Annotated in this window: 44 protein-coding genes; 17 read left to right on the forward strand and 27 right to left on the reverse strand. The window is 69.3% G+C overall.

What is annotated here, in order from left to right:
* Positions 1 to 1,346, forward strand: a 1,346-nt coding sequence (locus tag ABTX24_RS27385) for a glycoside hydrolase domain-containing protein (protein ID WP_350844163.1), incomplete at its 5' end; no start/stop codon positions are given.
* Between the two features lie 25 nt (positions 1,347 to 1,371).
* On the opposite strand, the gene purQ is transcribed toward ABTX24_RS27385, so the two are convergent.
* Both purQ and purS read right to left on the reverse strand, forming a co-directional pair.
* The gene (purQ, locus tag ABTX24_RS27390) at positions 1,372 to 2,040 is read right to left on the reverse strand and encodes a phosphoribosylformylglycinamidine synthase subunit PurQ (RefSeq protein WP_141801401.1); all 669 of its coding nucleotides are present in this window, start codon (positions 2,038 to 2,040) and stop codon (positions 1,372 to 1,374) included.
* Positions 2,037 to 2,288 (reverse strand): phosphoribosylformylglycinamidine synthase subunit PurS, encoded by a 252-nt coding sequence (purS, locus tag ABTX24_RS27395; protein ID WP_160026681.1) that lies wholly within the window; start codon positions 2,286 to 2,288, stop codon positions 2,037 to 2,039. Before purS ends, purQ begins: the two co-directional genes overlap by 4 nt.
* Positions 2,289 to 2,367: 79 nt before the next feature.
* Between purS and ABTX24_RS27400 the strand changes: the two genes are divergently transcribed.
* Both ABTX24_RS27400 and ABTX24_RS27405 read left to right on the forward strand, forming a co-directional pair.
* Complete coding sequence (locus tag ABTX24_RS27400) at positions 2,368 to 3,600, forward strand: MFS transporter (RefSeq protein WP_350844165.1); 1,233 nt, start codon at positions 2,368 to 2,370, stop codon at positions 3,598 to 3,600.
* Between the two features lie 116 nt (positions 3,601 to 3,716).
* Complete coding sequence (locus tag ABTX24_RS27405) at positions 3,717 to 4,334, forward strand: hypothetical protein (RefSeq protein WP_350844167.1); 618 nt, start codon at positions 3,717 to 3,719, stop codon at positions 4,332 to 4,334.
* Between the two features lie 65 nt (positions 4,335 to 4,399).
* Here the strand turns inward: ABTX24_RS27405 and ABTX24_RS27410 are convergent, their stop codons facing one another.
* Both ABTX24_RS27410 and ABTX24_RS27415 read right to left on the reverse strand, forming a co-directional pair.
* Entirely contained in the window at positions 4,400 to 5,962 is a 1,563-nt protein-coding gene (locus ABTX24_RS27410; RefSeq protein WP_160026678.1) for a long-chain-fatty-acid--CoA ligase, read from the reverse strand.
* A gap of 94 nt (positions 5,963 to 6,056) precedes the next feature.
* Positions 6,057 to 6,965, reverse strand: coding sequence for a phosphoribosylaminoimidazolesuccinocarboxamide synthase (locus ABTX24_RS27415; RefSeq protein ID WP_350844169.1), 909 nt, complete (start codon positions 6,963 to 6,965; stop codon positions 6,057 to 6,059).
* Positions 6,966 to 7,048: 83 nt separating this feature from the next.
* Between ABTX24_RS27415 and ABTX24_RS27420 the strand changes: the two genes are divergently transcribed.
* A complete protein-coding gene (locus ABTX24_RS27420; protein ID WP_350844170.1) occupies positions 7,049 to 8,035 on the forward strand; it encodes a sulfotransferase family protein in 987 nt (328 codons plus the stop codon).
* Here ABTX24_RS27420 and ABTX24_RS27425 read toward each other — a convergent pair.
* Complete coding sequence (locus ABTX24_RS27425; RefSeq protein WP_350844172.1) at positions 8,019 to 8,918, reverse strand: hypothetical protein; 900 nt, start codon at positions 8,916 to 8,918, stop codon at positions 8,019 to 8,021. The genes ABTX24_RS27420 and ABTX24_RS27425 overlap by 17 nt on opposite strands.
* Positions 8,919 to 9,078: 160 nt before the next feature.
* On the opposite strand from ABTX24_RS27425, the gene ABTX24_RS27430 reads away from it, so the two are divergent.
* Together ABTX24_RS27430 and ABTX24_RS27435 are read left to right on the forward strand one after the other, a co-directional pair.
* Positions 9,079 to 9,675 carry an HIT family protein gene (locus ABTX24_RS27430; RefSeq protein WP_350715812.1) on the forward strand — a complete coding sequence of 199 codons (597 nt, stop codon included), beginning with the start codon at positions 9,079 to 9,081 and terminating at the stop codon, positions 9,673 to 9,675.
* Positions 9,675 to 10,274: a nucleoside deaminase gene (locus ABTX24_RS27435; RefSeq protein WP_350844174.1), complete on the forward strand. Its 600-nt coding sequence runs from the start codon at positions 9,675 to 9,677 to the stop codon at positions 10,272 to 10,274. The genes ABTX24_RS27430 and ABTX24_RS27435 overlap by 1 nt, the downstream gene beginning before the upstream one ends.
* Position 10,275: 1 nt before the next feature.
* Here the strand turns inward: ABTX24_RS27435 and ABTX24_RS27440 are convergent, their stop codons facing one another.
* Positions 10,276 to 11,484 carry an MFS transporter gene (locus ABTX24_RS27440; RefSeq protein WP_350844176.1) on the reverse strand — a complete coding sequence of 403 codons (1,209 nt, stop codon included), beginning with the start codon at positions 11,482 to 11,484 and terminating at the stop codon, positions 10,276 to 10,278.
* Between the two features lie 86 nt (positions 11,485 to 11,570).
* Between ABTX24_RS27440 and ABTX24_RS27445 the strand changes: the two genes are divergently transcribed.
* Positions 11,571 to 11,903 carry an ArsR/SmtB family transcription factor gene (locus ABTX24_RS27445; RefSeq protein ID WP_160026673.1) on the forward strand — a complete coding sequence of 111 codons (333 nt, stop codon included), beginning with the start codon at positions 11,571 to 11,573 and terminating at the stop codon, positions 11,901 to 11,903.
* Here the strand turns inward: ABTX24_RS27445 and ABTX24_RS27450 are convergent.
* Positions 11,900 to 12,478, reverse strand: a complete 579-nt coding sequence (locus ABTX24_RS27450) for a putative antibiotic biosynthesis monooxygenase (protein ID WP_350715820.1) — start codon at positions 12,476 to 12,478, stop codon at positions 11,900 to 11,902. The two genes, ABTX24_RS27445 and ABTX24_RS27450, sit on opposite strands and share 4 nt — an antisense overlap.
* Positions 12,479 to 12,536: 58 nt before the next feature.
* Here ABTX24_RS27450 and ABTX24_RS27455 point away from each other — a divergent pair, with 58 nt between their 5' ends.
* Positions 12,537 to 12,854: an antibiotic biosynthesis monooxygenase family protein gene (locus tag ABTX24_RS27455; protein ID WP_350844178.1), complete on the forward strand. Its 318-nt coding sequence runs from the start codon at positions 12,537 to 12,539 to the stop codon at positions 12,852 to 12,854.
* On the opposite strand, the gene ABTX24_RS27460 is transcribed toward ABTX24_RS27455, so the two are convergent.
* The 3 genes from ABTX24_RS27460 to purB are packed head-to-tail and all read right to left on the reverse strand — an operon-like array spanning position 12,841 to position 15,609.
* Positions 12,841 to 13,740, reverse strand: coding sequence for an oxygenase MpaB family protein (locus ABTX24_RS27460; RefSeq protein WP_350844180.1), 900 nt, complete (start codon positions 13,738 to 13,740; stop codon positions 12,841 to 12,843). The two genes, ABTX24_RS27455 and ABTX24_RS27460, sit on opposite strands and share 14 nt — an antisense overlap.
* A 40-nt stretch (positions 13,741 to 13,780) precedes the next feature.
* On the reverse strand, positions 13,781 to 14,173 hold the full coding sequence (locus ABTX24_RS27465; protein WP_350844182.1) for an NUDIX hydrolase: 393 nt from the start codon (positions 14,171 to 14,173) through the stop codon (positions 13,781 to 13,783).
* Positions 14,174 to 14,178: 5 nt separating this feature from the next.
* Entirely contained in the window at positions 14,179 to 15,609 is a 1,431-nt protein-coding gene (gene purB, locus ABTX24_RS27470) for an adenylosuccinate lyase (protein ID WP_350844184.1), read from the reverse strand.
* 39 nt (positions 15,610 to 15,648) lie between these two features.
* Between purB and ABTX24_RS27475 the strand changes: the two genes are divergently transcribed.
* Positions 15,649 to 16,863: a DUF4032 domain-containing protein gene (locus ABTX24_RS27475; protein ID WP_350844186.1), complete on the forward strand. Its 1,215-nt coding sequence runs from the start codon at positions 15,649 to 15,651 to the stop codon at positions 16,861 to 16,863.
* 31 nt (positions 16,864 to 16,894) lie between these two features.
* Here the strand turns inward: ABTX24_RS27475 and ABTX24_RS27480 are convergent, their stop codons facing one another.
* From ABTX24_RS27480 to ABTX24_RS27505, 6 genes are all read right to left on the reverse strand, one after another.
* Entirely contained in the window at positions 16,895 to 17,173 is a 279-nt protein-coding gene (locus ABTX24_RS27480; protein WP_160026668.1) for a resistance to Congo red protein, read from the reverse strand.
* Between the two features lie 22 nt (positions 17,174 to 17,195).
* Positions 17,196 to 18,491: a phosphoribosylamine--glycine ligase gene (gene purD / locus ABTX24_RS27485; protein WP_350844188.1), complete on the reverse strand. Its 1,296-nt coding sequence runs from the start codon at positions 18,489 to 18,491 to the stop codon at positions 17,196 to 17,198.
* A 9-nt stretch (positions 18,492 to 18,500) separates the two neighbouring features.
* Positions 18,501 to 19,784: an adenylosuccinate synthase gene (locus ABTX24_RS27490; protein WP_160026666.1), complete on the reverse strand. Its 1,284-nt coding sequence runs from the start codon at positions 19,782 to 19,784 to the stop codon at positions 18,501 to 18,503.
* Positions 19,785 to 19,936: 152 nt separating this feature from the next.
* Entirely contained in the window at positions 19,937 to 20,917 is a 981-nt protein-coding gene (locus tag ABTX24_RS27495) for a helix-turn-helix transcriptional regulator (RefSeq protein ID WP_160026665.1), read from the reverse strand.
* Between the two features lie 59 nt (positions 20,918 to 20,976).
* Positions 20,977 to 22,479 carry a lysine--tRNA ligase gene (gene lysS, locus ABTX24_RS27500; RefSeq protein WP_350844190.1) on the reverse strand — a complete coding sequence of 501 codons (1,503 nt, stop codon included), beginning with the start codon at positions 22,477 to 22,479 and terminating at the stop codon, positions 20,977 to 20,979.
* A gap of 45 nt (positions 22,480 to 22,524) precedes the next feature.
* Positions 22,525 to 22,938, reverse strand: coding sequence for a DUF3151 domain-containing protein (locus tag ABTX24_RS27505; protein WP_350844192.1), 414 nt, complete (start codon positions 22,936 to 22,938; stop codon positions 22,525 to 22,527).
* Positions 22,939 to 23,025: 87 nt separating this feature from the next.
* Here ABTX24_RS27505 and ABTX24_RS27510 point away from each other — a divergent pair, with 87 nt between their 5' ends.
* Complete coding sequence (locus tag ABTX24_RS27510; RefSeq protein ID WP_350844194.1) at positions 23,026 to 24,504, forward strand: DHA2 family efflux MFS transporter permease subunit; 1,479 nt, start codon at positions 23,026 to 23,028, stop codon at positions 24,502 to 24,504.
* Here the strand turns inward: ABTX24_RS27510 and ABTX24_RS27515 are convergent.
* The 4 genes from ABTX24_RS27515 to fbaA form a co-directional block, all read right to left on the reverse strand.
* Positions 24,496 to 25,155: a cache domain-containing protein gene (locus ABTX24_RS27515; RefSeq protein WP_160026661.1), complete on the reverse strand. Its 660-nt coding sequence runs from the start codon at positions 25,153 to 25,155 to the stop codon at positions 24,496 to 24,498. The two genes, ABTX24_RS27510 and ABTX24_RS27515, sit on opposite strands and share 9 nt — an antisense overlap.
* Positions 25,152 to 25,874, reverse strand: a complete 723-nt coding sequence (locus ABTX24_RS27520; protein ID WP_350661264.1) for a FadR/GntR family transcriptional regulator — start codon at positions 25,872 to 25,874, stop codon at positions 25,152 to 25,154. The genes ABTX24_RS27515 and ABTX24_RS27520 overlap by 4 nt, the downstream gene beginning before the upstream one ends.
* Positions 25,875 to 26,309: 435 nt before the next feature.
* On the reverse strand, positions 26,310 to 28,031 hold the full coding sequence (locus tag ABTX24_RS27525) for a fibronectin type III domain-containing protein (protein ID WP_350844196.1): 1,722 nt from the start codon (positions 28,029 to 28,031) through the stop codon (positions 26,310 to 26,312).
* Between the two features lie 263 nt (positions 28,032 to 28,294).
* Positions 28,295 to 29,491, reverse strand: a complete 1,197-nt coding sequence (gene fbaA / locus ABTX24_RS27530; RefSeq protein ID WP_350844197.1) for a class II fructose-bisphosphate aldolase — start codon at positions 29,489 to 29,491, stop codon at positions 28,295 to 28,297.
* Between fbaA and ABTX24_RS27535 the strand changes: the two genes are divergently transcribed.
* From ABTX24_RS27535 to ABTX24_RS27550, 4 genes are all read left to right on the forward strand, one after another.
* Positions 29,480 to 30,643 (forward strand): hypothetical protein, encoded by a 1,164-nt coding sequence (locus ABTX24_RS27535; RefSeq protein WP_350844198.1) that lies wholly within the window; start codon positions 29,480 to 29,482, stop codon positions 30,641 to 30,643. The genes fbaA and ABTX24_RS27535 overlap by 12 nt on opposite strands.
* Positions 30,640 to 31,131 carry a SigE family RNA polymerase sigma factor gene (locus ABTX24_RS27540; RefSeq protein WP_350844200.1) on the forward strand — a complete coding sequence of 164 codons (492 nt, stop codon included), beginning with the start codon at positions 30,640 to 30,642 and terminating at the stop codon, positions 31,129 to 31,131. The genes ABTX24_RS27535 and ABTX24_RS27540 overlap by 4 nt, the downstream gene beginning before the upstream one ends.
* A 68-nt stretch (positions 31,132 to 31,199) precedes the next feature.
* Complete coding sequence (locus ABTX24_RS27545) at positions 31,200 to 31,763, forward strand: dihydrofolate reductase family protein (RefSeq protein ID WP_350844202.1); 564 nt, start codon at positions 31,200 to 31,202, stop codon at positions 31,761 to 31,763.
* Positions 31,764 to 32,016: 253 nt separating this feature from the next.
* Complete coding sequence (locus tag ABTX24_RS27550; RefSeq protein WP_350844204.1) at positions 32,017 to 32,748, forward strand: septum formation family protein; 732 nt, start codon at positions 32,017 to 32,019, stop codon at positions 32,746 to 32,748.
* 75 nt (positions 32,749 to 32,823) lie between these two features.
* Here ABTX24_RS27550 and ABTX24_RS27555 read toward each other — a convergent pair whose 3' ends face one another.
* The gene (locus tag ABTX24_RS27555) at positions 32,824 to 33,513 is read right to left on the reverse strand and encodes a TrmH family RNA methyltransferase (RefSeq protein WP_400466628.1); all 690 of its coding nucleotides are present in this window, start codon (positions 33,511 to 33,513) and stop codon (positions 32,824 to 32,826) included.
* A gap of 104 nt (positions 33,514 to 33,617) precedes the next feature.
* On the opposite strand from ABTX24_RS27555, the gene ABTX24_RS27560 reads away from it, so the two are divergent.
* On the forward strand, positions 33,618 to 34,349 hold the full coding sequence (locus ABTX24_RS27560) for a DedA family protein (protein WP_350844206.1): 732 nt from the start codon (positions 33,618 to 33,620) through the stop codon (positions 34,347 to 34,349).
* Here ABTX24_RS27560 and ABTX24_RS27565 read toward each other — a convergent pair.
* Positions 34,346 to 35,512, reverse strand: coding sequence for an aminotransferase class I/II-fold pyridoxal phosphate-dependent enzyme (locus ABTX24_RS27565; RefSeq protein ID WP_350844208.1), 1,167 nt, complete (start codon positions 35,510 to 35,512; stop codon positions 34,346 to 34,348). The two genes, ABTX24_RS27560 and ABTX24_RS27565, sit on opposite strands and share 4 nt — an antisense overlap.
* A 19-nt stretch (positions 35,513 to 35,531) precedes the next feature.
* On the opposite strand from ABTX24_RS27565, the gene pyrE reads away from it, so the two are divergent.
* Both pyrE and ABTX24_RS27575 read left to right on the forward strand, forming a co-directional pair.
* Positions 35,532 to 36,068 (forward strand): orotate phosphoribosyltransferase, encoded by a 537-nt coding sequence (gene pyrE / locus ABTX24_RS27570; RefSeq protein ID WP_201451205.1) that lies wholly within the window; start codon positions 35,532 to 35,534, stop codon positions 36,066 to 36,068.
* A 68-nt stretch (positions 36,069 to 36,136) separates the two neighbouring features.
* The gene (locus ABTX24_RS27575; protein ID WP_350844210.1) at positions 36,137 to 36,811 is read left to right on the forward strand and encodes a DedA family protein; all 675 of its coding nucleotides are present in this window, start codon (positions 36,137 to 36,139) and stop codon (positions 36,809 to 36,811) included.
* Positions 36,812 to 36,831: 20 nt separating this feature from the next.
* Here ABTX24_RS27575 and ABTX24_RS27580 read toward each other — a convergent pair whose 3' ends face one another.
* The 5 genes from ABTX24_RS27580 to ABTX24_RS27600 all read right to left on the reverse strand — a co-directional run bounded on the left by ABTX24_RS27580 (position 36,832) and on the right by ABTX24_RS27600 (position 43,017).
* Positions 36,832 to 39,861 (reverse strand): 3-keto-alpha-glucoside-1,2-lyase-like domain-containing protein, encoded by a 3,030-nt coding sequence (locus tag ABTX24_RS27580; protein ID WP_350844212.1) that lies wholly within the window; start codon positions 39,859 to 39,861, stop codon positions 36,832 to 36,834.
* A gap of 129 nt (positions 39,862 to 39,990) precedes the next feature.
* Entirely contained in the window at positions 39,991 to 40,659 is a 669-nt protein-coding gene (locus ABTX24_RS27585; protein ID WP_350844214.1) for a hypothetical protein, read from the reverse strand.
* Positions 40,660 to 40,686: 27 nt separating this feature from the next.
* Positions 40,687 to 41,739: a hypothetical protein gene (locus tag ABTX24_RS27590; protein WP_350844216.1), complete on the reverse strand. Its 1,053-nt coding sequence runs from the start codon at positions 41,737 to 41,739 to the stop codon at positions 40,687 to 40,689.
* 184 nt (positions 41,740 to 41,923) lie between these two features.
* Positions 41,924 to 42,469 (reverse strand): chloramphenicol phosphotransferase CPT family protein, encoded by a 546-nt coding sequence (locus ABTX24_RS27595; protein ID WP_350844218.1) that lies wholly within the window; start codon positions 42,467 to 42,469, stop codon positions 41,924 to 41,926.
* 23 nt (positions 42,470 to 42,492) lie between these two features.
* On the reverse strand, positions 42,493 to 43,017 hold the full coding sequence (locus tag ABTX24_RS27600) for a hypothetical protein (RefSeq protein WP_350844220.1): 525 nt from the start codon (positions 43,015 to 43,017) through the stop codon (positions 42,493 to 42,495).
* Positions 43,018 to 43,178: the final 161 nt, after the last annotated feature.

A 43,178-nucleotide genomic window follows, 5' to 3' on the forward strand; every position in this document is an offset into this window, starting at 1 on the left:
GGCGGCCGGGTGCTCGACCTCAACGGCGAGCACATCAACGGGACGTACGTCACCGGGTGGGTCAAGCGGGGCTGGCTTCGGCCGGCCCCGCGACGGCTGCCAACCCGGTCACTCCGGGCAACTTCACCGGCTTCGGCTTCGACCAGTGCCAGGCGCCGTCGCAGACCGCGATGGACCAGTGGTGGAAGACCTCGAACTTCACCGGCGTGGGCATCTACATCGCAGGCAAGTCTCGTGCCTGCCGCACCCAGACGTACCTCTCGGCCACCTGGGTGCGCAACCAGCAGGCGCGCGGCTGGCGGCTGCTGCCGATCACGCTCGGCCCGCAGGCATCGTGCAACGCGCGCTATCCCCGCTACGGCGACGACCCGAAGATCAACCCCGACCCGGCTGACGGGTACGCGGCGGCGAGGCGTCAGGCGATCAACGAGGCCAACGCGGCAGTCACCGCCGCCAAGGGCTACGGGATCGCGGCCGGCAGCACGATGTTCTACGACCTCGAGGCCTTCGACATCACCAACCGGGTCTGCCGCGAGTCGGCGATGTGGTTCATCTCGGCGTGGAGCTACCGGATCAAGGTGCTCGGCTACCGCTCGGCGATGTACTCCAGCGCCTCGTCGGGGATCAAGGCGATCTACGACGTCTGGCGCGCCCAGCCGAGCGGGTTCACCTTCCCCTCGGATCTGTGGATCGCCGACTGGGACGGCAAGGCGAACACGTCGACGACGTACATCCCGGACTCGGTGTGGAGCGACCACGACCGCGTCAAGCAGTATCGCGGCGGCCACGACGAGACCCACGGCGGCGTCACGATCAACATCGACTCCGACTATCTCGACGTCGGCCGCGGCTCCTACGCCCCGCCGGTGGTCCGGTGCGGTGGCGTACGTGTCGACTTCGACTACTACCCCGATCTCCGCCCGGCGACGTCGACCTACACGCCTCCCGCGGCGTACGTGAAGGCGCTCAAGTGCATGCTCAGCACCCGCGGCACCTTCGACGGCGTGATGAGCGGCTACTACGGCACCGCGCTGCGCGCCGCTGTTCACAACTGGCAGCGCAGCCACGGGCTGGCTGTTCGCGACCTGTGGACCCGAGGCGCCTGGAAGACGCTGTGGGCGGCCAACCAGCACCCGATCCTGAAGCGCGGCTCCGCCGGTGACCAGGTCCGCGACCTCCAGCGCGCGCTCAACTCCACCACCCGCACAGAGGAGCGGGTCAAGGTCACCGGGGTCCTCGACTGGACCACCCACGTCGGCCTGGTCGCCTATCAGCGGCGGCTCGGGCGCACGCCCGACGGCATGGCTACGGCCGTCACCTGGTACGACCTGTCCCGCGGCCGCTGATGCGTACCTTCATCAAGGCACAGCCTCAGGCGAAAGCCTTCTCAGCCAGCGAGGTGAAGAAGCCGAGGCCGTCGGTACCGGAGCCGGTGAGTGTCTCCACGGCGTGCTCGGGGTGGGGCATCAGGCCGACGACGTTGCCGGCCTCGTTGGTGATGCCGGCGATGTCGTTGACCGAGCCGTTGGGGTTCACGTCGAGGTAGCGCGCGACGACGCGGCCCTCGTCCTCGAGCCGCTTGATGGTGTCGGCGTCGGCGACGTACTGCCCCTCACCGTTCTTCAGCGGGACCACGATCTCCTGGTCCTGGGTGAAGGCGGAGGTCCAGGCGGTCGAGGTGTTCTCGATGCGCAGCTTCTGGTCGCGGCAGATGAACTTGAGGTGGTCGTTGCGCAGCAGGCCGCCGGGGAGCAGGTGGGACTCGACGAGCATCTGGAAGCCGTTGCAGATGCCGAGCACCGGAAGGCCCTTCTGAGCGCCCTCGATGACCTCGGTCATGATCGGCGCGAAGCGGGAGATGGCACCGCAGCGCAGGTAGTCGCCGTAGGAGAAGCCGCCCGGCAGGATCACCGCGTCGACGCCCTGCAGGTCGTGGTCGCCGTGCCACAGCGCAACGGCCTCGTTGCCGCCGACACGGACGGCGCGCTGCGCGTCGACGTCGTCGAGCGTCCCCGGGAAGGTGATGACGCCGATCTTCACTTCGCGGTCTCTTCCACGCGTACGACGTAGTTCTCGATCACCGTGTTGGCCAGGAAGGTCTCGGCCAGCTTCTCGATCTGGGCGAGCGCGTCGTCGGTGACCTCGGGGATCTCCAGCTCGAACCGCTTGCCCTGACGGACCTCGGTGACCCCGGTGAACCCGAGCCGCGGCAGGGCGCCGAGTACGGCTTTCCCCTGCGGGTCGAGAATCTCGGGCTTGGGCATGACGTCGACGACAACGCGAGGCATGGCTGCAGTCTAGGTGGGCCATACGCCGCTCACCTAAACCGTTGGCACCCGCCCGGTCCGGTCTTTACGCTCGCTCCTCGTGCGCCAGCTGCTGATCGACATCACCCCGTTGCGTACGTCTCCCGCTTTCCGCCGTTTCTTCATCGGGCGGGCGGTGTCGGGGCTCGGTGGGCAGATCTCGGTGGTCGCAGTGATGTACCAGGTCTGGGAGGCGACCCACAGCCCGTTCTGGTCCGGCTGCGTCGCGATCGCCCAGCTCGTCCCGATGCTCACGATCGGGCTCTGGGGCGGCGCGGTGGCCGACCGCGCGGACCGGCGCTCGATCCTGCTGGCCACCAACCTCACCCAGCTCGTGCTGGCCCTGCTGCTGACGGCGCAGGCTCTCTGGCTGGGCACCTCCCCGTCCTCGCTCGGGCTCGTCCTGGTGCTGGTCGCGCTGATGGCCGCCGCGGGCTCGGTCGCCGCACCAGCGGGCATGGGCGTGATCCCGCGACTCCTCGCCACCGACCAGGTCGCCGCCGGGCTCGCCCTCAACCGGCTGAGCTTCCAGGGCTCGATGCTCCTCGGCCCGGCACTGGGCGGGCTGATCATCGGCTACGCCGGCCTCGAGATCGCGTACGCCGTCGACGCGGCCTCCTTCGCCGCCGGGTTCCTCGGTGTCATCGGCCTCCCCGCCCTCGCGCCCGCGACGAGGACGACCGGCGGCGGCATCCTCGAAGGTCTGCGCTTCGCGGCCACCCAGCCGGTCGTACGTGGCGTGCTCCTCGTCGACCTGGCGGCCACCGTCCTGGCCATGCCGGTCAGCCTGTTTCCGCTGGTCAACGAGGCCCGGTTCGGCGGAGACCCACGCACCCTCGGGCTGTTCCTGACCGCGATCGCCGTCGGCGGCGTGGCGGCCTCGCTCTTCTCGGGTTCGTTCACCAGACGCAGCCGGCCGGGACTGATCACGATCGGCGCTGCGGCCGTATGGGGCGCCAGCCTCGGCGCCGTCGGGCTGGTCACCTCACCGTGGCTGTGCCTCGCCCTGCTCGCCGTCGCCGGAGCGGCCGACTCGGTCAGCGTGGTCACCCGCGGCACCCTGATCCAGCTCGCCGTACCCGACGACCTGCGCGGCCGGACCGCCGCGATCGAGATGATCGTCGGCGCCGGTGGGCCGGAGGTCGGCAACCTCCGCGGCGGCGCCGTCGCCCAGCTCACCTCGGGCTCGTTCGCCCTGGTCAGCGGCGGCATCACCTGCCTGCTCGCCCTCGCCGCGGTCGGCGCCACCTCGCGCGAGATGCTCCGATTCCGCACACCGTCGCGGCATCAGTAACCCGGCGAGTCACCGCTGGGCTTCACCACCCGTGGATGCCGGCGGTCCGCAATGGCATGGCCCGCCACGTCCGGACACGCGATGATCCTGTGCTCGTGGAGACTGGAGATCCCGCGATGAGCGCACCACACATGCGGCTCGGCAAACGTGCAGAGCGTCGCAGCCATCTTGTGAAGGTCGCACTCGGCGTCGCACCACTGGCTGCCGTACTGATGGCCCGGGCGCTCGGCGCCGACGGCAGAGCCATCGAGGTCCTGATCACTGTGGCCGTGTCCTGGGTTCTGATCGCGGTCGTCATCATCGCCCTGGTCATGCCGATGATGACCCGACGCCGACGCGTCCTCGCCGGGCGGGTTCTTGCCGCCCACCCCGATGCCGCCGTCATCACGGGGTTCGCGTCGGAGGGCACCAGGGATAACGCACGGGCGCTGGGTGTGAACCTGGTCGGCCTCAACAACGGTGCGGCGATCGCTCTCGGCGTCCGCCCTGGGCTCATCGAGGTCTGGGGTATGGGCGACACGGAGCCGAGATGGGTCCTCGACCGGAGAGCGCGAGCTTTCCAGGTGCGAGTCGAACGGCTCCCTCACGCCGACCGCACCCTCCTGGGCATCTGGATCGCCGACGGTCACGCTTCCGTCGAACTCATCCCAGCCGACCGAGCCGGGCGGATCGCCGCGGTCGAGGCGGCTCTCGACGCGCTCGGCGTGGATCGCAACGATCACATCGAGCCGTAACTCGAAGATCGCAGCCACAGTGGCTGCGATCTTCGAGTTACGTTGCTGCCGGCGTACGGAATGTCCTACTTGAGCTCGCGCTTGAGGATCTTGCCGGTGGCGGTCATCGGCAGGGCGTCGACGATCTCGACGATGCGCGGGTACTTGTAGGCCGCCATCTGCTCCTTGCTCCAGGCGACGATCTCCTCGGAGGTCGCGGAGGCGCCGGGCTTCAGCACGAGGACCGCCTTGATCTCCTCACCGTGGGAGTCGTGCGGGACGCCGATCACGGCGGCCAGCGAGACCGCCGGGTGGGTCAGCAGGACCTCTTCGATCTCACGCGGGTAGACGTTGAAGCCGCCGCGGATGATGAGCTCCTTGGCGCGGTCGACGATGTAGTACCACCCGTCCTCGTCACGCTTGGCGAGGTCGCCCGAGCGGAACCAGCCCTCGTCGGTGAGCACCTCGGCGGTGGCCTCGGGGCGGTTGTAGTAGCCCTTGAAGATGTTGTGGCCCTTGATCGCGATCTCGCCGATCGCGTCGGGGGTCCACTCGATGTCGTCCCACGACGCCGGGTCGATCAGGCGCATCTCGACACCGGGGATCGGGACGCCGATCGAGCCCGGGCGTACCGGCTGGCCGTAGAGCGAGAACGACGCCACCGGCGAGGTCTCGGAGAGGCCGTAGCCCTCGAGGATGGTGACGCCGAAGCGCTTCTCGAACTCCTTGTGGATCTCGACCGGGAGGGCCGAGCCACCGGCGGCGGCGACGCGCAGATTCTTGGCGAGCGTGTCCACGTCGGTGTCCTCGGAGAGGGCACCGAGCAGGCCCCAGTACATCGTCGGTACGCCGGCGAAGAACGTGACGCTCTCCTTGAGCATCGTCGCCAGCGCGGCAGCGGCGTCGAAGCGGGGCAGCAGCACGACGGTGCCACCGAAGGCGATCGCGCCGTTCTGCACCACGGTCTGACCGAAGGCGTGGAAGAGGGGCAGCACGGCGAGATAGGTGTCAGGCCGCTCGGCCGAGGCACCGAAGAGGTCGGCGCCGGCCAGCGCGTTGTCGCGCATGTTGCGGTGACGCAGCTCGGCGCCCTTGGGCTGCCCGGTGGTGCCCGAGGTGTAGAGGATGACCGCGGTGTCGTCCTCGTCGGTGGCCACGGTGTCGAACGTCGGCGGCTGGGTCCCGATGCCCTGGCCGAGCGTGGTCACGCCCTCGATCGGCGACGCGGCGGTCGGGTCCACGGTGATCAGGAAGAAGTTCTCGACCCCAGCCTCCTGCGCGCCGGCGTGCGCCTCGGCGCCGATGGCGAGCTCCGGCGTGCCCTCGAAGGCGAAGAGGGCCTTCGCGTCGGAGTCCTTGAGGTGGTAGGCCACCTCGCGCCCCTTGAGCAGCACGTTGAGCGGCACGACGGTTGCGCCGGCCTTGAGGATGCCGAAGTAGACCATCGTGAAGTAGGGCAGGTTCGGGCTCATCAGAGCGACCCGGTCGCCCGCGCCGATGCCCTTGCTCGCCAGCAGGTTCGCGACCTGGTTGGCGGCACCGTTGATCTGGGCGTAGTTCAGACGGATGTCTCCCAGCACGATCGCGGTGCGCTCGGGATAGTTCGCCGCGGAGTCTTCGAGCAGCGAAGCGAGGTTGTACGTGGACACATGGCCTCCAGTGGTGTGCGTGTTACGCGTCACAACCTACCCGCAAGTAGCCCCCCAAGAAACACGGTCCGCGTTTTTTAGTGCGACACGTGTCTCAGAATCGGTGACCGGTGAGCTTCTCGTACGCCTCGACGTACTTCGCCCGCGTGCGCGCGACGATCTCCTCGGGCAGCTCCGGCGGCGGACCACCGGCGGCGCGGTCCCAGCCGGACTCGGGCGAGAGCAGCCAGCGCCGGATGACGTCCTTGTCGAAGCTGGGGATCGCGCTCCCGGGATGCCACTGACTCGCGTCCCAGTAGCGGGAGGAGTCGGGGGTGAGGACCTCGTCGGCAAGCACGATCGTGCGGATGCCCAGGTCGTCCTGGCGTACGCCGAACTCGAACTTCGTGTCGGCCAGGATGAGGCCGCAGCCACGGGCGATCTCGTCGGCGCGCTGGTAGACCGCCAGGGTGAGCCGGCGCACCGCGGCGGCGTCGTCCTCGCCGATCAGCTTGGAGACGTACTCGTAGGTGACGTTCTCGTCGTGGTCGCCGAGCTCGGCCTTGGTGGCCGGGGTGAAGATCGGCGGGGTGAGCCGGGAGCCATCGACCAGACCGGCCGGGAGCCGGATGCCGCAGACCTCGCCGGTCGCCTCGTACTCACGCAGGCCCGACCCGGTCAGGTAGCCGCGCGCGACGCTCTCGACGGGGAGCATGTGGAGCTTCTGAGCGACCACCGCCCGACCGGCCACCGACTCGGGGACGTCGGTCGAGAGCACATGGGTCGGCACCAGGTCCTCGAACTGCTCGAACCACCACAGCGAGAGCTTGGTGAGGATCTCACCCTTGTCCGGGATGACCGTGTCGAAGACGTGGTCGAAGGCCGAGATGCGGTCGCTGGCGACCATCAGGAGCTGGCCGGCGTACGGACCCTCCTCCAGCTCGTAGAGGTCGCGCACCTTGCCGGAGTGGAGGTGCTTCGCGCCCGGGATCGCCGGCGCCGGGGGGATGTTGAGTTCAGCCACGGGATCAGCCTAAGAGATAGTCCTCCCGAACCGTTTCTCGCTTAAGTAGACTGTTTCGAGCGATTTAAGCGGAAGGGCCGCCCATGGAGCGACGACCACAGCCAGACTTCTTGATCATCGGGGCACCGAAAGCAGGGACCACGGCACTGCACTCGGCGCTGGCGAGGCACCCTCAGGTGTTCGCCACGACACCGAAGGAACCGAAGTACTGGCTCTGCGACGACGCTCCGCCGCCGCACTGGCGCGGCCCCGGCGACAAGCACTCCCAGCAGGAGTGGGTCTGGCGGCGTACGGACTACGACCGGCTCTTCGCCGCCGCCCCCGAGCACGCGATCCGAGGTGAGAGCACGCCGTTCTACCTCTGGTCCACCAGCGCCCAGCGGCGGATCGCCCAGGAGCTTCCGAACGTGAAGCTGATCGCCGTCGTGCGCGACCCGATCGACCGCGCCTACTCCAACTGGATGCATCTGTGGTGCGACGGGCTGGAGCCGGTCGCCGACTTCCCCACGGCGTTCCGGCTCCAGGACCGGCGCGCCCACGACGGCTGGGCGCCGTTCTGGCGCTATCGCGAGCTCGGGCTCTACGGCCGCCAGCTCGACCACCTCTACGGGCTGGTCGGCGAGGACCGCGTGCTGGTGGTGCGCTACCGCGACATCGTCGACGAACCCGCCTCGACCGTCGACCGCGCCTGCCGTTTCCTCGGCATCGAGCAGGGCCATGTCGGTCACATCCCGAAGGACAACAGCAGGACGTACGTCGAGCCCGGCTGGCGCCCGAAGGTGCTCGGGCCCGTGGTCAGGGGCGGTGCCTGGCTCGCCCAGTTCGCGCCGCCGGAGGTCTGGCGCCGGAGCTACCCGCCGTTGCTGCGCCAGCTGGCGGGACCGGGCGACCACCACCGGCCCCGGCTGACCCCGGAGCAGCGCGAGCAGCTCCTGCCCGCCTTCGCCGAGGACATCGAGCTGCTGACCAAGGTGAGCGGGCAGGACTTCTCCGACTGGCTCTCCACGTCGAGCCGGGGATCGTTCCAGGAACGCGCGAGACTCGCGGAGAACCTCAGCGAACCAGCGTGATCAGGTCGTGGGCGCCGTCCTCACGGGCGGCCTCCACGTAGTAGCGGATTCTTCCGTCGGGCAGCGGAACGGCGCTGGCGTAGCGGAAGGCGCCGTCGGAGTGGGGGCTGGTGACCGGGGCCGCATCGGGGTCGGCGACCAGTCGGGTGCCGTCCCAGCGGGCGACGCCGGTGGTCTCGTACCAGTTCGACTCGGCGTCGGCGCGGCCGTCGTAGAGGACGACGAGCGGGTCGTGGGAGACGACCGTGGTGACCCGGGCCCCGCGGGCGTCCCAGCGGCCGGGGCGGCCGGCAAGGACCTCGCCGTCGTCGTGCCACTCCAGGCCGTCGGTGCTCGTCAGATAGCGAGTGGTCATCCGGTCCTCGTGGCCCGGCTCGGTGAGCGGGTGGCAGCACAGCCACATCTGCCAGGTCTGGGTCACCGGGTCGATCGCGATCACCGGGTCCTTGACCGCGACGGTGTCGCTACCGGGGTGGACGACCTGGCGGTGGCCGTCCGGGAGCCCCTCGACCGTGTCGGCGGTGAGACTGTCGACCCACCAGTGCTTGGAGTCCCACGTGGCGCAGGAGAGGTAGAGCCGCCAGCCCTGCCCGTCCGGGAGCGGGACCAGCACCGGCCGCTCCAGCGACTCGCAGCCGAACTGGTCGCGGTGGACCTCGGTCACCGTCTCGAACCGCACCCCGTCGGTCGACCGGGCGACGCTGACCGTCACCCCGCGCCCGTCCGAGAGCGGCCGCCGGTTGCGCCAGGTCAGCCAGAAGACCCCGTCGACCAGGACCGCGCTCGCGGCGCCGGCCCAGTTGCCCGGACCCTCACCGGGCGCCGGGACCACGAGCTCGGCGCCGTCGTAGGACGGGAGGGATGACAGCGTCGCGATGCTCATGGTGCCGATGATAGTCAATCCACTCACTCGACTAATCAGCCGCGCCGGGTCGCCGCGAGGTGTAACACGTCGTTCGGAGTACTACTCGCCCTATCGGAACGACCGGATAGTGCTACGAACAGCGTGTTACACCGCCGCTCGCTGTGGCATCGTTCGAGCCATGGCCGAGACAGCTGATCAGATCTATGCCCGAGTCCAGGCCGGCGGTGACCTGCCCGCACCGAGCGTGACCGAGTGGGACATCTTCCCGTGGGTCGTACGCGACGGCGAGATCGCCCCCAAGCCGCTCGCTCCCCCGGCGCCCGAGGAGCCGCGCAGCGGCGAGGACGGGGTGGACTGCACCCTGTGCGGCACCGACCTGCCGGGCGTGATCTGGCAGGACGAGAGCTGGCGGGTGAAGCACCTGAAGCAGTCCGGGCTGCCGCTGGTGCTGATCCTCGAGCCGCTCGAGCACTACGACCTGCCCGATCTCGACGAGCACCAGGCGGCGGAGTTCGGGGTCCTCACCGTGCGGCTCGCCAGGATCGTGGAGAGCCTGCCCAACATCGCCCGCTGCCACGCGATGCGGATCGGCGACGGTGCCGAGCACCTGCACATGTGGTTCCTGGCCCGCACGAAGGACCTGCTTTCCGTACGCGGCAGCTTCTCGCCCGACTGGGACGACATCCTCCCGCCCGGCCCCGAGGAGATCTGGCGCGCCGACCTGGCCGAGGTCGCCCGCAAGCTCGCCACCCACGGCGGCGAGGCACTGGTCTGATGGACCTGACCGACGAGGCAGACGTACGCCGCCTGCTGGACGTGATCGAGCAGGAGATCGTCCCGCTGACCCGTGCCGGCGTGGCCGCGGGCAACAAGATCTTCGGTGCCGCGATCGTGCGCCGCGCGGACCTCTCGACTGTGGTCGCCGAGACCAACAACGAGACCGAGAACCCGCTGTGGCACGGGGAGATCCATGCCATCAAGCGCTTCTTCGAGCTGCCGGCGGAGGACCGGCCGGCTCCCGCCGACTGCCTGCTGCTGGCGACCCACGAGCCGTGCTCGCTGTGCCTGTCGGGGATCGCCTGGTCAGGGTTTCCCGAGTTCGCCTATCTCTTCAGCCACCAGGACTCGGCCGACTCCTTCGCGATCCCCTACGACCTGGCGATCCTGAAAGGCGTCTACGCCGTCCCGGACCCCGACCGCGACGAGGTTGCGCCGGGGCGAGATCTCTACAACCGCACCAACGCCTACTTCGTCAGCACCGGACTCGCCCCGCTCGCCGACCCCGACCAGCTCGCCCGGATCACCCGGACCTACGACGAGCTCTCGGCGACGTACCAGGAGAGGAAGGGCGGCGGCGCGATCGCGCACCCCTGACTCAGTCGCCGCTGCGCCAGCGCAGCAGGCCGGCCACGGCGGAGAGCACCGCGACGACGGCACCGTAGACGTACGTCGTGGTCGTGAGACCGATCTGCGGCGTCAGCAGCCCGGCGACGACCGCCGGGATGCCGAAGGCGAGGTAGGACACGATGAAGATCACCGCGAAGACCTCCGCCCGCTCATGTGCCGGAAGGAGCGGCATGATCGAGCGCAGGATGCCGAAGAAGGCGGTGCCGAAGCCGGTGCCCGCGACGACCACCGCGACGAGGTACGCCGTCACCGAACCGGCCAGGAGTGCGGCCAGGCTGAGCACGGTGCCGGTGGCCAGTGCGGCCGTGCCGTAGAGCGTCGTCGTCCGCGCCGAGCGGTGCCGGAAGACGTACGACGCCAGCCCTCCCGCACCGGCGAGGGCGCCGATCGCCAGCCCCTGCAGGATGTGGTTGGTCACGCCAAGCTCGGAGCGCACGATCGCGGCGCCGAGGGAGAGGAACAGCCCACCGGTGGCCCAGCCGGCGAAGATCGCCGGGGCGCTACGGGCGAGCAGGCCCCGGATCGCCGGCGGCACCGCGATCCGCGGACGCAGCGAGGCCACCAGGCCCTCGTGGCGGGGCGCGGTCTCCGGTACGAGCCAGACACCTGCCGCGAGCAGCAGGGAGAGCAGGATGAGGGCGTCGAAGACGAGGAGCCGCGCGTCGGCGGCCATCTCCATCGCCACGCCGGCGACGACGGCGCCGACCGCCAGGCCTGCCATCGGGGCGACGGCGTTGACCACCGCGGCGGAACCGGGCCGCGACGGCCGCTCGAAGTCGGCCACGGCGGCGGACAGGGTCGAGAGCAGCAACCCGCTCGCGACGCCTTGCAGGATCCGCGCCTCGAAGAGGGCCGCGGCGGCGTCGGCGTCGCGGAAGAGCAGGAAGCTGGCCGCCAGGAGGACGAACCCGACGGTCACCACCGGCCGCCGGCCGACGTGGTCGGAGATCGAGCCGAACACGAGCAGCGTGCCGAGCAGAGCGACGGCGTAGACGGCGAAGATCGCCGTCATCACCCACGGCTGGAGCCCGAGGCCGACCTGGAGGTCGGGGTAGAACGGCGAGGGGGCACTGGCCCCCGCCATCATCAGCACGACCGCCCCGAGAGCCACCCCGGCCCCGAGCCGCCGCCCCGAGACGGCGTCCGTCGTCACACCGCTCACTGCCTCTGCCGACATCACCACTCCATCCATCGTTCGAATTATTTCGAACCTTTCGTTCGAGAGTACGTGCCTTCCGTCGACTGTGCAACTATTATCGAACCATGAGTTCTTCCCCGGACCTTCCGCATCCTGAGCGGTCGGAGATCTCACTGACGACCGTCCTCTTCGCGCTCAGCGACCCCGAGCGCCTGGCGATCGCCCGTCAGCTGGTCGACGGACCGCTCGACATGGCGGAGTGCCACCTGAGCAACCCGGACGTGCCGAAGTCGACCAAGTCGCACCTGATGAAGGTGCTGCGTACGTCAGGTGTGGTCCGCAACGAGGCCAACGGCCGTGGCCGACGCCTCTCGCTGCGGCGCGAGGATCTCGATGCGCGGTTCCCCGGGCTCCTCGACGTGGTGCTCTCCGCCGAAGACGGCGACGCGAAGCCCTAGCCTCGGCGCCAGGGCGCCGGGCGGCCGTGCAGGAACCACTCCATGTTGCGGGTGATCCACGGCAGCCCGAAGTAGGTCATGAACGGCAGCGTCACGACCATCACCCCGAGCACCTTCAGCGGCAGCGCCCACTCCGCGACCAGCGGGCCGAGCAGCCAGTTGGCGAGCAGGCTGACCGGGTAGAACATCAGGAAGATCGTGATCGTCTGCTTCCACCGCGGCGGGGCCGTCGCGACCCCGGAGACCTGCTCGACGTCGTAGGTGCTCGGCGGGTCGAACCAGCCCTCGATGCCGGTGCGCCGCTCGATCCGGGTCTCCTCGACGAACGGCTCGCCCGCGCCCAGCCACCAGCCGCGCTGTCGGCTGTTGTCCCAGCTGCCCAGGGTCTCGTGGGAGTCGAAGCGGTAGAGCAGGTGCCACTGGTCGGAGTCCGGTGACGGCCGCACCCAGCCCGCTCCCAGGAAGCCGGGGAACTCGCTGGCCAGCCTGATCCCCGCCTGCATCCAGGCGACCATCTCGTCGCGGCGCTCCACGGAGACTCGACGGGCGATGGTCACGGTTACCGGCTCGGACATGCCGTCCATCGTCGCAGGCACGTACGCCGCCTCCCCAGCCCTCGCATAGGTTTGCGGCATGTCTGTGGTGAAGATCAATGCAATCCAGGTTCCGGCCGAGGCGGGAGCGGAGCTCGAGAAGCGGTTCGCGGCGCGGGCGGGTGCGGTCGAGAAGTCACCGGGGTTCCTCGGTTTCCAGCTGCTGCGCCCGGTCGCAGGTGACGACCGCTACTTCGTCGTCACCCACTGGGACTCCGAGGAGTCCTTCGCGGCCTGGCGCGACGGGGATGCCCGCGCCGCGCACGCGACTCCGCCGGGCGAGGCGCCGCGCAAGCCCGTCTCCACCGGCGCCGATCTGCTGGAGTTCGAGGTCGTGCTGGACGTCAAGCCGGCGTGACGTCGGAGACGCCGGGAATGCTGACGCCTCCTCGGCGCACCAACGCCTGTTCACCCTGCTGGACGACCTTGTAGAAGTTCTCGCTCCGCCCGCGCAGCAACGGCGTGGACCCGAGGAGCGAGAGGCGGCCGTGGGCGAGCCTGCTGGCGGTGCGTACGGCCTGCCATCTCCTCTCGGCGGCTGCCGACCACGGGATGCCGTAGTGCTCGCGGACCAGCGCCGGCAGGCTGCCCTGGACGACGGTCCGGAGCGTCTCGGAGGTCGGCGGCCCGCCAGGCAGGTGGTAGCCGGCGGTGCCGGCGATGTGCCGGCCGACCAGGCGCGCCTCGTCCACGAGATACGGCTCGTCCGAGGCGAGCCAGGCGTCGAAGCGGCGGCGGAAGTCGGGATAGGACGCCGGCGCGGCCGAGGCCGGCATACCGAAGAGACCGGCCCAGGTCACGAACCCGTCGAAGAGCTCCTCGCGCTCGTCCGGGCGGAGCGGGCGGACCAGGGCGTCGTACATGAACTCGACCGAGTCGAGCGCGAACGCCGCCGTCCACCACATCAGCCCGGGGTCGGCGGCCGAGTAGGGCGACCCCTCGGGATGCGCGGGACCGCCGGGGACCTCCATCGTTCCCTCGACGGGCACGTGCCGCTTCGCCGTGAAGGCGAGCGCCCGGTCGGCCTCCTCCTTGGTGCCGAGGAAGACCGTCTCCATCAGCCGAGCGGTCAGCGCGAGCCGGGTGTAAGGCGTTGCCCGATGCACCGTGTGCTGCGCGGTGCCCACGAAGAGCCGTGGGTGCAGGCCACCGATCACCAGCGCCCGCTGTCCCCAGCTCAGCCCGACGACCCGCTGACGCATGGCACGGACGACCATCGAGTCGGCGGCGAAGTACCCGGACACACCAACAGTCTGACACCGCGTCGCGGCCGGCCGCGGCGGTTCAGGCGGGTTCGAGCGCGGGGACGACGTACTCCCTGGTCAGCGGGGCGAAGTCGGCTCCGTCGGTGATCTCGGCGAGCGTCGCCCAGCGCAGTTCCGCGATCTCGGCAGCGGCGTCCGGAGCGACCTCTCCGGTCCAGGTGAAGACCGTCGAGCGCACCAGATGACCCGGCTCGTTGGCGGCGTCCGCCTCGAACTCGCCGAGCAGCGCCAGATCCTCGACCCGAAGTCGTACGCCGAGCTCCTCCGCCACCTCGCGGACGGCCGCCTGCGCGGCCGACTCCCCCGGCTCCAGCTTTCCGCCAGGGAGCATGAACTTCGCGGTGCCGTTCTTGCGGACGGTCAGCATCCGCCCGTCACCGTCGCGGAAGACGACCGCCGCGACGGTGATCACGGGACTCAGAGGATCTCCCCGGGCACGTAGGCGGCGGCCTCGGGGTGGCGGGCGGTGACGGCCTCCACGCGGCGTACGACCTCCTGGACCTGCGCGACGGCGGCACCGGTGAACTCGATCGGGTCGGCGACCAGCGACTGGATCTGCTCCTCGGTCAGACCGAGGCGGGGGTCGGCGCCGAGCTTGGCGAAGACGTCGTTCTCGGCCTGTCCCTTGCGCATCGAGAGCGCGGTGCCGACGGCGGCCTCCTTGATCGCCTCGTGCGCCTCCTCGCGGCCGACGCCGTTGCGGACGGCGGCCATGAGCACCTTGGTGGTCGCCAGGAACGGCAGGTAGCGGTCGAGCTCGCGCTGGATCACGGCCGGGAACGCGCCGAACTCGTCGAGCACGGTCAGGAAGGTCTGGAAGAGGCCGTCGGCGGCGAAGAACGCGTCCGGGAGCGCGACGCGGCGCACGACGGAGTCGGAGACGTCGCCCTCGTTCCACTGGTCGCCGGCCAGCTCGGAGATCATCGAGAGGTAGCCGCGGAGCACCACCGAGAGGCCGTTGACCCGCTCGGTGGAGCGCGAGTTCATCTTGTGGGGCATCGCGGAGGAGCCGACCTGGCCCTCCTTGAAGCCCTCGGTGACCAGCTCGTTGCCGGCCATCAGCCGGATCGTGGTCGAGAGGTTGGAGGGGCCGGAGACGAGCTGGACCAGCGCCGAGACCGCGTCGAAGTCGAGGGAGCGCGGGTAGACCTGGCCGACGCTGGTGAAGACGTTCTCGAAGCCGAGGTGGGCCGCGACCCGCTCCTCGAGCGCGGCCAGCTTGTCGGCGTCACCGTCGAGCAGATCGAGCATGTCCTGCGCCGTGCCCATCGGGCCCTTGATCCCGCGCAGCGGGTAGCGGGCGATGAGCTCCTCGACCCGCTGGAGCCCGACCAGCATCTCGTCGGCGACCGTCGCGAACCGCTTGCCGAGCGTCGTCGCCTGAGCAGCGACATTGTGCGAACGGCCGGCCATGACGGTGGTCTCGTGCTCGGCCGCAAGCCGCGCCAGGCGGGCCAGCGTCGCGACGGCACGGTCGCGGATCACCTTCAGGCTCGAGAGGACCTGGAGCTGCTCGACGTTCTCGGTGAGGTCTCGCGAGGTCATGCCCTTGTGGATGTGCTCGTGACCGGCCAGCGCGGCGAACTCCTCGATCCGCGCCTTCACGTCGTGGCGGGTCACCCGCTCGCGGGCCGCGATCGAGTCGAGGTCGACGTCCTCGACGACCTTCTCGTACGCCTCCACGACCCCGTCGGGGACGTCGATGCCGAGATCCTTCTGGGCCTTGAGCACCGCGATCCAGAGCTGACGCTCCAGGACGATCTTGTGCTCGGGACTCCAGATCCCGGCGAGGTCGGCCGCGGCATAGCGGTTGGCGAGAACGTTGGGCACCACAGTCACGGCGGACATTCTCCCATGCTCCGTGCCCACCCCCACTAACGTGGCGGTATGGCCCTGCGGATCCTCGCCAGCCGGCCCGATCCGGCGATCTACACCCTGCCCTGGTCATTTCCCCTGGAGGACTGGCCCGATGATGTCGTGGTGCCGCTGGCCCGCGGGCTGAGCCGCCATGTCGTACGCATCGTGCGGGTGCGCAACAACATCTACGCGGTCAAGGAGACTCAGGCCGACATCGCCCGGCGTGAGTACAACATGCTGCGCGAGCTGCAGCGCCTCGGCCTGCCGACCGTGGTCGCCAAGAGCGTCGTCACCGGACGCAAGGACCGCGACGGCAACGACCTCGGCGCCGCGCTGATGACCGAGCACCTCACCTACTCGCTCCCCTACCGCGCGCTGTTCGAGCGGGGGCTCGCAGCCGACCGGCTCCCAGCGCTCATCGACGCGCTGGTCGTCCTGCTCGTACGCCTCCACCTGGCCGGCTTCTACTGGGGCGACGTGTCCTTGTCGAACGTCCTGTTCGTACGCGACGCGGCCGGGTTCGCCGCCTACCTGGTCGATGCCGAGACCGGGGAGCTGAAGCCGGAGCTCTCCGACCGGCTGCGGGAGTACGACCTCGATGTCGCCTACCAGAACATCTACGGCGAGCTGCTCGACCTGCAGGCGAGCGAGTCCCTGCCCGAGGCCTTCCCGATCGACGCGATCGTCGAGCGGCTGCAGAGCCGCTACGACGCGCTGTGGCGCGAGCTCACCGAGGAGCAGGTCTTCTCCGCCGAGGAGATGTGGCACATCGAGCAGCGCATCGAGCGCCTCCACGACCTCGGCTTCGACGTCGAGGAGCTCGACATCACGACCAGCGAGGACGGCGACACGGTGGCGTTGCGGCCGCGGGTGGTCGAGCTGGGCCACCACCGCCGCGAGCTGCGTACGCTGACCGGCCTGGACGTCCAGGACGCCCAGGCTCGGCGGATCCTCAACGACATCTCCGCCTTCCGCGCCACCCGGGAGCTCGGCGACCGGCCGATCGAGGTCGCGGCGAGCCGCTGGCTGCGCGAGGTCTACGAGCCCATCGTCGCGATGCGCCCGCCCGGCGCCGCCGCCAAGCTGACCCCGGCGCAGATGTTCCACGAGATCCTCGAGCACCGCTGGGTGCTCTCCCAGTTCGCCGGCGAGTGGGTCAAGCTCATCAACGCCGCCGAGTCCTACTACGAGGACGTCATCCAGCACCGCCCCGACGAGGCCGTCACTCCGCCCGCCGAGGACTGACCACCGAGTCTCCCCTGAGCTCCTGGACGTCTCAGGCCCGCCGGATGGTGACCCGGCCGGCCTTCAGGTCCACCCCGTGGGGCGGGTCGTCGCCGTCGGGTGACGGGATCACGTGACCGACGTTGTCCTGCTCCTTGAGGTCGCGCGCAGCGCGGGCGTTGCCGGGATCGAAGACGTCGATGAAGTTGCCGAGGCCGTCGCCGAGACCGGCGGAGACGCCTCGCCGGGAGGACCGCAGCGCCTTGTGGCACGCGGCGATCATCAGGCCGAGCACGGCGACGACAGCGATCCCGAACACGACCCAGGTCATGCTCGGCAGACTACGCCGATGCTCAAAGCAGCGAGGCGCCTTCGACGACGCCGAGCGGCTCGGCCGCGATGTCGGAGCGCCGCTGGAGTCCGTCGAACGTGATCAGGTCGGCGGCGGCGTACGCCCGCGAGCGCGCGTCGTCGATGTCGTAGCCCTTCGCGCGGACGGCCAGCACCCGGCCTCCCGCGGTGACCAGGTGGCGGTGGTCGGGCTCCTCGGGGGTGGAGGCGTCGACGATCGCCGTGCCGGCGTGGATCACGTCCACGTCGTTGATCGAGTTGGCGTTGCCGGCGCCGGTGATGACGTCGCCCTTCGAGGACGACTCGGGGTAGCCCGCCGAGGCCAGCACGACGGTCACCGAAGCACCGTCGGAGAAGGTCGGCGCGTCGACGGTGTCCAGCGCGCCCGTGGCCGCCGCGAGGAGCAGGTCGCCGAGGGAGGACTCCAGAAGAGCGAGGACCGGCTGGATGTCGGGGTCACCGAACCGGCAGTTGAACTCGATCACCTTCGGCCCCTTGGCGGTCAGCGAGAGCCCGACGTAGAGGCACCCGATGAACGGAGCGCCGCGCTTCTTCATCTCGACCAGGGTCGGCTGGACGACGGTCGTCAGCACGACGTCGGCCAGGTCCGGCTGCGCCCACGGCAGCGGCGAGTAGGCACCCATACCACCGGTGTTGCCGCCCTTGCCGCCGTCGAAGATCCGCTTGAAGTCCTGCGCCGGCTGCAGCGCGTAGGCCCGCGTCCCGTCGCAGATCGCGAAGAGCGAGACCTCGGGGCCGTCGAGGAACTCCTCGATGACGACCCGCTCGCAGGCGGCCGCGTGGGCCAGCGCCTCCTCACGGTCACGGGTCACGACGACGCCCTTGCCCGCGGCAAGGGCGTCGTCCTTGACGACGTACGGAGCGCCGAACTCGTCCAGCGCGGCGGCCGCCTCCTCGGGCGTGGTCGCCACCCGCGAGCCCGCGGTCGGCACGCCGGCCGCGGACATCACGTCCTTCGAGAACGCCTTCGACCCCTCGAGCTGCGCGGCAGCCTCTGACGGCCCGAAGACCGCGCTCCCCGCCTCACGGACCGCGTCGGCGACCCCGGCCACCAGCGGCGCCTCGGGCCCGACGACGACCAGGTCCACGCCCAGCTCGCCGGCCAGGGCGGCGATCGCGGGACCGGACATGATGTCCACGTCCCGGAGCGTGGCGAACGCCGCGATCCCGGGGTTGCCGGGCGCGGCGTACACCTCGTTCCCCTCCTGGGAGAGCTTCAGCGCGAGCGCGTGCTCACGACCACCGGTGCCGACGACGAGGATCTTGCGAGAAGTCACGCGCCAACCTTAGGTCAGCGAGTTGATGATGACCGTCTCGTCGCGGGCCGGGCCGACGCCGATGACCGACATCGGGGCGCCGGAGATCTCCTCGACGTACTTCACGTACGCCTGGGCGTTGGCCGGGAGGTCGGCGAACGACCGCGCACCCGAGATGTCTTCCTTCCAGCCCGGCAGCATCTCGAAGATCGGCTTGGCGTGGTGGAAGTCGGACTGGTTGACGGGCATCTCGTCGTGACGGACGCCGTCGACGTCGTACGCCACGCACACCGGGATCTCCTCGAGGCCGTCGAGCACATCGAGCTTGGTCAGGACGAAGTCGGTGACGCCGTTGACGCGGGCCGCGTAGCGGGCGATGACCGCGTCGTACCAGCCACAGCGGCGCGGGCGTCCGGTGGTCGTGCCGAACTCGTGGCCGTTGTCGCGCAGGTAGTCGCCCGACGCGTCGAAGAGCTCGGTCGGGAACGGCCCCTCCCCCACGCGGGTGGTGTAGGCCTTCACGATCGCGACGACCCGGTCGATCCGGGTCGGCGGGATGCCGGAGCCGGTGCAGGCGCCGCCCGAGGTGGCGTTGGAGGAGGTCACGAAGGGGTAGGTGCCGTGGTCGACGTCGAGCAGGGTCGCCTGGCCGCCCTCGAGCAGCACGGTCTCCCCCCGGTCGAGCGCCTGGTTGAGCAGCAGGCCGGTGTCGCAGACCATCGGCGCGATCCGGTCGGCGTAGGACAGCAGGTCCTCGACGACCGCGTCGACGGTGAAGCCACGGCGGTTGTAGACCTTGGAGAGCAGCTGGTTCTTCAGCTCCAGGGCACCCTCGACCTTGCCACGCAGGATCGACTCGTCGAAGAGGTCCTGGACGCGGATACCGATGCGGTTGACCTTGTCGGCGTACGTCGGCCCGATCCCGCGGCCGGTGGTGCCGATCTTGCGCGAGCCGAGGAAGCGCTCGGTGACCTTGTCGAGCTGGCGGTTGTAGTCGGCGATGACGTGGGCGCTGGCGGACAGCTTCAGCTTGGAGATGTCGACGCCGCGCTGCTCCAGACCGCTCAGCTCCTCGAAGAGGACCGCCAGGTCGACGACCACGCCGTTGCCGATCACCGGCGTCACGCCGGCGGTCAGGATGCCGCTGGGCAGCAGGTGGAGGGCGTACTTCTCCTTGCCGATCACCACCGTGTGGCCGGCGTTGTTGCCGCCGTTGAACTTCACGACGTAGTCGACGTGCTCACCGAGCAGGTCGGTCGCCTTGCCCTTGCCTTCGTCGCCCCATTGGGCGCCGATGATCGTGATCGCGGGCATGTGTTGCTCCTTCGCTCCGGACGGAGTCCCTCCGCCCTGCGGCGGCTGCTCAACGCACCATTACCTAGTGTGTGCTGGATCCATCAAATGCAGAAAGCCCTGGCAAGACCAGGGCTCTTGCGACCACACGCTAGCAAATTCGGACTCGTACGTCACAGCCAGGCTCGCCGTGCGGCCTCCACACCCGCCTCGAACCGTGAGGTCGCACCGAGCTCCTCGAGCAGTTCGGCGACCCGTCGCCGGACCGTACGCAGCGAGACTCCCAGCCTCCGGGCGATCTGCTCGTCCTGTGCTCCGCTGGCCAGCTCGGCGAGCAGCAGGCGGCGCTCAGCGCTCGGCAGGTCCTCGAGCTCGGCCGCCGGGAGGGCGCGGCGCCACAGCTCCTCGAAGTAGCTGGTCACCACCTCGACGATGCCCCGCTGGCGTACGTTGATGATCGGCTGCTCCACCGGCCCGAGCGGGTCCGGGAACATCGCGTGCGTGCTGCCGACCACCATCAGGTGCGTGCCGACGCGTGGCAGGATCCGGATCTCCTCACCGATCTCGACCCGCATCCGCAGTACGTCGGGTGAGTGCTTCAGCGCCGCCACCGGGTAGATGCCACGGCACCGGCGACCCGACTTGATCGTGGACTCGATGACCGAGATGAACCGCATCTCCGAGGGATGCACGGTCACCGCCGGGCGCAGCCACATCATGTCGCCCGAGGTGGCCGAGACCAGCCGCTCGAAGGTCTCCGGCGTGAACTCGGTCGCGATCACCTCGCCCTCGATCGGGTGCTCCTCGCCGATCTGGGCCGGGAGCCGCGCGGCGGTGCCGGCGACGTACGGCACCGACTGGGAGATCTTCAGCAGATGGTCGTGGGCGTCCTGGGCCCGGGTCGCGGCACGCTCCAGCATGTGGGCGACCACCGCCGTCGGGCTGAGCACGGTCAACGTCTCGCCGATGGAGACGACACCGCTGTCGACCAGCGGCGCGGCCTCTGCCAGCAGCTCCTCCTCGGAGGAGGACAGCGTCGCTGCCACGACCACCAACGGCCACCCGTTGAGCGGGAGAAGACGGCTGTAGAGCTGTGCCGCGCCCGGGTCGAACCCGAGCGCGGTCATCAACGTCTCCGACCGGCCGTTCTCCATACCTGGCACTGTAGTACCGGATACGGCGGTGGACCTTGACGAAGGAACGAGCCGCCGCCTCAGACCTCCGGCTTGAGCAGCGGGAAGAGGATCGTTTCGCGGATCCCTGCGCCGGTGAAGAGCATGATCGCCCGGTCCAGACCGAGCCCGAGGCCACCCATCGGCGGGGCGCCGTACTCCAGCGCGCGCAGGAAGTCCTCGTCGAGCTGCATCGCCTCGGGGTCGCCGCCGGCGGCCAGGAGGGACTGGGCGGTGAGGACATCGCGCTGCACGACCGGGTCGATCAGCTCGGTGAACCCGGTGCCGCGCTCGACACCGCCGATGATCAGGTCCCAGGCGAGCACCTTGCCCGGCTCCTCGTCGTTGATCCGCGCCAGCGGCTGGGCGATCGCCGGGAAGTCGCACAGGAAGGTCGGCTGGAGCAGGTGGGGCTCGACCAGCTCGCCGCACAGCTCCATGACGATCTTGGCCGCGTCCCAGGCCGGGTCGAGCTCGACGTCGTGCTTGTCGGCGAGCGCCTTCAGCGTGTCGACGTCGGTGTCAGGGGTGACCTCGACACCGACGGCCTCGGAGACGCCCTCGTAGACCGGCAGCCACTTCCACTCGCCGTCGAGGTCGATGACGCCGGCGTCCGTCTCCACCTGGCGCGAGCCCACCGCGTCGGCGGCGGCGAGGTACATCTGCCGCATCTCCTCGGCGATCGTGAACTGGTCGCCGTAGGCCTGGTAGGCCTCGATCATCGTGAACTCGGGGCTGTGCGTGGAGTCGACGCCCTCGTTGCGGAAGATCCGGCCGATCTCGTAGACCTTGTCGACGCCGCCGACGACCGCCTTCTTGAGGTTGAGCTCGAGCGCGATGCGCAGCGTCATCGGCTGGTCGAAGGCGTTCATGTGGGTGTTGAACGGCCGCGCGTGCGCACCACCGTGGATGAGCTGCAGGACCGGCGTCTCGACCTCGAGGAAGCCGTCGTCCTCCAGCCGGCGGCGGATCGCCTGGGTGATCTTCGCGCGCGTACGCACCATGTCGCGCGCCTCCTGGCGCACGATCAGGTCGGCATAGCGCTGCCGGACCCGGGCCTCCTCGGAGAGGTCCTTGTGGAGCACCGGCAGTGGCCGCAGCGCCTTGGACGCCATCTGCCAGCTCGAGGCCATGATGGAGAGCTCGCCGCGCCGCGAGGAGATCACCCGGCCGGTGACGGCGACGTGGTCACCGAGGTCGACTAGGCTCTTCCACTCCGCGAGCGACTCCTCCCCCACCTCGGCGAGCGAGAGCATCACCTGAAGACGGGTGCCGATGCCCTCCTGCAGCGTCGCGAACGCGAGCTTGCCGGTGTTGCGGACGAACATGACCCGACCGGCGACCGTGACCACGTCCTGGGTCTCGTCGCCGGCCTCGAGCTTGTCCTCGTAGGCCTCGCGCACCTCCGCGAGCGTGTGGGTGCGGCCGACCTCGATGGCGTACGCCTTCTTGCCCTCGGCCAGCAGGCGCTCACGCTTCTCGCGCCGGACGATCATCTGCTCGTTGAGGTCCGGTTCGGGCGCGTTGGTGGTCTGCTCAGTCACAGGGGCAAGGCTAGGCGAAATCGCTGGTCCTACGCGATTCGGTAATCAGCCGAGCAGGGTGTCGTACGCCGTAGGGCTGCTGTCGCGCAGGAACTCGCTGCAGCGCTCCCACTCCTCGGTCTCGCCGATCGCCTTGGCCTGCTCGGCGAGGAGGGCGAGGCTGGTCAGGAAACCGCGGTTGGGCTCGTGCTCCCACGGCACCGGGCCGTGGCCCTTCCAGCCGTTGCGGCGCAGCATGTCGAGCGAGCGGTGGTAGCCGACGCGGGCGTAGGCGTAGATGGTCACGTCCTCGGCGCCGGCCTCCTTGGCGGCCGTGGCGAGCGCGGCCCAGGCAGAGGGCGAGGCCGGGTGGCGGCGTACGACCTCGGCGGGGTCGGTGCCGGCGGCCAGCTCGTCGGTCGCGGGGTCGGCGGGGAGGTGGGTCGGCGGCGGTCCGGCCATCAGGTCCTGGTGGGTCATACGCACCATTGTGCCCGCAGCCACCGACCGACTTTCCCCGGGCAGACCGATCAGGGAGATGTCGGCGCGCGGGTGTTGACTGTGGCCATGACCCAGCCCGTGACGCAGACGACCGCAGCGCAGACGACCGAGCACCCGTGGCGGGCGCTGGCCGCGCTGTGCATCGGCTTCTTCATGCTGCTGGTCGACATGACGATCGTGACCGTCGCGACGCCGGACATCATGGCCGAGCTCGACGCGAGCGCCAACGCGGTGCTGTGGGTGACCAGCGCCTATCTGCTGGCCTACGCCGTACCGGTGCTGATCATGGGCCGGCTCGGTGACCGGTTCGGGCCCAAGTGGGTCTACATCGCCGGCCTGGCCGTCTTCACCGCCTCGTCGCTGTGGTGCGGGCTCGCCGGAAGCATCGAGTCGCTGGTCGCGGCGCGGGCGGTGCAGGGTCTCGGCGCGGCGATGATGACGCCGCAGACGATGGCGACCATCACCCGGATCTTCCCGGCGGAGCGGCGGGGCTCGGCGATGGCGCTGTGGGGCGCGACCGCCGGCGTCGCGACGCTCGTCGGCCCGCTCGCGGGCGGGGCGCTGGTCGCGGTCGGCGGCTGGGAGTGGATCTTCTTCGTCAACGTGCCGATCGGCATCATCGCGATCGTCCTCAACTGGCTGATGGTCCCTGCGTTGGAGACCCACGCGCACGTCTTCGACTGGCTCGGGGTGGCGCTCAGCGGCATCGGGATGTTCTGCGTGGTCTTCGGTCTGCAGAACGGCGAGCAGCGCGGCTGGGACGCCGTCACCTGGGCGCTCGTCGCCGGGGGCGTCGCGATCATGGCGCTCTTCGTCTGGTGGCAGGCGCGCAACCGCAAGGAGCCGTTGGTGCCGCTGTCCATCTTCACCGACCGCAACTTCTCCGTGTCCAGCCTGGCGATCTCCTGCATGGGCTTCGCGGCCGTCGCGCAGGGCTTCCCGCTGATGCTCTACGCCCAGCTCGTCCGCGGCTACACCGCGCTCGAGGCCTCCCTGCTGATGGTCCCGATGGCCTTCGTCTCTCTCCTCGCCGCGCCGCTGGTCGGCCGGCTGAGCGACCGGATGCATCCGCGGCTGCTGACCGGCGTGGCCTTCTTCCTCTGCTCCCTCTCGCTCTTCTGGCTCGCCGTCCCGATGACCGTCGACTCCCAGCTGTGGCAGCTGCTGGTGCCGATGGCCGTCTTCGGCCTCGGCTCCGCCGCCGTGTGGGCGCCTCTCGCGGCGACCGCCACCCGCAACGTGCCCATGCGGCTGGCCGGCGCGGGCGCCGGCGTCTACAACGCCACCCGGCTCGTCGGGTCGGTGATCGGCTCCGCCGGGGTCGCCGTGCTCATCGACCTCCGCCTCAACGCCCACGGCCTCGGTGGATCGCTCGCGGGCGGCCACGAGACCGCGGCAGGCTCCTCGGTCCCGCCCGCAGTGGCCACGGAGTTCGCCGAGGCGATGTCGGAGGTGATGCTGCTGCCGGCGGCCGCCCTGGCGGTCGGCTTCGTGGCGGTGCTCTTCTTCACCACCCCGCGTCACATGGTGAAGCCGTCAGCCTAGGGCGACCGAGAGCGGCAGCCCGCGGCACGGGATCATGTCCCGGGCAGTGGTGAGCGGGGCACCGGTGGCCAGCTGCGGGTCGGCCGAGACGATCGCCTTGCCGTGGCCGTTGACCAGCGTGGCACCGGCCTCGCGCAGTCCCGGCAGCAGCATCGTCTCGAGCGTCTCGACCAGGGTGTCCGCCCCCGCGACGCCGACCATGCGGCCCCCGGCGTAGACCGGCATCGTGGTGGTCATGACGTACTCGTCGGTGCAGACGAAGTCGACGTACGGCCCGACGAGGGTCAGTTCCCCCGTGCGCTCCGGGGTGCGGTACCAGGGCTGGCGGGTGTAGTCGATCGCCTCTCCCGTGCCCGGCGCATCGGCGTCGCCGAGGAAGTCACGCTCCTCGCCCTGCCACCAGACGAGGTAGAGCCGGCGGTCGCTGAGCACGCCCGGGGCCGCGACGAAGCCACCACCGATGAGGTTGGGGTTGCGCAAGAACTCCAGCGAACCCGGCTCGAGCCGCTCGCGCAGGGATGCGGTGGTGACCGGGCCGGCCTCGAAGAGGGCGGCCACCTCGCTGCGTACGCGCTCGAGCTCGGTCACGATCGGCCCGAAGTGCTGCTCGACCTGAGCCACACAGTCGATGGGAGTCATGGTCTTCGTCATCGTCGCACCGCCTCATGGATCTCGGCCAAGCGTTCAAGGGAGTGGGCGACGTGCTCGCGTACGCTCTCCCGTGCCCTGACAGCATCTCCTGCTGCCAGGGCTTCGACAAGCTCCTGGTGGCGGGTCGCCGTGGCCTCCCGGAAGCCCGGCTCGTTGAGCGGGATCCGGAGCAGCGCGCCGAAGTCGGCCTCCTGGCGCACCACCTCGCGGGTCATCCGGGCCGACTGGGTCAGCGCGGCCACCGACAGGTAGAGCTCGCTGTCGGCGCTGCGCCAGCGGGCCACGTCGCTGACGTTGAGCGGGATCAGCAGGTCACGCAGGTCCTCGACCTCGTCAGGGTCCGTACGCTCCGCCGCGATCTCCGCACACCCCGTGAGCACCACCAGGTAGACCGTGGCCCGGTCGCGCAGCTCGACCCGCGACATCGACGCGAGCCGGTCCTCGACGAGGTCGCCGCTCTCGGGTGCACGTACGAACGAGCCACCGCCCCGACCCCGGGTCGTCACCACCAGGCCCTTGGCGCGCAGTGCGACCAGCGCCTCCCGTGCGGTGACCGTCGCGACTCCGAGCATCTGGGCCAGCTCCGGCTCGCTGGGGAGCCGCTCGCCGTGCGCGAGCACGCCGGAGCGGATCGCCTCCGCGAGCCGGTTCTCGACGCGCGCCGCCCGGCCCTCGTCGCCGATCGGGGCGAAGATGGCCGCGCGAGCTCGGGACGTCATCACACGCACACCGAAATCCTAATGTATGGATCTAGATGATTCGGCCCCCAGATCTGTTCGAATCTGTTCGAATGAGCACAGAAAGTTCATGAATTTCGTCTTAACCATCTGGATCCATGGGCGTTTCTATGCCTAACCTGAGCCCACGACTGACGCACACTTGTGTCGGTCACCCAAGATCGTCGGATGTCCAGGGCTTGTGGGGGGCGCTGGGCATCCGACTCCTTGGTTTTGGGTCGTTTGCGCCCGGGCGGGCCCGGATGCTCACCGAGGTAACTCGGTGAACGGTCGCTTCCTTCGGCGAACTCCACGAAGTCAGTGCGTGCTCACCGAGGTACCTCGGTGAGCATTCGGCGTGCTCTCGACCGTCCCGGGATACGACAGGGCGGGGAGAGCCTCTCGGCTCTCCCCGCCCTGTTTCTCGGCGTGTGTCGGCTAGAACACCGCGGCCACGGCGCTGGTCAGCGCGTCACCGATGTTGTCCAGCAGGCCACCCTCGTCCTCCTCGGCGGGAGCTTCCTCGGTCGCCTCGTCAGCAGGCTCCTCGGTCGTCGGCCGCGCGGCCGGGGACTCCGACTCGCTCGGCGTCGCCTCCGGCTCGGCCGGCTCCTCAGCAGGAGCCTCAGCGGTGTCCTCGCCGCCCGGGAGGATGTCATCCAGACCCGGCAGCAGTGGCGAGTCTTCCTCGGCCGGCTCCTCGACCGGAGCCTCCACGTCAGGAGCCTTCACGTCTGGGGCGTCGGACGGAACCGGGCTCTCGCCCGGAGCGTCGGACTTGTCCTCGCCCGGGGTGTTGGAGCGGAGCGCGCTGTTGCCCTTGAGCTCCCTGGCCTCGCTGCCGTCGGAGTTCACCGTCAGCCTCCGGCTGGGGGCCGACTCGTTGCCGTCACCGTCGATCGCGGTCACCGTGACCTCGGTCGTGTCCCACAGCAGGACACAGGTCGCCTCGAAGGTGGTCTCACCCGTGACCGTGCCACCGAAGCACAGACCACCGTTGACGCCGATCCGGTAGTCGATCTCCGAGGCCGGCGTGACGCCATCCTCGTCAGTCGACGGATTCCACGTCAGCGTGAAGCCGAGCGGGCCCTCGTTGCTCGCGTCGAGACCGGTCGGGACCGTCGGCGCGATCTTCGTGGTCGTGCCCGAGACCCCGGCGGAGCGCGCGGACTCGTTGCCGGCACCGTCCACGGCCTGCACGGAGTAGGTGTACTCCGTACCAGCCTTCAGGCCGGTGTCCTCGAGGGAGGTGTTGCTGCCGGCCGCGATGAGCTCGCCATCGCGGTAGAGGTTGTAGGAGACGTCGTCGACGCCGCCCTCGTTGTCCTCGGACTCGGACCAGCTCACGTCGAGCGTGCTGTCGCTCGGGTCGCCCGCTTCAACGGTCAGGTCCGCAGGCACCTCGGGCGCCGTGACGTCCATGACGCAGTCGACCTCGTTGCTGTCCCGGGACTCGTTGCCGGCCTTGTCGGTCGCGGTGACCCAGAACGTGTAGGTCTCCCCCGCCCGCAGGTCGTTGAAGGTCGCCGAGGTCTTGTCGGTATCACCCGGGTCGCCAGCGTTGGGACGCGACGTCACCGTGTAGTAGTCGATCCCGCTCTTGTCCTTCGCCTCGGACCAGTCGATGGTCACCGAGGTGTTGCTGTTCACGACACAGGCGTTGACGTTGACCGGGTCAGGAGCAGTCTCGTCCTCCTCCGGGTCCTCGGGGCCCGGGTCCTCCGGGTCAGGGTCCTCGGGGCAGAGCAGGCCGAGCGGGAGCAGGCAGTCGTCGTCGCCGTCGTCCGGCGGGGTGGTCGGCTCACCGTCACCCGGCGGGGTGGTCGGCGGAGTCGGCTCCTGGCACTGGGTCAGGTCCGGGCGGATCTCGCAGATGTCCACACCGGCGCCCGGCGGACGAGTGTCCTCGCAGGCGCTCGGGTCGAGCTCACAGGTCGGGGTGCTGCCCGACGGGACGTTGCCCGCGGGGATGAAGGTCACGCCAGTGTTCGCAGCCGGGACGATGTCGTCGTCGACGACCTCCGGCTCGTCGGAGTCCTTCTCCGACGGCTTGTCGTCAGGCTCAAGAGTGTCCGGATCACTGGGGAGCGAAGACTCCCCGGTGGTCGGATCCTTCTTCGGCGAGCTCTGTGTATCGCTGTTTACGGTGCACGAGAACAAGACGAGCAGCAGGATCAGAATGATCGCGCCTATGACGATTCCGCCGATTGTGCGGTTTCGCGCAGTGGTTTCCATACCGAGGATGTCCCTCCCAAGATCAACGCCGAGGGGACGGTCCGACCTTGTTACCCGAGGGTCGCCGTCCAGCTAGGGCATTGAATCGCTTTACCAATGACCGGCACAACGACATAAGCCCGAGTTTGCTATGCCGTGCACCACAACGTTTTCCGAACCGGGACCATTGGCCCATCCCCGGCGTGTGATCAGCCGATGGAGTTGCCCGCAGAACCGAGATGCTGGGCACCCTCGACGACCCGAGTGGCCATACTGGCCTCAGCGAGCTTGCCCCACGCGCGAGGATCGTACTGCTTCTTGTTTCCGACCTCGCCGTCGACCTTCAGAACGCCGTCGTAGTTGGCGAGCATGTGGCCGGCGACCGCGCGGGTGTAGGCGTACTGGGTGTCGGTGTCGATGTTCATCTTGACCACGCCGTAGGAGACCGCCTCGGCGATCTCCTCGGCGCTCGAGCCGGAGCCGCCGTGGAAGACGAGGTCGAACGGCTTGGCGCCGGCCGGGAGGCCGAGCTTGGCGACGACCGCGTCCTGGGCGTCACGCAGGATCGAGGGCCGGAGCTTGACGTTGCCCGGCTTGTAGACGCCGTGCACGTTGCCGAAGGTGAGCGCGGTCAGGTAGCCCTCGACGCCCAGCGCGTCGGCGGTCGCGATGGCGTCCTCGGGGGTCGAGTAGAGCTTGTCGTCGATCGCTCCGACGATGCCGTCCTCCTCGCCACCGACCACGCCGACCTCGATCTCGAGCACGATGTGGGCAGCCTTCGCCGTCGCCAGCAGCTCCTCGGCGATCTGCAGGTTCTCGGCCAGCGGCACCGCGGACCCGTCCCACATGTGGCTCTGGAACAGCGGCGCCTCACCGCGCTGGACGCGCTCGGCGGAGAGCTCGAGGAGGGGACGTACGAAGCCGTCGAGCTTGTCCTTGGGGCAGTGGTCGGTGTGGAGCGCGATGTTGACGTCGTAGGACTTGGCGACCTCGGTCGCGTACGCGGCGAAGGCCACCGAGCCGGTCACCATGTTCTTGACCGTGGGGCCGGAGAGGTACTCCGCGCCGCCCGTGGAGATCTGGATGATGCCGTCCGAGCCGGCCTCCGCGAACCCGGCCAGCGCCGCGTTGAGCGTCTGCGACGAGGAGACGTTGATCGCGGGGAAGGCGAAACCCTTCTCCTTCGCGGTCGCGAGCATCTCGGCGTACTTCTCGGGGGTGGCGATGGGCATCTGGAGGTTCTCCTTGAGATCCGTTGTCGACCGGTGCGCTGGTGGCCAGCGTAATGCGCCTCCGACCACCCGTTGCCAACGCTCGGAGTTGGATCGATCAAGCAGGACAACCGATCTGCCGCGCGATCCGTATCCACGGGTGAGACTGACCTTGGAGGAACCATGGACTGGCACGACGTCCTCGATCGGGCGATCCCGCAACCCCCACCCATACCCGCGGATCCGGCTGCCCTGGTGGCCGCCGGGAAGCGGGCCGTACGCCGTCGACAGGCCGTCGCCGCAGGCGGGACCGCCCTCCTCGTCGCGTCGGTGATCGGCCTGGGATCGGCGTACGCACCGTGGAGCGACCGGGCGGCACCCACCCCACCGATCGCGACCCAGTCGGACGCCGACGAGGCACCCGGCGTCTACCCGACACAGCCGCCGTTGAGCGACGCCTCCCCCCTCAGGTACGACTTCGACACGAAAGAGGTCACGCTCCAGGACGGCTGGGAGGAGACCGGCCGGATCGAGCGGAAGGAGATCCGCCGACTCCTCGGACACGACTATGCCCAGCTGTTCCTCGCCGCGACCGACGGGAGGAAGACGATCTATGCGAACTTCATGAACCCGACCGAGATCGCCTACGCCGACGCGGCGCAGACCAACGGGAAGAGCCTCAGCGAGTGGGCCGAGGACGTGGCCGCGCACCACGTCAAGCCCCGATGGTCGGTCGGAGGGTCGATCCGGGTCGGCGGCGGCTGGACGGTCACGCGCGAGATCGACAACCCGCTCGACTATGACCTGCCCTGGGACTCAGACGCAGCCGTCGCGGAGCGCGAGGGCATGGAGGTGTGGATCCTCTTCAGCGGCGACCGACCGAAGGGCGGTGGCGGCGGTCAAGGCTACGGGGTGGCGTACGCCGCTCCGGGGCAGACCATCGACGGATACCTCGCTCACGAGAGAGAGCGGATCGACAGGGAGATGGCCGCGTCGGCGGGCGGATACAGCGCGAGCATGTCCGAGGCGGTCGAGTTCGGAACCGGATCGGAGCTGGTCCCGGCCGAGGACGGCGTGGAGATTCTCGAGCAGGTCGCCGACCCCGACCTCGGAGAGAAGTTCGCCGAAGGCGCCACCCGGTCCGCGGCGGCTCGGATCACCATCAAGGGGAAGGAACAGGTCGCCATCGCTCGCGAGAAGGACGGCCTCACGCTCGTCTACACCATCGAGGTGGCGGACGAACGCCGATCCGAGGATCGCACCACACGTTCCCTCGCGGACGTCCTGGCCATCGTCAAGGCCATCGAGACCGACGAGGAGACGGGCGGAGGGTCGTTGTTCCCGTGAGCACACGTGATGAGGCATTCTCCGGGTTCGTCGCCGCACGACGCCCGCATCTGCTGCGAACTGCCTATGCCTTGTGCGGCGACTGGCACCGGGCGGACGACCTGGTGCAAACGTCGCTGCTGAAGCTGTACGCCTCGTGGCGACGGGTGGAGCCGGGGTCGGAGGAGGCGTACGTCCGGACGATCCTCGTCCGCGCCCACATCGACCAGACCCGGCGGCCGTGGTGGAAGCGGGAACGCTCGGGCGACATCCCGGAGCGGCCGATGCCGGCCGCGCAGTTCGAGGAGCGATCGGAGCTGTTCGCGGCGCTGCAGGCGCTGCCCGAGATGCAGCGCAAGGTGGTCGTCCTGCGCCACTGGCTGCAGCTGTCGGTCGCCGAGACCGCGCGCGAGCTGCGGATCAGCGAGGGCACCGTCAAGAGCCACTCCTCGCGCGGGCTCACCGCGCTGCGTACCTGCCTGGAGTCGGGAGACGCCTCCCGGACCTGACCCGCCAGCAGGAGACAGAGCAAGAACGGTCGGGCGGGCATGCCTCTGACGCGCCTAGCGTCGGGGGCATGCCCAAGGTCACCTACTTCACCGCGACATCACTGGACGGCTACATCGCCGATGAGAACAGCTCGCTGGACTGGCTCTTCCAGACAGAACACGGCGACGACGAGACGTCCTGGGAGCGGCTGATGGCGGAGTCGGCTGCGCTGGTGATGGGCGGCACGACGTACCGGTGGATGATCGACCACGATCCGGAGATGCTGACCGGGCCCGAGAAGTGGCGGGAGTACTACGACGAGCGGCCGGTGTGGGTCTTCACGCATGCGACGGATCTGCCGAAGGTCCAGGGCACGCAGCTGCGGTTCGTCCAAGGCGATGTGAAGCCCGTCTACGACAAGATCGCGGCCACCGTCGACGGCGGGATCTGGCTCGTGGGCGGTGGCGACCTGGTCGGCCAGTTCGACGACGCCGGTCTGCTCGACGAGGTCGTCGCCGGGATCTGTCCGGTCACCCTGGGTGCCGGAGCACCACTGCTCCCCCGCCGCATCACCAGCAAGCGGATGCGCGTCATCGACGTCCTGCAGACCGGCCAGCAGGTGCAGATCCGCTACCGGATCGAGAGGCGCTGAAAGCCCCCGCTGCCGCCCGGCCCCGAGGCCACGCACCCACGAAAGTGGAGCACATCCGGGCGACCCGGGAGTTAACTTTAGCGGGTCCTGTTCTCATGGATGACACCGGGTCGTAACGGGTTTACAACCACCCGAATTGACTATGCCCCGCTGGGCATCTCGCTGCGAGGATTCAGCCGCCACATCCCACCCATTCGAAAGCACGATCATGTCTCGTCTTCGTGCCGGCGCACTCGCGCCTGCGCAGAAGCCCATGACGGCTGCCCTCATCCTCGGGCTCGTCATCGGTGTCTTCTCCCTCATCGGACTCACCGCCACCAAGGCCGACGCGGCAGTGCCGCCCAAACCCACGGTCGGCACCTGCTACAACTACGGCTGGACCGCCTACGGCGCTTGGTCCCAGACCGGCAAGAAGGTCTCGTGCAGCGATGCCCACACCGCGAAGACCATCGCGTTGGGGACCCTCCTGAGCGGTACGACCCGCACCGAGGAGTCCATCTACCGCTCGGCCAGCCTGGAGCACATCTCCAAGACGTGCATCCGCGCACTGCGGAACAAGCTGGGCAGCACGTACTCGAAGCGCAACCAGTCGGCGTACAACTCGGCGTTCTTCGTGCCGAACGCCGAGCAGTTCAGGGCCGGCCAGCGCTGGTTCCGCTGCGACGTCGTACTGCTCGGCAAGGACACCCTCAAGAACCTGCCGACCAACCGGGCGAGGTTCCTCGAGGGCGTATCGCTCACCCAGCGGACCCGCGGCTGCCTGAGTGCGAAGTTCGTCGGGCCCTACTCGTGCCTGAGCTCGCACACCTACAAGTCGATCTCGGCCTTCAAGAAGGCCGGTACGACCTACCCGACCGCTGCCTCGTTCGAGCGGGCCGTCGGCGCCAACTGCCCGGCCCGGACGAGGGCCTACGAGGTGCCGGGCAAGTGGGAGTGGCAGACCGGCGACCACTGGGTCGTCTGCTACGAGCGGAACAGCAACTGATCCGCTGATCGGTCACGACGCGTCGATCCCCCGGGGTGCTCCCCCGGGGGATCGATGCATCTGCGGGGGGTCCGGTCAGCCGCGCCAGGCCTGCTCGGAGGAGAGATCGGCGTGCTGGACGACCCAGGAGTGCATCGCGATCGCCGCGGCCGCGGAGGCGTTGATGGACCGCGTCGAGCCGAACTGGGCGATCGAGAAGGTCCCGTCGACGCTCTCGCGCGCCTGCTCGGAGAGCCCGGGGCCCTCCTGCCCGAACAGGAAGCAGACCGACTTCGGCAGCTCCATGGTCTCCAGATGGAGCGAGCCGGGCAGGTTGTCGATGCCGAGAAGGCGTACGTCTCGTTCATGGAGGTACGCCGCGAGCGCGGGCACGTCCGGGTGGTGATGGACGTGCTGGTAGCGGTCGGTGACCATCGCGCCGCGGCGGTTCCAGCGGCGGTTGCCGACGATGTGCACCTCGGCGGCCAGGAAGGCGTTGGCGGTGCGGACGATGGTGCCGATGTTGAAGTCGTGCTGCCAGTTCTCGATGGCGACATGGAAGCCGTGGCGGCGCCGGTCGAGGTCGGCGACGATCGCCTCGAGCGTCCAGTAGCGGTAACGGTCGACCACGTTGCGGCGGTCGCCGTTGGCCAGCAGCTCAGGATCCCAGTGCTCACCCTCGGGCCATTCACCTGGCCACGGGCCCACTCCGACCTCCGGCTGCCCGTGGGGCATCGGGTCGTATGGCGCTCTGGAATCAGCCTCGGACGGTCGTGTCTCGTTCATCGCCGAGTCAGAATATTCGACAACAAGAGTTGTTACCTATGGGTACCGTAGGGGCCGTGACAGGTGCGGGGAATTTTGCGCCGATGTTGGCCGGTTTGGAATGGATGAGTCCGGACTTTCTGCTGGCCACTTTCGGCGAGCCGCTCTTCTGGATCAGCCTGATCATCATCTTCATCGAGTGCGGTCTCTTCTTCCCGTTCCTCCCCGGTGACAGCCTCCTGATCGCGCTCGGAATCTTCATCGCCACCGGAAAGATCGACATCTTTCCCGGGCCTCCCGGCGTCGAGATCGTGCTCGCGATGCTCTTCTTCGTCGCGGCGGCATTCGCCGGCAACGTGACCGGCTATGAGATCGGCCGAAAGATCGGTCCACGGCTCTATGAACGCGACGGCCGCTTCATCAAAAAGAGGCATTTCGACCAGACCCGTGAGTTCTTCGACAAGCACGGCAACAAGGCGTTGGTGATCGGCCGGTTCATCGCTTTCGTACGCACCTATGTCACCGTCGTCGCCGGAGTCACCCACATGGACCGGCGACGGTTCTACTTCTGGAGCCTCGTCGGCGGCGTGCTGTGGGTGCTCGCGGTGACGCTGTTCGGCTTCTTCGTCGGATCCCGCTGGCCCTGGCTGGCCGACAACATCGACTACCTGATCCTGCTGCTCTTCGCGCTCGCGTTCCTGCCCGCGATGGTGGAGTGGTGGCGTCGGCGGCGTACGGCCTCCCGGCTCGCCGGGGACCTCGACCACGACGGTCATGCGGACCGCGACATCCTCGGCATGGCCGTGCCGCCGCGCACGCCGGCGGACGACGACGCCGAGACCCGGGCGGACCACTAGCGCGTCAGGCGCCCTCGGGCGAGTCGCTCCAGGGCTTCCTCGATCACCTCGCGCTGCTTGGTGAAGGTCCACCTGACCAACTGCTTCCCGGCGTCGGTGTCGTAGAACCCCTGCAACGGGATGGCCACGACGCCGGCCCGCTCGGGCAGCGCCCGGCAGAACTCCAGCCCGTCGTCCCAGCCGAGGTCGGTGATGTCGGAGACGGCGAAGTAGGTGCCCTCCGGGATCGTCACGTCCAGACCGATCCGCTTCAGCCCGTCGCAGAGCAGGTCGCGCCGACCCTGCAGGTCGAGGGCGAGCTCCTTGGGCCAGTGGTCGAGATGCTCGAGCGCGTACGCAGCGGCCGGCTGCAGCGGGGCACCGGAGGTGAACGTCAGCCACTGCTTGGCGCCCAGCAGCGCCTGGACCAGGTGCTCGGGGCCGGTCGCCCAGCCGACCTTCCAGCCGGTGAAGGAGTAGGACTTGCCGATGCTCGACAGGGTCAGGGTGCGCTCGCGCATCCCGGGGAGCGTCGCGATCGGAATGTGTGGCGTCCCGTCGAAGGTCAGGTGCTCGTAGACCTCGTCGGAGACCACCGTCAGGTCGTGCTCGACCGCGAAGGCGGCGACCGTCTCCAGCTCCTCACGGGTGAGCACCGTGCCGGTCGGGTTGTGCGGGGAGTTGAGCAGCAGCACCTTCGTCTTCGGTGAGACAGCGGCCTCCAGCGCCTCGCGCGGGAGCCTCCCGCCCGCCGCGGACGCGTCCAGGCTCAACGTCACCGGGCGACGTACGCCGCCTGCGAACTGCACCATGGCCGGGTAGCTGTCGTAGTAGGGCTCGACGAGGATCACCTCGTCGCCCGGGTCGACCAGGGCCAGGATCGCCGCCGCGATCCCCTCGGTGGCGCCGGTGGTCACCGCGACCTCGCGCCCCGGGTCGAAGGTCAGGCCGTAGTGGCGTTCCTGGTGGGCCGCGACCGCCTCACGCAGCGCCGGGATGCCCGGGCCGGGGGCGTACTGGTTCCGTCCGCCTTCGAGGGCAGCGACGGCTTCCTTGATGATCTCGTCGGGTCCGTCCACGTCCGGGAAGCCCTGGCCGAGGTTGACCGCGCCGGTGGCGGCGGCCAGGGCGGACATCTCGGAGAAGATCGTCGGCGGGATGCCGTGGAGTCGTCGCGCGGTCATAAGACTTAGGCTAGGGGCCGTGACAACCGACGCTGCCCTTGCTGCCGACATCGACGCCACCTGCCGCCTGCACGGGGAGTTCACGCTCCGCTCGGGGCAGGTCAGCGACACGTACTTCGACAAGTACCTCTTCGAGGCGAACCCGGCTCTGCTGGACCGCGTCGCAGCACGGATGGTCGAGCTGCTCCCGGAAGGGACCGAGCTGCTCGGCGGCCTCGAGCTCGGCGGCATCCCGATCGTGACCATGGTGTCGGCCAAGACCGGCATCCCGGCGATCTTCATCCGGAAGAAGGCCAAGGAGTACGGCACCGCCAAGCTCGCCGAGGGCCCGTCCTTCGAGGGCAAGCGCGTGACCCTGATCGAGGACGTGATCACCTCCGGTGGTGCCGTACGCGACGCCGTCAACGCGCTCCGTCCGCTTGGTGCGGTCGTGGACACTGTGGTGTGTGCGATCGACCGGTCGCCCGAGCCCGGCGAGTCCCTGCGCGACGTCGAGCTGGAGATCCGGTCGGTGCTGACCCGGGCCGACCTGGACGCGGTCAACGCGGCCTCCTAGGGGATCCACAGCTCAGGTCGCTAGGCTTCGGCCGCCCCGGCCCACCCACACACTTCGAAGAGAGCATCATGATCCTCACCGCCACCCAGCCCGAGGAGCTCACCGGCGTCGCCGGCTGGGCGGTCGACCTGATGGACAAGCTCGGCCCGGTGGGTGCGGGGCTCGGCATCGCGCTGGAGAACCTCTTCCCGCCGCTGCCCTCGGAGATCATCCTGCCGCTGGCCGGGTTCACCGCCGCGCAGGGCCGCTTCACGATCGCCGAGGCGCTGATCTGGACCACGCTCGGCTCGGTCGTCGGCGCGCTCGTGCTCTACCTGATCGGTGCCGCCATCGGCCGTGAGCGGGTCTACTGGGTCGGCGAGAAGCTGCCGCTGGTCAAGACCTCCGACCTGGAGAAGACCGAGGCGTTCTTCGAGAAGTACGGCGCCTGGACGGTCTTCTTCGGCCGCTTCATCCCGATCTTCCGGTCGCTGATCTCGGTGCCGGCCGGGGTCACCAGGATGCCGATCTGGAAGTTCCTGCTCCTCACCACCGTCGGCTCGGCGATCTGGAACACCATCTTCGTCGTCGCCGGCTACCAGCTCGGCGACAACTGGGAGAAGGTCGAGCCGATCGTCGGCCGCTTCCAGAACATCGTCATCCTGGTCGTCGCGGTCGCGGTGGTCGCCTGGATCGGCCTGCGCGTCTACAAGATCGTGCGCGGATCCGACAACGGGGCCAAGGACGACTCGCTCGTCTCCTGACCCCGCTGCCGGGATCGGCGTCAGTCGGTGAGCTCCTTCATCTGGACGTTGCGGTAGTAGACGGTCTCGCCACCGCCGTGGTTCTGCATGCCCACGAAGCCGGCCAGGTCGCGGGCGGGATCGGTGCTGGTGAAGTCGTTCACCAGCTTCCCGTTGAGGAAGATCTTGACGTTCGATCCCTCGACGCGGATGTCGTACGAGTTCCACGACCCGACCGGCTCGAGCGCGGCCGAGATGGCCTCCGGATCGGCTCCCTGGAAGGTGTAGATGGCGCCGGTGGTGCGGTCCGGGGCGTCGCTGGCGTCGATCTGGACCTCGTAGCCCTGGTTGACCGCGACCCACGGGTCGTTGCCGGGGTTCGGGAAGCCGATGAAGACACCGCCGTTGTCATCGCGGACCAGCTTCCAGTCCAGCCTCAGGCTGTACTCGCTGAACTCCTTCTCGGCGTACCACAGCAGGCCCAGGCCGTTGGTCGTACGCAGGGAGCAGTCGTCCTGCCGGCCGAACGAGCCCGGTCCGGCCATCCGCCACGAGGCCAGTGAGCTCAGGGTGCCGTCGAAGAGCGACGTGTAGCCCGCGGCGGGTCGCTGCGGCGTACAGATGTCCTCGCCGCCGCCGACCTTGAGGGAGTCGAAGTTGACGTTCCCCTCGTCGCCCTGGTCATAGCGCAGGGTGATCCGGTTGACCCCGGCCTTCAGCCTCATCGACCGGGTCGCGGTGCCCCAGGTCTGCCAGTCGCCGGTGGACTCCAAGGCCCATGGCTCGACCTCGGTGCCGTTGAGGTAGACCGAGACCCGCTTGGTGCCGGGCGCCGGGTCGGGGCCGTTGGCGTAGCGCAGCCGGACCGGATACGTCCCGGCTCGAGCGACCTCGGCGTCGAAGGTCACCGAGGCGCCGACGTTGCCGAAGCCGTCGACGAACCCGGAGCCGGAGTAGCCGTTGTGCTCGACCGCGACGTTGGCGCTGCCGCGCAGGGTCGCCTGCTCCGCCTCGAGGTAGTTGCGATCGGCCGGCGAGACGTACCCCGGGATCTCGTTGAGGGTGTACCAGGCCTCGGTGTTCCACAGCTCGTCGCCACCGACGGCTGTGAACGGCCGCGGCGAGCGCAGGTGCACGACCCGGCCCTCCTCCAGGCCGTCCACGGTGAGGGTCACCGAGGTGCGGTCGTCGGAGACCGTGGCCCGGGAGACGAACAGCGGTCGCTCGTCGACCTTCGGACCGCCGTACGTCGGCCGCGGCGCGTAGCGCCAGTGGGTCATCCGGAACGCGGCGTTCGGGTTCGCGGCGATCTTGTCGACCGTCTCCTGGGACAACGGCTGGGTGTACCGGATCTTGAAGCCGTTCTTGGTGGCGCGCATCTGGTGCATGTCGAACGCCTTGCCGTCGGTCGGGCTCATCCGCTGCAGTCCGTAGCGGAGCTTGCCCGGCTCGCTCCAGTTGCCGGCCTCGCCGATGCCGCCGACGTAGATCGATCCGTCGGGGCCGAGCAGGGTGCGGTTCACGCCCGCCTCGAGGCCGGCGGACCAGCGGAAGACCGCGCCCTGGTACTCGCCCTCGACCTTCTCCAGGAAGCCGCGCTGCAGGCCGCCGTAGGTGACGTCGCCGAAGAGCATCTGACCGGCGTACGCACCCTTCTCCAGCATCATCGGGCTGCTCGGGGAGTTGCCGATCTCGCCCTGCGGCACCCACAGGGCCGGTCCGGTGACGGGCTTGTCGTCGAACGGGCCGGACGGGTTGGTGTAGTGGTTGAAGAACCTTCCGGGCTTGACGTGCACCAGCTTGGAGCTGGGCAGCCAGGCGCCCTGGTTGTCCATCACGAACAGGTCGCCGCCCGGTCCGCGCATCATCCCGTTGGGCGTACGCAGACCGCCGGCGAGGTAGGTGACCTCACCGGTGTCGCGGTCGATCTTCAGCGTCGTGCCGCGGTTGCGCGCCGGCTGCGGGTCGGTCGTCGCGCCGCCGAAGTTGATGGCGACGGACAGGTTGACGTAGAAGCTCTCCTTGTCGTGGAGGAGGCCGAAGGCGAACTCGTGGAAGTTCTCACCGAAGGGCCACTCCGCGACCTTCCGGTGCTGGTCGTAGAAGCCGTCTCCGTCGGGGTCGGTCAGCTCGGTGAGCTGGTCGCGCTCGGAGACGAAGATCGACTCGCCGATGACGGCGACGCCCATCGGGTTGAACAGGTCGGTCGCGACCTTCTCCACCGTGACGTCCTCGGGCCCGGTGGCGGTGCGGGGGTTGCTGAGCAGGAAGATCTCGCCCGGCTCGGGGTCCTCGACCCAGCCTGAGGGGCTCACCGACCCGGAGGTCACCACGGCGAGCCGGCCGTCCGCGGCCCAGTCCATCGCGGCCACCATCGGCTCGAAGCCCTCCGGCCGCAGGTCGGTCAGGTCGTACCCCGGGTGGACGCTGTCCAGCTGCATGCCGTCACCGGCGGTGTCGTCCTGTCCCTCGCAGTACTTCGTGCCGGGCGCGGTCACGCGAACCACCCCGGCCTCGGTGCTCAGGACCTCGGTCGGCACCAACACGAAGTCAGCGGCACCCGGCGGGCGCCACTGCAGGCGCAGCACCTCGCCGCCGCCGTCCTCGAAGTGCTCCACGCGCAGGTCGTGGTAGCCCTCGCTCAGGGTGACGGTGCCGTCCTTGGCGGTCTCGCCGTGGAGGCCGTCGTGGTCGATGACCTCTTCGCCGTCGATGACCAGCCGGGAGCCGTCGTCGCTGATCAGCCGGAAGTCGTAGGACCCGGCAGTCGCGATGTTCAGGTTGGCCAGCGCGTGGGAGATGAACCGGTCGGCGAGGCCGAAGTCGGCGGGCGAGTCGTAGTCGATCAGCGAGGTGAGCTTGTCGACGTTGGGCGTCTGACCGGCGCGCAGCGTGCACAGCTGGTCGATGGGTCGTGCCATGTCGTAGGTGCGCAGCGTGACGCCGGGCTCCTGCGGTGGCAGGTCCGCCTGCTCAGCGGCGGTGGCCGGGCCACTGCCGAGGAGCGCGGCCACGACCGACAGGCCGGCGAGTGAGCCGAGCACGGCCCGGGACGGGGGGATATGGATCATCGGGGCCTCCACGAGGGGATGTGACGAGTGCCACACCTGAAGGTAGGGGCGCCGACGAACTTCGTCAAGAAGTTTTGGAACTTTCGCAAGTCAGTTTGCAATGTCCTGACTTGGCTGGGCTCGAGGTCGTCAGAGCTGCTGGTGCGTCGGCGGTCCCGCACCCGGCATCGACGGCGGCTGCCAGGGGTCGGCAGGCTTCTTCCGAGCGAACCAGTTGCCTGCCCTGCCGACGTACAGCATCAGCAGCGCGGCGATGATCAGCGCGGGATAGAGCACCACGAAGAGCGAGAGCAGCGCGGCGACCGAGCCGACCACGGTGAGCAGGATCCGGGCCACCTTGGAGCGGAACAGCACCATGATCCCGAGCGGGATGGCGATCAGGCTGAGTACGCCGCAGACGGCGAACCAGATGATCATCGCGAGCGTCACGCCCTTGTCCGAGGACGTCGGGTCGTTGTAGTCGGCGATCCCCGCAGGCACCATGAACACCGAGATCAGCAGAGCGATCACCGACCCCACGATCGTCATGACCGACGCCGCGACCACCGTCCCCGGGCGGGTGTCGGGATCGGGCTGCGGATAGTGAGGGCGAAGGTACGCCGGGGGCGGCTGCCCCATCGCGTACTGGCCGTAGGCCGGGGGCGCCTGGCCCCATCCCTGGGGCTGCTGCGGCTGTGTCGGCTGCGGGGCGGCGTACGGCTGGGGTGTGGCGTACGGCGTCGGGGGCGGCGGCTCCTGCCCCTCGAACGGCGGCTTGCCGCCGTAGGGGTTGTCGAAGGAGCCGAACTGATCTGACATGCCGCGGAGCCTATCCGGCCCGCGGTGTCACCTGTTGCGGAACCACGCGGCGACCTCGGGTCGCAGCAGGAACGAGAAGGTCGCGACCGCGGCGCCGAAGATGACCACCGCCGGCGGGAAGGCGAGAGCGAAGAGGAGCAGCGAGAGCGCCGACACGCCTGCGGAGATCATCAACGCGACCCGGGCCCAGGAGTGGCGGCGGATCGCGAAGGCGGCGAACACGGCGGCGGCGACGCAGACGAGCGCGACCAGCACGGCCGTGATCCAGACCGAGGCGACGATGATGTCGGTGGTGTAGAGCCCCGCCATCTCCCGCATCCTCGGGTCGCCCTCCGCCTGCTTGCGCACCTGCTCGAGGATCAGGTCGGGGTTGGCGGTCGCGGTCACCGCCGAGGCGAGCATCATCAGCGCGGTCAACCCGGACCCGATCCAGGTGAGCACCGCCGCCGCCGTCACGGCGCCCGGACGGCGCTTGGGCGCTGCCTTGGCGGGCTGGGCGATCGCACCGGTCCACGGCGGCGGCTGATGCTGCGAGAGCCGAGCCGGTCCGGAGGTCGAGCCGGTCGCGGCGGACGGGGTCTCAGACGGAGCCGGCGCGACGTACGACTCCTGGTCGGGATCGCCGCTGTCGAGCGCCTCCCGCTTGGTCGGTGAGACGCCGTCGAACCAGTCGCGGGTGGGCGACATCCAGAGGAGTACGACAGCCACCGCGGACAGCGTGGACCAGAACCCTCCGCCGAACATGCCGGCGAAGAAGAGCGGCGCCGCGATGACCGTGAGCGCGAGCCGGGCCTGCTTGTTGCGCTGCAGCACATGCCAGCCGAGGATCACCGCCGCTGCAGCCATGGCACCGGTGACCAGCGCCATCACGTGCATCAGATCGAGGACGTTGTCGAGGCCGATCCCCGAGCCGGCCAGCGGAGGCTCGGCCAGCACCTCCTCCACCCGCTCCCGGGTGTCCAGGCTGCGCAGCCCGGAGATCTGGTCCCAGGCCGTCACCACGGTGAGCAGTGAGCCGAGCACGATGAGCCACCCGGCGAGGGTGGCCTGACCGGGGCGGGGAAGCTTCGTTTCAGACATGTCGGGAATCATTTTCTCATCCCTGCCAACCCCACCCGCCGAGAGGGCGGCCGCGTCGGCCGAGACGTCGCCTACGTCGTCCGGGAAGTCGCTCGCGTCGGCCGAGTGCGCACGGCGGTGACAGCTCGGCCGACGCACGTGACGCTTCGGCTCGCGCACGCGACGCCTCGGCCGACGGGAGCGCCTATTCGGCGCGAAGGCGGTCGAAGGCCTTGGGTGCGGTAAGAGTCGGAAGGGCCTCGGCGATCTCCTTCGCGCACGCGGCCGGGGTCGCGGTGGTGGAGTCGACGCGGATGTCGTACGGGTGCGAGTAGACCAGGGTCTGCGACCGGGCGAGGCCGGCGGGCCGGTCGCCGCGGGCGGCCTCCCGGCGTTCGAGCTCCTCGGGCGAGCACCAGACCTCGACGAGGGTGACGTCGTAGCCGTCGAGCACCTCGAGCAGGTCCTCGAGCCGCCACGCCTCGCTGAGCGGGTAGTCCATGATCACGTCGTTGCCGACCGACGCCAGGGCCGCGACCGCGCGGTGGTAGCCGAGCCGGGTCCGCCGCAGCATCTCGGCGATCCCGGCGTCGTCGAGCTCCCGCGTATGGACCGTCGACCGCATCCCGCTGATCCCATCGACCGGCACGAAGAACCACGGTTCCTCGAGCAGCGGCAGCAGTTCCTGTCCGATGCTGCTCTTGCCCGAGCTCGACGCCCCGTTGAGCAGGATGATCCGACCGTTGCGCATGCGGTCAACCTACTGGCCTTGGCTCAAGCCGCGTCGAGGTGATCCTCGGGCTTCTCACCCAGGTCACGCAGCGCCTGCACCAGGGCACGGCGGGCCTTTCGGGCAGAGCGGCCGTACGGGATGAGGACGACCGATACGTCACCGTCCGTGAGCCAGAGACCGGCACTGACGTCGTCGCCACCCAGATATCGGATCCAGATTCCCTCCCGAGTGACCTCCAACCGACTCCGGTCCAGGACGATGTCGGCAGCCTCGGCATCCTTGCCCCACACCTCCAGCCGGTCCGGCAGCACGATCACTGCCGCAGTCTGCAGCCACCCGGACCTCAGCCTCACGACCTTCCCGACACGATCGTCGACGGTCACTTCGGCAGCCTCACCGACAACGGTCGGGATGCCAGGAAACATCTCTTCGAACTGCGCCACGAACCTCCGCATCGACCGATCTGCGCGGGTCGCGATCGCCCAGATCACCAACGGCGGGCCGATCCAGACCGCGATGAGGAAGTAGCCGACGTCGTCGTACGCCCGGGCTAGTCCATCCAACACCTGGTCCAGCATTTCGCGCCTCCGACTCGTACCGGGCCTCGATCATCCCGCCGAGAATGCAGTTGTGGGCGACGAAACGGCAGTTTCGTCGCCGACTCGGTCACCGACGTACCCCGCGAGGTGACCCCGTCGCGCGAGACCCGAACCCGCGAGATGGCATC

The organism is Nocardioides sp. NPDC127514, from assembly GCF_040302125.1.
GTDB lineage: Bacteria > Actinomycetota > Actinomycetes > Propionibacteriales > Nocardioidaceae > Nocardioides.

Coding starts and splice junctions, on each gene's coding strand:
- ABTX24_RS27555 (WP_400466628.1), bottom strand. CDS start 33,513: ATGAACGAGACACGACCGTCCGAGGCTGATTCCAGAGCGCCATACGAC.
- ABTX24_RS27545 (WP_350844202.1), top strand. CDS start 31,200: ATGCCCAAGGTCACCTACTTCACCGCGACATCACTGGACGGCTACATC.
- ABTX24_RS27420 (WP_350844170.1), top strand. CDS start 7,049: ATGGAGCGACGACCACAGCCAGACTTCTTGATCATCGGGGCACCGAAA.
- ABTX24_RS27450 (WP_350715820.1), bottom strand. CDS start 12,478: ATGTCCGAGCCGGTAACCGTGACCATCGCCCGTCGAGTCTCCGTGGAG.
- ABTX24_RS27425 (WP_350844172.1), bottom strand. CDS start 8,918: ATGAGCATCGCGACGCTGTCATCCCTCCCGTCCTACGACGGCGCCGAG.
- ABTX24_RS27565 (WP_350844208.1), bottom strand. CDS start 35,512: ATGACCGCGCGACGACTCCACGGCATCCCGCCGACGATCTTCTCCGAG.
- ABTX24_RS27480 (WP_160026668.1), bottom strand. CDS start 17,173: ATGACCTGGGTCGTGTTCGGGATCGCTGTCGTCGCCGTGCTCGGCCTG.
- ABTX24_RS27430 (WP_350715812.1), top strand. CDS start 9,079: ATGGCCGAGACAGCTGATCAGATCTATGCCCGAGTCCAGGCCGGCGGT.
- ABTX24_RS27590 (WP_350844216.1), bottom strand. CDS start 41,739: ATGTCTGAAACGAAGCTTCCCCGCCCCGGTCAGGCCACCCTCGCCGGG.
- ABTX24_RS27455 (WP_350844178.1), top strand. CDS start 12,537: ATGTCTGTGGTGAAGATCAATGCAATCCAGGTTCCGGCCGAGGCGGGA.
- ABTX24_RS27535 (WP_350844198.1), top strand. CDS start 29,480: ATGGACTGGCACGACGTCCTCGATCGGGCGATCCCGCAACCCCCACCC.
- ABTX24_RS27515 (WP_160026661.1), bottom strand. CDS start 25,155: ATGACGAAGACCATGACTCCCATCGACTGTGTGGCTCAGGTCGAGCAG.
- ABTX24_RS27560 (WP_350844206.1), top strand. CDS start 33,618: ATGAGTCCGGACTTTCTGCTGGCCACTTTCGGCGAGCCGCTCTTCTGG.
- ABTX24_RS27585 (WP_350844214.1), bottom strand. CDS start 40,659: ATGTCAGATCAGTTCGGCTCCTTCGACAACCCCTACGGCGGCAAGCCG.
- ABTX24_RS27475 (WP_350844186.1), top strand. CDS start 15,649: ATGGCCCTGCGGATCCTCGCCAGCCGGCCCGATCCGGCGATCTACACC.
- ABTX24_RS27445 (WP_160026673.1), top strand. CDS start 11,571: ATGAGTTCTTCCCCGGACCTTCCGCATCCTGAGCGGTCGGAGATCTCA.
- ABTX24_RS27490 (WP_160026666.1), bottom strand. CDS start 19,784: ATGCCCGCGATCACGATCATCGGCGCCCAATGGGGCGACGAAGGCAAG.
- ABTX24_RS27405 (WP_350844167.1), top strand. CDS start 3,717: ATGAGCGCACCACACATGCGGCTCGGCAAACGTGCAGAGCGTCGCAGC.
- ABTX24_RS27440 (WP_350844176.1), bottom strand. CDS start 11,484: ATGTCGGCAGAGGCAGTGAGCGGTGTGACGACGGACGCCGTCTCGGGG.
- ABTX24_RS27495 (WP_160026665.1), bottom strand. CDS start 20,917: ATGGAGAACGGCCGGTCGGAGACGTTGATGACCGCGCTCGGGTTCGAC.
- ABTX24_RS27580 (WP_350844212.1), bottom strand. CDS start 39,861: ATGATCCATATCCCCCCGTCCCGGGCCGTGCTCGGCTCACTCGCCGGC.
- ABTX24_RS27435 (WP_350844174.1), top strand. CDS start 9,675: ATGGACCTGACCGACGAGGCAGACGTACGCCGCCTGCTGGACGTGATC.
- ABTX24_RS27510 (WP_350844194.1), top strand. CDS start 23,026: ATGACCCAGCCCGTGACGCAGACGACCGCAGCGCAGACGACCGAGCAC.
- ABTX24_RS27520 (WP_350661264.1), bottom strand. CDS start 25,874: ATGACGTCCCGAGCTCGCGCGGCCATCTTCGCCCCGATCGGCGACGAG.
- purB (WP_350844184.1), bottom strand. CDS start 15,609: ATGTCCGCCGTGACTGTGGTGCCCAACGTTCTCGCCAACCGCTATGCC.
- ABTX24_RS27595 (WP_350844218.1), bottom strand. CDS start 42,469: ATGCGCAACGGTCGGATCATCCTGCTCAACGGGGCGTCGAGCTCGGGC.
- purS (WP_160026681.1), bottom strand. CDS start 2,288: ATGCCTCGCGTTGTCGTCGACGTCATGCCCAAGCCCGAGATTCTCGAC.
- ABTX24_RS27505 (WP_350844192.1), bottom strand. CDS start 22,938: ATGACCCACCAGGACCTGATGGCCGGACCGCCGCCGACCCACCTCCCC.
- ABTX24_RS27550 (WP_350844204.1), top strand. CDS start 32,017: ATGACGGCTGCCCTCATCCTCGGGCTCGTCATCGGTGTCTTCTCCCTC.
- ABTX24_RS27575 (WP_350844210.1), top strand. CDS start 36,137: ATGATCCTCACCGCCACCCAGCCCGAGGAGCTCACCGGCGTCGCCGGC.